The sequence below is a fragment of the Methanocella paludicola SANAE genome, from assembly GCF_000011005.1.
In the GTDB taxonomy this organism is placed as follows: domain Archaea; phylum Halobacteriota; class Methanocellia; order Methanocellales; family Methanocellaceae; genus Methanocella; species Methanocella paludicola.
On sequence record NC_013665.1, the window covers coordinates 1,015,198 to 1,070,692 of the forward strand.

Sequence of the window (55,495 nt, forward strand, 5' to 3'; positions counted from 1 at the left end):
ATAATTAAGGGTGAGCGGGTTGGTAGGGGATGGATTGGATTGTGCAGTTATAAAAACGGCATTTCACCCGCTCAAGTAGCTAATATGTAATCTTGTATAATAAATACTTTGCTGATTAAGACCATGATTATTGTTTTCATTATGTAAAAAGTTTGATTTTTAGAAATAAAACCCAATTTTGAGCGAATCCTCGACATGCGGCTGCTTATATGCCGTCGGCGCTTGCCTGTTTACGCTTAATGCTTCAGCTCGTGGTAAAGCTCCCTCACTTTTTCCGAGGCTCCATTCATTATAGGCTTGCCATGTCCCGGGAGCATGATACTGAAGTCCAGCTCCGACAGGCGCTTAATGGCTTTGATGGCGCCCGGCATGTCGGCGGTGAACTTAGGGTGGGGAGCGGCCAGCCTGCCGTCCAGAACGCGAATGGTGTCGCTAGAAAAGACCAGGCTTTGCTGCGGGCTGTATAGCCCCATGTTGCCTTCGCTGTGTCCGCTGAGCACGACCGCCTTCAGCCCTCCGAGCACGTCGATGGTGTCGCCTTCCTTGAGCTTGACGTCCACGTTGACGGGCCTGTACTTATAATAGACACGCAGTACGCTAAAAATGAGGCCGAACATCCCCCCTGCGACTCGAAGCGGCTTCCTGCCCTCGATAATGTCCGTCTCGCCCTCCGCGGCGATGACCTGTGCGCCGGAATCGTTCTTCAGGCCGTAGAGGCAGTTTATATGGTCCAGGTGGGCGTGCGTGATGATGATCCTCTTAATATCCTTCGGCGAGTAGCCCAGCTTCTGCAGGCAGCCGTAAATATTCTTCTCGTTCCCCCGCAGGCCGGTATCGACCAGCGTAACGCCGTTGTCGATGATGATGTAAGTGTTGCACCCGATGGAGTTATCGACCTGGTGGACCCCTGGGATAAGTTCCGTCATAACAGTTATCACGTAATATTTGGGCGATTCATCTTAAAATATATTCCCGCCGTCCTGGCTCATCCCGGAGTAAACGGAGACAGTTAGCGATGCTCGCTGGATGGCTCGGTTTCAGACACTTCTTTTTTGAGTTTTTCTGTGTCGGGTAAGCGCCTTTCGCTGATTTGTTCGGTCGGTATCACGAACCTCTCCAAAGGAATTAAACCACTAATTTTCTTTTATAATTTTTTCTCACTAAAACCTAAATCTCTAAAACACCGTAAACGCACGAACTCTCTAATACTCTGGGCAGTGCACGAACGCCCGAAGCCTCAAACCCGAAAAGAAGGCTCTAAAGCTCGAATGCACGTTCGAAACGCTAAACGAGCCTGCACAAACTCTCTAAGGCTCGGCTAAATCGCCAACGACACTAACACACAAAAGTACGGGGGAACCACCGGGCTCTTAGAGTGTTTTGCTTCGCAATTCGAGCAGTGCTCCACCGTTTAGCGTTTCGAACGTGATTTAGAGCCTTAGAGCATTATTTTCGGGTTAGCGCGTTAGAGAATTAGAGCACTGCCCAGAGTATTAGGGAGTTCGGGCATTGACGGTGAGTTCGAGGCTTAGAGGCTTCGTGAGTAAAATATAAAAAGAAAAATTAGTGGTTTAATTCCTTTGGAGAGGTTCGTGATACCGACCGAACAAATCAGCGAAAGGCGCTTACCTGGCACAGGAAAACCCCAAACAAGGAGTGTCTGAAACCGAACCATTCAGCGAAGCAGGGCTTGTAGTTCAAACTTTCTTCGGCGTGATGATGTCCTGCGGCACGTCGCCCGGGGCCTTGAGAGGATACGTCTTGATGTGCGGCTTCAGCAGGAACTGGCCGAAGTACTCCTTATCGACCTTGGGGAAGCTCGGGTGTATGACCCGGAACTTCGGGCTGAACTGGATGTCGAGCGGCAGGATGCTCTCGTCGAAAAAGCTGATGTCGAACATGTAGTTGCCCGAGGTCACGTTCGTGTTGATGATGAACTCGATGCGGCCCTCGTGGTGCTTCAGCCGGTACCCGTCGAGAGTGTTGATGTAGCGGGCCACGTGGAATTGCTCTTTTTCCTTCATCAGGCCCAGGCTGAACCGTACTTTGTCCAGGTCCACCGATGGGTGGAGGGCGTAGTCGAAGGAGTAGTGGATGTTACCGCCGATGGGATATGCCTCGAGCACGGCCCCATGCTCGTCGGTGATGCGGTGGTTCGTGACGTAGCACTTGTTCAGCTTTTCTATGGAATGGGACCGGGCCATGACCTCGCAGTCGTGCTCGAGCAGCAGCTCCTCGTACTTACGCACCGCCGAGTTGATGTCGCTGTCCAGGACAAGCCGGCCGCCGGCGTCCAGGACGATAGCGCGGGAGCACATGGCGGCGATGAGCCGCAGGTTATGGGAGACGAGCACCAGCGTAGCTCCCCCGTCCAGCATGCGGTTGATGCGCTCCTGGCACTTCTCGATGAACCGGGCGTCGCCGACGGCCAGCACCTCGTCGACGACCAGGATGTCGGGCTCGCAGTGGATGGCCACTGAGAAGCCGAGCTTGACGAACATGCCGCTCGAGTAGTGCTTCACCGGCACGTCGATGAAGTCGCCGATCTCGGCGAATTCCACGATATCGTCGAACCTGGCGTCGATCTCCTCCCTGGTCATGCCGTAAATGGCCGCGTTGATGTATACGTTCTCCCGGCCCGTCAGCGCTGTATGGAATCCCGCCCCCACCTCGATGAGCGCCCCGACCTTGCCCTTGATGGTTATCCTGCCCTTATCGGGCCAGAAGATGCCGTTGAGCATCTTGAGCAGGGTGCTCTTCCCTGAGCCGTTCATGCCCAGGATACCCAGCGTCTCCCCTTTTTTTAGCCTGAATGAGACGTCCCGGACGGCGAAGAACTCGTCCTTCCGGAGCACGTGGGGGTTCGAGCTCAGCCCCAGGAGGTTTCGCCCGATATCGTGCATGCCATAGAGCATCGACCGTTTCAGGGACTTGCAGTACTTCTTGGACACCTTATCGACAATTACGACATACTCGTCTGCAGGGCATCTCTCCGTCATGCTAGATCCGCTCCGCGACTCTCGTCTCCGTCAGGTGGAATATGATGAGGCTGATGGCGAAAACTGCAAGTGACAGGCCGACCGACAGCGCGAAGCCGATCGGCTCGCTGATCGTACCTGTCAGGATCAGTTCCCTCATGGACGATATGAGATAGTATATTGGATTAAATGCGGTCAAGGTCGCAAGAAGGCCGGACTCGGGCCTGACGTAAAGGATGGGCGTGAGAAACATGAGGAATGTCATGAGCAGGGTGATGAGGCTGCCAGTGTCCCGCATGATGCCGTTCAATAAAGACAGGATAAAGCCCAGGCCGAGCGTGAGCATGACGATCGGCAGCATGAGCAGCGGCACCAGGACGATGGCCGGGCCGGGCATTTTATGGAAATATATGAACAGGGCGCACACGAGGACGAACTGCACCGCGAACGAGATGACCGACTGGCCGACCGATGCGATGACGAGCGATTTCTTCGAGAAATTGATCTTCGTGATCATGGAGCCCGCGTTCACCAGCGAGTTGGTGCTCGCGATGAGCCCCATGGAGAATAGCTGCCAGAAAGCCATGCCGAGAATAGCATAAATAGGATATGGCACATCGATATGGCCGATCTGGAACAAGCCGGCGTTACTCAGCACGATGAACGAGCCGACGCTGACCATCGGCACGATGAAGGCCCACAGGAACCCCATGAACGATTGCCGGTATATGGCAAAAAAGTCCCTCTTGAAAAGCTGCCAGGTGAGCCATTTGTTCCGGGAGACCTCGGATCCGATCTCCCGCAGGAGCGCGATGTATCCCTTTTTTATCGAGTTGTCGGGCTCATACGTTGTGACCTGCGTCTCCTTTCCTCCCCTTTATCTATCCTGCATCGGTATGGATTTATTATTTTACGAACGTATCGTCGGATTTTTATTACCGCTCATCTATTCCATCATGAATAAATCCCGGGATCATAAAACGCGTATGGAGGCAGTGCATGCATGCGCAATGACCGCCCGGGGCTGCTGCTGATGTGGCACGGCGACTTCCCGGAAGGCTTTCTGGGCACGGAAGAGCATATGGCGCTCTACAAGAAGTGCCTTTTCGCGAGGGACGTCCTGGAGAGCCGGGACTTTTACGATACTCGCCAATTCGACGACGACATCGCCCTGGCCGGATTGCATATCGCTTATCACCTCCTGTCCCGGATGAAGCCGGGCCACCTTGAGCTTTCTTATCTCAGCATGCGCTCGCCGGGCATCAGGCAGTCGATTTACCGGACGGCGTCCCGGGGCGCCAGCCGTATCATCTGTGCGGGCGCTGCCGGCCTTATGCTCCCGGGCCATGGCGCCTCGGAGGGCATTCCCGCCGAGCTAAAAAAGGTCCTCAGGGATAATCCCGCCCTCGACCTGGTGATCGCGAGCCCCACCCTGGAAGGCGAAGACGTCGCCCGTCTCACACAACAGTCCCTCGAGTTCACGCTCCAGGGCCGGGCAGGCCGGTGGAAAATCCCCGAGCGCAGTTTCAGGTGCCTGGAGGACCTGGGGATCATACTGGTATGCTGCCATGATTTCAGCGCCGGGAAGTCGGCGGCCGTTACGGATCTGGCCGGCGTATCGTCTCGGCTATCTGAGATGTCCAGGAAGGCCTACGGGGAAAAAGAATGTGATATGGGCGGCCTCCTGCGCCCGGCCGGGCATAAGCTCAAGAAGGCAGGCTTCCACGCTGTCGAATCGGGATTCATGGATTTTGCCCTGCCCGACATCCACGAGGCCGCCGGCCGGCTGCTCGACACCGGCTGCACGCACATCGTGGCGGCGGGAATGCCGGCGCTATTGCACAGGCACCCGTATTCGTGCGGCGGACCGTCCGAGGCCATAGAGCGCCTGAAAAAGGCAATGCCCGACACGAGCATCGTATACGTAAAGCCCGACCCGGAGCCTATCGGTCCCTACCTGGCCGACGTGGTCATGTCCCGGGTGCTGGATGCCAACGAGAGCGGCATTGCGCTTAAGGATCTGCTCCGGAACACTAGCTCTTCTTTTTCGGGAAAAAGATGATCTTGATACCCCATATGCAGGCGACCGTCACCACGAGCCAGAAAACGTTCATGGGAGAAACGTAGGGCACCAGCCCGAGCATAGCGGCGATCATCAGGAGTATAAGGAGCCCGAGGACAACGCTCCACGGGCTGAGCTTGATCTTCATTACAGCACCTTGAACTTATGCCGGTAGCCGTACCGTTCGCTCTCGGGTATGTGCTGCATGGCGATGGAGCGGATCTCCATCATGATGTCGTGCTGTACTTTGCTCTCAATGTGGCCTCTCAGGCCGGCCGGGCCGCCGGCGGACATCTCGCGCATGACCCTTGGCATGTATCTCGAAGCAAATTCTTCGGGGTCCGCGAAAGCCTTCTCGATCATGATCCGGGCGTTCAGCGCGATGTAGTTCGACATCCGCACGTCGGATTCCTCTGCGGCTTTTTTCAGGTCGAAGCCCACCAGGGCCAGTTCCGGCCTATGTACCCCCGTCTCCCTGAGCGTCCTTTCGAATTCCGTATAAACGCGAAGCGAGATGACTTTTATGAATCGATCGTAAGACTTTTTATCGACAATGAGCGTAAGATTTTCATCCGGATGTGCCGGTTCCAGGTGCTCTTCGGGCTTCTCGCCGAACAGGGGCGCCTGCTTTGGAGCCGGCTTCTTATGTGCTTTCTTGACAGTCATGGCTGCACCCCATCCCTGAGATATGATTGACCTTCATGTTTAAGTGTTTTTTTGTCTTCGAATGCATCTTCTGGCCGGCCGGTCAGATTTATTTGGATAACTATATGTGCCATTACTAATTAATAGATAAAAGCATAAGTGGTGATTGTTCGAGGGAGCAGGTATGTCGAGGGTACTACGGTCCGTTCTATCAACGTCGTTAACCGTCTTATTTTTGTTAATGCTTATCATTCAATTCACTCTGCCCGTCACGTCCGAGGGCGAGGTCGAATTTCACGCCGATGTGACTTCAGGCAACGCTCCCCTGACGGTGCATTTCACCGTAGATTCTCCCACCCACGCGAGTAACCCGGTGTGGAATTTAGGGGATGGTAGTGGAGTCAAAGAGCTGAACCCAACCCATACATATAATACGCCGGGCACTTACGACGTGAGCCTGACGATCGATAACGGCTCAGGCGGCAGGACGACAACTGTGAAAACAGGCTATATAACGGTATATGAGCCGCCACCCGCAGGCCCGGTCGCGGAGTTTTTAGTCAATACGACGTCGGGTGAGGCCCCGTTGTACGTTCAGTTCACTGGCATGGCATCCGGAGGCACCCTGTCATACGACTGGGACTTCGGGGACGGCACGCAGCATAGCGCCGAGCAGAGCCCGCTCCACATCTACTCGCAGCCCGCGAACTACACAGTAAAACTTAAAGTAACGAACCCCGGCGGCACCGACATTAAGGAAGTGCTTATATCCGTGGCAGAGCCCACGGTCACGATCAATAATTCGACCCAGATGGTCACGGGAACGATCACGCCCGCTCCCACGGTAGTTCCGCCCACGGCAACTCCACAGAGCATCATTCCCTCCGTGAGCATCCCCAGTATTTCGCTGTCGAGCGATATTCTCCAGCTCATACTGGCAGCGCTCGCTGCCCTGGTGATCGCCGGCGCGATCATCTATTATTTCACTCACCTGAGCAAGAGCGACAGCAGCGGCGAAAAGCCGGCCCGGGATCTTATGCGTAAGCCTCGATCGCCGGTCCAGCCCCGGCGTGCACAGGCTGCGAAGCCGCCTGCAAAGGCCCCGGAGACTCCAAAGCCGCAGCCTAAACCTGCTAATCCTCCGGCTCCTGTGGCAAAGCCGCCCGCAAAAGCACCTGAGAAGCCTGCGCCTGTGGTACAGCCGCCCGCAAAAGCACCTGAGAAGCCTGCGCCTGTGGTACAGCCGCCCGCAAAAGCACCTGAGAAGCCTGCGCCTGTGGTACAGCCGCCCGCAAAAGCACCTGAGAAGCCTGCGCCTGCGGTACAGCCGCCCGCAAAAGCCCCGGAAGTTCCGAAACCACAGCCCAAGCCCGAGACTAAGCCTGCTCCTGTGGCACAGCCGCCTGTAAAGGCCCCGGAAGCTCCAAAGCCGCCCGTTAAGGCCCCTGAGGCACCGAAACCGCAGCCAAAACCCGAAAGTATTCCGGCTCCTGCGGCGAAGCCGCCTGCAAAGGCCCCGGAGAAACCTGCGAAAGCTCCGACACCTGCGCCAAAGCCCATAAAGAAGGACAGCGATCTGGACCAGGACTACATATACGGCCTCGTCCTCGGCAAGGACTCAGAAACCCAGAAAGACGGCACAAAAAAGAATTAAGATCCTTCCGCCGTTTTGGGATAATCATTTTTTTATCCTTTCACGTTATGCCGTCATTGAGTGTCCTTAACCACAGGGGCGCAGAGCGCACGGAGTTTCACGGAGTTTTTTTATAATTTGAGACTCAGAGTACACGAAGCCCGGTTTATTGGTTTTCCTGGGACACAGAGATTGTCGAGGCACCGTTGACCAATAAACAATTAACTTGTTTATCCTCAGCAGTGCCTCTCAAGACTCTGTGCCTCAGGGAAGTATAAACCCGTACTCCGTGCCCTCTGAGCCTCCCTTATAAAAAAATCTCTGTGTAACCCAGTGCTCTCCGTGCCCCTGTGGTTAAGAACACTCCGGGACGGCATAACGTAAAAACGAGCACGAGCATCAGTTAAAGCAATGTATAATACTAAAAAGCACAAGAACCAGAATTAAATAAGCTTGAGAATGCCGATACGGGGCTCGTAACACCGGCCCGCGTCCATCAGGGCATTCAATGTTTTTTCGACGGCCGACTCTTCGTAGCCCAGCCTGTGCGCGGCGTCCAGAAGCGCCTCATAGCTCACGCCGTCGCCCCGGTCAAGCCGCTTGATCATGTCCTCGATAATGGCCAGCGCCATGCCGTCGCCAGCCGCCTCCCGCTTTTCAGGCGGGGCCGCGTCCACGATCGTGGCCAGCGCGTCCATGACCATCTGTCGGTACGCGTCCATCAGGCCCGTGGAGACCTGGTAATGGTCCATGGCACGGGCGATGCCCGCAGAGTCCGCTGTGAAAGCGCGCATGTGCCTCTCCAGCTCGGAGCCCCTGAGGCCGCTTTCCATGGCCCGCTCCATGATCCGTACCGCCTGTAGCGTAAATAGCGCGGTCACATAGACCCACCGGTTCCTCACGTACTCGTCCACGATGTTGATCTCCTCCGGGCGGACGGACATATAATACGCCCCTTTTTCAGGGTTGAAGACCCGGGCTTTTCCCACAACGGCCACGTAGGCAGGGGTCTTCGCCGACGCCAGGAACAGGGCCGCGGACGGCTGATATTCGCCGGCGTACACCGTGAATACGCCCGTGGGGTCGGCGATCCTGGCCCGGTACATCGTCTGGCCTTCGACGCCGATGTTCTCCACTTCCGTGAGCACGCCCACGATAAAGACCCGGTTGCAGATGACGCCTGCCGGCGTCACGATGAAGTTGGGCGAGCGGTCCATGGACTCGCCCTGCTGTAAATTAGAATCGTTAAATTCCCGGGCGAACATCCGCCTCGCGACTTCCCTCTCACTCATCGCATGCTCCTTTGAGCTCCGCTCACCATAAGCTCCCGTGCCAGCCGTCCGATGTCCTCGTCCGGCCTCTTCGCCTTCGTCGCGATCAATATCCTGCCGTACTCGCCGCGGGTCACGTTACCTCTAATGGTGAACGGCCAGCCGATCAGCGCAGCCTTGACCTGCTCCTCGGCATTATCTATGGTGCCGCTCTCCAGGGCCATTTCCAGCTCGACGCCGAGCACGGCCCTCGTGAGCGTTCGGTCGAAGACGCATATGAGCGAGCCCGTGCCGTCATCTAATATCGCCTTGATGCGGAGGTCTTTTATGCCCTCTGACCGGCCGTGGGCACGGCACTGCCCTTTCTGCATCACGCGGCTGCATATGGGGCAGCGCTCGATGAGGCCCGACCCGGGGCGTATTGACACGACTTCCCCCTCGACCTCGATATCGTAGGCCCCGTCGCCCTCCGTCAGTTCCGCCAGGCTGCAGCGCCTCGTCGTATATCCGGGCACGTTCCCGTCGAACTCCTCTACGGTAGACCGCTCGCCGATGTTGACGCTCGGCATCCCGTGGAAGCTGTTCACGTACACGTTCTTCGCCAGGACGGCCCTACCCGAGAACAGCCCGGGAAAGTCCACCCATGCGGTGAAATGCAGCTTCGCCGTGGAGTCCTCGAGCATGCCGTTGACCACGGTCGTGGTGCCCCTTGACGTGGTGATCTCCCTATACCGGGGCTCGATCACGTTAGCCAATAATGTCACGCCCGTATCGCCGCTCCTCAGGTCTTTCAACAGCCTGATCGACGGGTCATTAGAGCTTTCAGGCTCCGCGGCCTCGCCCGCCTCGCCGGCATGCTTCTTCATTATGCTCCTGCGGGCTTCCTCAACGGGCACTTTAAAATCTATGATAAGAAGGTTCAGCTCTTTTTCCAGAGTATCTCTGTCTACTCCCAGCGCCCGGTTTAATTCCTCGACAATGGGCGCGATCTGGTCGTCCATTTATATCACCTGATTTAGTATTTATCGAGCTTTATCTATTTACAACTACATAATGGTTGTTAAAGCCCTTTAAATTTTATCTTTTCGGTCTTATGGCCGTTTATTAGGCTGTTTACGGCCATCGGCCACTTTTCCCATAATTATACAGCCTTTCACTTGAGTATGCGCAAGAACCTCAAGACGTATACCGCGTTGATGATAAAAACGGCGATCATCATGTACAGAAAGATCGTGTTGAACATGTCGAGGTTGGGCGTCAGGATCATCGAGATAATGGCGTATCCTAGGTAAGCCTCGGTGAACACGCTGATGATCATCATGCCATAGTAAAAGACGCTCTGGTTCTTGACCATGCGGGCGTTAGTGTTCTGGTAGCCCTGGATCATGGACTTTTGCTCGCTCGTCAGGTTCAGCGTGTTGATATACTCATCGAGCTCCTGCCGGTCCAGGTCGTCCTCGATCTTCGTCGTGTGTAACCCGTTACGGCGCTGGTTGATCTCCTCGATCTTCCGGTTTATCTTCTCTATCTTTAGTGCCGTATCATTGTCCACGCGTGTTTCCATAACGGTCGTTTATTAAGCTCGCGTTTGGGGGATAAATATCTTCTGATTATTTGAATGTCTTTTTAGTCTTGGGGCCATGCAAAAAGATATAACCGCAGGACGACGATATGTTGTGAACGTGAGCCGCAGTGGAACCGGCATACTCACACAGGATCCAGTCCGAGAGCGACGTACGCTCCATACAGTCCCTTGAGGACAACGGCTTTAGCTGCTGCGAGCTATTTTTCCCGGAGCGGGAGCCTCTCGACGCCCAGACGCTCAAGCTCATCGACGAGGTATCGGGCACGACGAACCTGCTACTTACAGCCCACCTCCCTTTCAAGAACATTAACATAGCCAGCGTCTACCAGTACGTTAAGGACAGCAGCGTGGACATGCTGGCGGGCATGATCGAAAGCCTGTCGGACTACGTCCGCATGGTCACCATACACACGGGCTATGCCTCGCCATCGGTCAGCGGCGGCCTGGAGAAGGCCATCGAGAGCAACGTGTTAAGCCTGGCGAAGATCTGCGACAGGGCCGGACAGTACGACATCATGGTCGGCGTCGAGAACGCGATGAACGAGAAGTACATGGTGGGTCGCAACTTCGCAGAGATGGAGCGCATCATCAAGGGCGTCAACCGGGGCAACGTTGGCCTGACCTTCGACGTGGGGCACGCCCGGCTTACCGGCAACATCGAGGACTACCTGGATAGAACAGAGTACATCGTCGAAGTCCACGCCCACGATAATTTCGGGTATACCGACGAGCACCTGGCCCTCGGGCACGGGAAGATCAACTGGGGCTACGTCTACGATAAGGTCAAGGACCTCAACTGTCCCTTCGTGCTGGAGCAAAAGACCGTCGAAGAAGGCCTTGAGAGCATCAAGTACTGGCAGAGCCTCTCCTCCGAGTCCAGCGCCTACTACCGGCTAAATAAGCTCCTCGGGGAGATACGCTCGGAAAAGAACCCGCGGCAGCTCCTGCCCATAAATAATGAGATGATACGGCTCTGCGAGAACGTGCTCGGCATGGGGGGCACGGGCAGCAACATCAATCACATCGTTTCCTCATGCCGGGAGGCCATGGCTTTCAAGATCGCCGAGTTCGTGCTCGAGGAGATGAAGTACTCCATGGGCCCGCCGAAGCACAAGTTCGCCCTCATGGCCGTGGGAAGCTTTGGCCGGGAGGAGATGTCCGTCGAGTCGGACCAGGACACGATCCTGGTGCTGGACGATACGGTGGACGAAACGGGGCGCCTATTTTTTAAGATGTTCTCCGAGAGCCTGGTGTCACGCTTATCTGCGGCGGGTTTCCCCAGGTGCCGGGGCAACATGATGGCGAGTAACCCGAAGTGGAGGGGCACGACCGTCGAGCTTCTCGCGCGGCTTGACACGACTTATGAGCGCTCGGTCATCATGGACGCACGCTTCATCGCCGGAGACAGACCCCTCGCGAACCGGTTCCTGAAGACCCTGCACTTCGCCCTGCACGCCGACCCGACCTACGCGACGGAGCTGGCCATCTCCGCCATCAAGGCCGAGGTGGGGCTGGAAGGAGACTCGTTCAAGGTCGAGTACTTCGCCGATTCCGAGGACGCCTTTAACATCAAGAAATACGGCTTCCGCATATACAGCCAGTCCATAAAGGCATTATCGGTCAAGTACAGCATCACCCGCACCAACATCGCCGACCGCCTCTGGAAGATGCACGACCTGGGAGTCATCGGCCGGGAGTCCATCGACCGCTACATGTTCGCCTACGACCAGCTATCCCGGGTCATGATGCTCGGCTACGTGCATAACATCAAGCGGGGCATCGTGAGTAACGAGTATATCTTTCCATATTCCTTGTCTAAGCGTGACCGGGAAGGCCTCAAGGAAGCGCTGCGTATCGTTAAGGAGCTGCAGGGCCTGTGCAGCGGCCAGTTCGCCATCGCGAGGACCATGCTGTGACCGGATAGGCTAGGGCTATATATTCATATAACAATAGTTTAAATGTTCAAGGTGATACCATGCAAATACTCATTATCCTGCTGGGCCTCTTCACCATCATCATCGGCATATTCAAGCACCTGACGAAGTTCTCGATCGGCTATCAGCTGGTCAGCATACCCGGCTATTTTATCGCCATACTCGGATTTTTTATCATCGTCCTGGGCGTCCTGTGGCCATGATCGAAAAATAAGCCCTATAGGCCGGTCTCCGTGAGCGTCTCGAGCTCATCGATATCTTTTTTTGCCTTCTTCCTTTTACCGCGGGCTCCCTTCGCCACAAGGCCGTCATACTCGTCTTTAAGCATCCGTACGGCCCTCCGCAGACGCTCAGCATCAAAACGGCCCATATATTTTCGGATGATATAGGCGCGATAGATGATGTCATCGTATGGGTCGACAACCTGTCTGCCGGATGTGAGGGTCCAGAGGGGCACAACGGTTAATAAAATAAGCAAAGACAGTCCCGCGAGTATAGTGCCGGCGTCGATGCCAGCAAGCGGCGACCGGGCGGCAGAAACGTTAACGGTCTTGCCCAGGACCATCTCGTCGCCGACCATGACAATGACTCCCCAAAGCCCCCGACGGTCGAAGGTCACGTTACCCTCACTGATGGGATGGAGTGAGCCTTCGGGCGAGACGGCCAGAAGTGAAATGCCCCGGCTGCTGAGGCCCTGGAAAATGGAGATCGAAACGGGCACAGGTTCGCCCACTAAGGCTTTATCCTGGACGTTCAGCTTAATAGCACGATCAAGCAGCGTCACTACCTTATTCATGTCCTCAAGCACGGAATATTGCACGAAGTTGGTCTGGTTATTCTGGACGAAGACGACGGGCGTCCCTTCAGATGATGCTGCGGCCACTCCTGTCACGTTCAGCCTAAAACGAAAAGAATCGGCACTCGATATGTAATTGGCAAAATCGTCAAGGTAGGGCTCGACATTCGTGGCCAGCAGGGTCGGGGTAAAGATGAACTCCTGCTCCCCCGGCCTTGCCGTCTCGTTCGTGACGTTCAGCGAAAAGTAGACGAGCTTCGACTCCCCGGGCCTGAGCGTGAATACGGATTCACTCAGGTTCAGCCATTCGATGCTCGTGGGCTCCGTGACGCCCACCCTTATAATGTAAACTCCATCCCGGTAGCCGTCGTTATAGACCATGAACGAGCCGTTATATATGAATGGGAATGTTGCGGCGTCCGCCGAGCGGACCGTGGGCACGTAAGCCCGCACGCCCGTGCCGAAGCACGAGGCAGATATCATCTGGGAGGCCAGGGCCAGGGCTAATAAAACACAAAAGATAAGCTTCATACCCCTCAACATTCGACAGGCCTCGAATAATATAACAATAAATATATATTAAAGGTTTAGGAAAATAAAAGCTAGTTTTTAGGGTCCGGCACTATTCGCCGGACACCCTGACATTCTCGAATTTGACGCCGGGGATATATCCGCTCATGGGCGACATTCCCGCCCCAACGAGCCTATAGTTGTCCGCCAGCTCGATGCCCGCGAGCATCTGCGGCATGTTGCCGCCGATCATGCCGCCCTTCAGCGGATAGGCAAGCTCTCCGTCCTTGATGGCGTATCCGGAATAGATGGCCACCGAGAAATCGCCGCTGGCCCGGTTCGCCGTATGGGCGCCGAGCACGTCGAGCACGAGGACGCCGTTCTTCGTGTTCCTGATCATCTCTTCCTCGCTCATCGTGGGCCCGTTAAAAATTATGTTCCGGGCGCAGGTGGTCGGCGGGACTTTATACGTCGTCCCCGACTCCATCCGGTCCGCATGTAATGCGTTCCCGGTGGGCTTCGCCCCGCTCTCGATAGCAGAGAACTCGTCGTACAGGAACATCTTCAGGATGCCGTCCTCGACGAGCGCGTTCTTCCGGCTTGGATAGCCTTCCTCGTCCATCGCATAGGTGTTCAGCCCTTTGCTGAACGTGCCGTCGTCCAGGATCGATAAGCCCGAGGCCGCTACTTGCTTCCCGACCTTATCAACGAAGACCGACTCGCCCTTCTTTACCGAGGCCCCGTACATCGCGGGTATGAGCGTATTGCTCATGATATCGAAGACGGCGCTCGGCTTCATGATGACAGTCATCGAGGCCGTCTCGATGCCCTTCTGCCCGAGCTGGCTCGCGGCACGCTCCGTGGCCGTATGGCCGATCTTATCGAAGCTGATGTCCAGGAAGCGGGACACCTCGTACTCGTCGCCATTGGCGACCATGCCGTCCTCCTTGATGATGGACATGATGCTGCCGCTTACCGCCGTGCCCTCGTCATAGGCGGCGACGCCGTTCGAGTTGGCCACGGCCATGGACGTGGTGCCGAAGCTGATGCCTCCCCTGGACGGCAGGGCGCGCTTATCGTAGGACGCGCCCTCCATCATGTCCCGGGCCAGCCCGATGCCATCCTCGGGCACCATCGATGCGATCCTGTTATCGAACAGCGAGCGGGCCCCCGCATAATCCTTATCCCCGTGGAAGGCGTAGTTGCCGGGCTTCGAGAACCTCGAGGCCGCAATGGCCTGCTTGATGCCGAAGTCGATGGTCGCTGCCGAGCAATAGGCGTAGCCGTGGCGGCGGTCCTTGATGATCCGGATGCCCACGCCATAGTCGCCGTCCATTGAGCCAAAAGTAACGTTCCCGCCCTCTACGGTGACGGATGTATGCCGGGACTTCTGCACGAATGCTTCGCATTCCACTCCTGCAGCCATACCGGCATCAACCGCCTTTTTAGCGATGATCAAAAGCTCGTCCTGCATGTTACCTGCCTCCTACCACGCACTTCGCGATACGTATGTGCGGCCCTCCGTCGCCCACCGGAGCGGACTGGCCTTTCCCGCAGATGCCGGGATGCCCCAGCATGAGGTCTTTCCCCACCATGTCGATCTGCTTCAGGATGTCCAGCGTCTTGCCGGAAAGCGAAACGTCCCTGAGCGGCTTCGTTATTTCGCCGTTCTCGATGAGGTAGGCCTCCTGCGCGTTGAACTGGAAAAGCCCCTGGGACGTGTTCACCTGGCCGCCCCGGCTATCCTTCGCGTAGACGCCCAGCTTTATTCCCTCGAGCATCTCCCTGAACGAGGCATCGCCCATATCGATGTACGTGTTGCTCATCCTGACGATGGGCCGGTAGTGATACGATTCTGCCCGGGCGCCGCCGTTCGGCTCCATTCCCAGGCGGGCGGCCGTCTCGCGGCTCAGGATGAGATCGTTGAGCACTCCGTCCTTTACCAGCACTTTCGTGCGCGTGCGGACGCCCTCCGCATCATAGATGAAGCTGCCGAACAGCCCCGGTATCGTGGCGTCGTCCTTGATCGTGACTATTTCGTTCCCGATCGGTTTCCCGACCAGGCCCTCGAAGCACGAGTTACCCGTGGCCACAAGGTCCCCCTCGGACGCGTGGCCCACGGCCTCATGGGCAAAGACGCCGCACAGGCCATTATCGGCTATAACCGGCAAAGGCCCTGACGGGGGCGACTTTCCGGCGAGCAGCGCGACAAGCGACGCCGCGCCGTCCCTCGCAACTGTAACGTTCTTTTCTCCGTCGAAAACCTCGAACCCGGTGGTGCTTCCGATGCGGCGCCTGACAGACTGGATGTCCCCGTCCTTCCTGCCGACGATCTCCACCGACCAGAGGATGCGGGGAGTCTTCGTGACCACGTGGGCGCCCTCGGAGGACATGAGCTCCTCGAGCGTGAAAAAATCCTTATACGTGGCTGTCATGTTGTTGATGAAGTCGTAATCCTTTAAGGCGTCGTACGTCGATACCAGCAGGGCGAGCTTTTCCTCGATGCTCATGTCCAGGAAGCTCTTTCTCATCGGGACTTCGACCTCGTCCCTCGCCGGCTCGACCGGAGCCAGCGACGATCTTATTTTGATCGACTCGCTTATTCCCCTGGCCATCCGCGCCGCCCTGTCCGCCGTGTCGACGAGCGATCTTTCCGTGAGCTCTGAAGTGCTCGCAAAGCCCCATGCACCCCGGTAGAGGACACGGACGCAGGCGCCCTCCTCGCTCCCGGCAATGGCCCTGGTCACGTCCTTGTTCTTCATCTCCAGGTTCGTGCTCGTGACGTTCGTATAGCGGACGTCATAATAGTCCGCCCTGCCCTCCAGGGCCTTTTCAAGTGCGCGGATCAACAGATCTCACCATAGATATACAGGAGTGAAATCTATAAAAAATATGTTACAATTATCGCCTGCTCATCGTTATTTTAGTATTTGCTGCAGGCCTTTAAAAAGCGAGTCGCTGACCTTGTTAGCGGCGTCGACGTTCATGACCAGGCCGCCCATCTTCTCGATGACGCCGCCGAACTCGGCGACCGTGTACCCGCCGCTCTTCTTGAATTTGCGGGAGTCGTCGGTATGGAGCTGGATATACAGGAGCTTTACCTTGTTGGACTGGATGTTCCGGATCAGCTCGAGCGCTTTCATGTTCACGAGCACGTCCTCGGCATAGACGCTCCTGCCCACCTCGGGCACGCCGTCCGTGAGGATAACGGCCACGTTAGTGCCGCGCTTGCGGTGCCATCCCAGGTCGATCATGGACTGGAGCGCCAGGTCCAGGCGGGTACCGCCCGAGCCGTTACGGGAAATGAGCTGGCGGTACATGCCGGCGTTCGCGTTATACGGCCCCTCCGCACGGCTCCCGAACGTCCAGAGGCTGATATCGGCCGCCTTGCCCAGGCCTTCCATGAGCGCCAGGCACGCGATCTTAGCGTACGACTGGGGCGCCTGCGCCTCGTTGATCGTCGCCCCGATGTTCTTGCTCCTCCACCAGGCGGTCATGGAGTTCGAGTCGTCGTACAATAGGGCCAGGTTCAGCTTTTTCACGTCCTTGAGGCGGTAGCGGGCGACGACGCCATCGAGGGTCTTTCCTTTCTCGCCGAAGCTCGCGATGGTCCTGTCAAAAGAGATTATGCCCCCGCCCGAATAGCCCGAATAGACCATGCGGGTGCTCATCGAGGGCACGATACTGTATAAGCGTAAAAAGTTGCGGCCGATCAGCCGGGAGCCGTCCATCAGCCTGTCATATGATTCAACGCTGGACGGGTCCGCCATGCACCGCGCACAGGCTTCCCTTATTCGAGTGTCGTCCTCGTCGAAGATCATAGGCGGCTCGCGATCCTCAAGGCCAGCTCGTTCACTGTCTGGATGGACGCGTAGTCGGTCTCGTCCGCGATGACGATGCCCTGGTGCATCGCCGCGTCGGTGAACGCGGTCTTGCCGTCAAGGCCTTCGGATATGGAAAGGTCGCAGTACCGGCTCATCTTGATGACGCCGTCCGTCGACAGGCCCAGGGGCAGCAGCTTCTCCTCCTGCCAGAGCCTCCGGGTCTCCTCTGCGAAATCCAGTACGGCGTTCACGATCTGCTGGTCCATCTCGGGGGCGTAGGCCCGGACCACCTTCTCCTCGGTAAAGCGGTTGATGTATCCGATGAAGATCGGTATGAAACGCCTTTTTAAGGCGGAGCTCATCTTGAACGTGCCCTCGTCGCCTAAGTTGGCGGTCACGACCAGCACCCAGTCGTCGGGCTTCTTCAGGACTTCCTCGCTGTGCTCCACCGGCAGGATGCCCGCCGACAGGAGCATGAACAGGCCCGAGTATGCCGTCGTCGGGGCCCTGTTAAATTCGTCAATAAGCAGGTTCTTGCGCTCTTTGACGGCACGGGTGATGACGCCGTCCTTATAGACGAACTTTTTCGATAGCTCGGGGTTGCCCGACATCGAGAGCGGGTGGAATCCGCCGATGGTATGGTACTCGGTCATGCCTTCCGTGGCCTCGATGCGGTAATAGTTATCGCCGCTGGATATATAATTCAAAATATGCTCGGCGATGGTCGTCTTACCGTTACCCGGGGGCCCATAGAACATGATGGGATAGCCTAGGTTGATGTACATCAACGCCCGGACGATGGCCTCATCCTGGCCCTTGACCTCGCAGGTCTCGATGATCTTGATCATGTCTTCACGGTTTAGCAGCGTCATAGCGATCAATACTTCTTCATGAACTCGAACTCGATGCTCTTGATCATCCTTTCCGCGTCCGCCTTTCCTCCGTCTTCGTACTTGGCGGCGAGCGTCTGGTATTCGCTCTTGAAGCGCCCGATGACGGATGCGGCCTTGATGCGGTCCACCTCTCCGATATACTTGCTGAAGACCTGCATCTCACTGATGAGGCCGGCATAGTGATCTATTTTTGGTTTTGCCGGCGCGGCCTTCACTGCGGCGGGTATCATTTCATAATAGATGGTCGTCCCCCTGACCACCCTCCGCATGTTGAGGATGTGGAGCGCCAGGTCGTGTATGGCGAACATCAGGTTGACGATGATGATGTTGAGAAGGAAATACAGCCATATCGTCCACAATATGAACATAAAAATATCCGAAGAGTAATCGGACAGGGCTGTCATTGTTTCGGCGTTGATGACGCGGGCGCTTTCACCATATATTGCTATGATGGATGTAAGCAGGTATATGGGATACGAAAGGATAGTGGCCTTGAGCGACGTAAAGAACTTTTCCTTTCTTGTGGTCTCGATGAGTGTATGGGATTTCCAGCAGTACACCCATATGACGGGAATGACCGCCCAGATCACGAATCCCAGGAGCGCCAGGTCGTAGCGGTTATTCACGAACAGGTACTCGTATACGTTCGGCACGATGACCGCGAAGCCGGTGCCCGCGAATAAGTAGGCGTAGCTCTCCTTTTCCACGTACGCGATCAGCACGGTCGCGGCGATGGCGAGGGCAAGGATAAGGGTCGGATAGAACTGTATGTAGGGATTGACGATGTCTCTGGCGATGAGCGTATCGCCCACGGTCGGTATCTCCCAGATATTGAACGCAAAGCCGACCGCCGAGAACACCACGATCCCCAGGGCAATATAGAATAACGTTTTCGTCGTACTGCTCTCAAATTCCCGCACCTTCATTATGGCCATAATGACGGCGAGGGGAATAATTAATATAATTATCATCAACAGGATATTTATTATAGTCAAATCAGGCATATCCTCACCAAATACCTACCAGACAGTAAATAAGTACTTACGGTTTTATATAGCTTACAGTTGTCACGCTAATAATTTTTACATATGCCCCGATTTATCGTATATTTGGTTTTTCGTATAGATACGACTTAATTTTCACATATTGGCCATAACATAATATAAGTGTTGCGGCAGAATGGCTTACTCTGATAGCCTTAATATGGTCCCGCGGATGACCCCGATGGGCGCGTCAGTCTTGAACCCGACGCCCAGGTAGTGCGTGCGTGAGGCGGCGTACCCCTGGCTTCTGAGGTCGTCTAAAAGTGTCGTGATCTCCGTGGGCGTGGCCTTGAGGTCCCTGCATATGGCGTGCTGGTCGTAGAACGTGGCCGTGTCGAGTTCCTGCCGGACCAGGTTGAGCATTCTAATAGCCCTTTCCTTTTTGTTGAACTGGCCGGCCTCCAGCACCTGGATGACCTTATCCACGAAGGCATTATCCTTTGTGTCGCCCAGCCATATAGGGCCCCCGACCTTTACTTTTGCCCCGCAGACCGGACACGTTTCGGGCGCCTGCACGGCGAGCCCCGGCAGCTCGAACCTGTTCTTGCACTTAAAGCAATGGACGATGAAGCCGATGTCCTTCATCATGGCGTCAGCGTCAGCCCTTCCATAGGTCACGCCGAGGTACAGGCGGACAAAGTGCTCCGTCGTATGGCAGAGCAGAGGCTTGAGGGCCCGGTCGTACTTCGCCTCCTCCCTGGCCACTTTGCCAAGCAGGACCCGCAGGCCCATCTCTGCATAATACTCGGTCTTGAGCGGGTAAGCACCGTATGTCCTTATGCCCGACTTGAGATGTGCGCCGCAGAGCGGCGCGGTGTCCGTCGCCGTTATGCCCATTGCCCGCTTCGAGGCCCAGCAGACCGAGTTGATGTACGGCGCGGGCGTGCCGAACGGGTCGATGTCCACGAAGTCGAACTGGCGCTGCGAGAGCAGGGTGTTTGCACCGCAATTAGATACCTCCAGGCTTACGCCATTGGCTTCTGCATTCTTTTTAATGAGCTCGCAGGCCGGCCCGTCCCAATCATTAGAGGTGACCTCGATGTTGCGGGATACTTCCTTCTTCACCCGTATCCCGCGGATGCCGGAAGCGGACATGACGTCGATATAAGTAGAAATTTCAGGCAGGGCCTCTAAGCAGGCTACGGTTATGTCCCGGTTCATCTCCATGCGCGGGTTGTAGAATGCCTCGCCCGTCTCGATAGCGACGCGGCCCTCCCTGATGATCATCAGAGGGCTGAATGGATGGTTTTACCTTAATAATGTTTTCATTTGCCAGGCCGCACGCCCGCTTTACATGCCGGACACGTTTTCATATCCAGTGCTATCTGTGCCCCGCACTGCTTACATCGCCACCGGGCATCGGCCTCTTCCATCCACTTATCGACGCCGACTTCGCGGATATGCTCAGCGTTCGCCCGCGCCTCGCCCCCCGAACGCATGTCGTCCTCATAAAGCCCGAGCAGGGTATCGCAGGGGAACTCATTACACAGGCTGCAATGCTCGAGGCCCCGGCCCCTGGAGCACCTCCGGAAAATACAGCTCTTACTTAAAGCGAAACGGTCTGCAGTGCCGCACCCATCGCATTTTATCATATCGATGGTGCAGCGAGTACGGAAAGAAATGTCAAAGATCTTTTTCTCGTCCTTATCGCGGGGCGCACGGTATATGGGACAGCTGCCGCAGTACATGCCGCAGCGGCCGACGAGAGCTCTATCGGGCATGAAAGGGCATATAGGGCCGGACACATAAAATGTTTTCGCGGCCTAAAAAGGAAATCGTGGGTCTAGTGCAGCAGAATAGTGCCGCCGAGCTGCGGATCCAATCCCTGCCCCATGTACAGGCAAATGATCACGATCACTACCCAGAGTAAGAGAAGGCCGCATATGACCAGTAAAGGCATGATCAGGCTTCCCAGTTTAGCGGCGTCTCTGACGACCGATATATATCCTGAACCCATACTTTCTCAACTGCAGCAGTGCTGCGATTGTACAGTAAGAGGTTTCATGGCTTAAATCTGGCGATATATTGTCCGTATTTATTAATATTTTAACCTTATTGGGTTAAACTTTTTGTACATAAGGATAAATGGGGGCCGAGGCGCCCGCAAGTATAAAAGTTTAATATGGATTACGTGACCACAGCATATGTATGGAGCTTATACCCGCCGACGGAAAATGCATTGTCGCCAGTGACTGCACCATCATCTGGTGCGACGCGATCTTTAGCGAATGGTTCGCGCACAGGGGACTGGGCGCCGGCGCGAAGCTCGGCCAGCTCTTCCCGGGCGCGAGGAGCATGTGCAGGCCCGGGGCGGCCTATGAGGATACGGATAAGCTGGGTAAAAGGCGCTATTTCGCCATGGAATGCAAGCCCATCCCGGGGCTGAACGGCGAGAAGGCCGGGGATGAGATACGTATCCGCAAGATCACTCTTAATAAAGTGCTAACGGATATCCCCCGGCTGGCCACGCAGGTGAAGAGCCCTAAGGAGCTTTTTGAGAAGGTGCTCTGGCTCTTACGGGATACGACTCATTATCTTGCTTTCGCCGGCTACATAGCCCGTGGCGACCGCGTGGAGCTAGTGGCGAGCAAAGGGTGGACGGAAAAGCTGAAGTCGTACATCTCGGTCCAGCCCATCGCCCCTGACTCGCCCAGCCTGGCCGGCCGTACGGCATATCACCACACGCAGATCGTCATGGCCATGAAGGACTATGCCCTCATGCCTAACGTAAAATCGGCGATCATGAAGCTTGGGGGCGAGTACATCGTCGTTACGCCGCTGCTCGACCAGGATAAGCTGGTAGGCGTGCTCACTGTCATCAATGATAAGGCGCTGACCCCGGCCGACTCCGAGGCGCTGCAGTCGATATGCGGCCAGGTCGCCGTGGCTTTGAACATGAAGCTGCAGGAGGAGGATGTGGCGACCCGGGCGGACGATGCCGTCCTCTATGCGAATATCGTATCCCGGGTCCTCCATGATAACATCAATGATACGGACATTACCGGCCTGCTCCGCTCCCTTAACGATAATGTGGAGCCCGGGTATATGCCGCTGAAGGATGCGGCCGCATATGCGATATCGGGCGCGATGGTGCAGGCGGAGGCGGCCCATAAAAAGCTGAGCGTACGCACTTCCGGGCTCGAGGGCATCGACGTGGGCCCGCTCATTAAATACGCCATCTATGAGGTGCTCAAGAATAGCGTGCAGCACTCCGTATCGAACGTAATCGATGCCGACATTCGCCTGGCAAAAGAGCGCTCGGGTATCTCCCGTCTGGAAATATCGGACAACGGGCCCGGGATCGCCGATGAGTATAAGTCCGAGGTATTCCGGCCGGTTAAGGCCCACTTGAAGGGCGGCATGGGGCTTTATCTCGTTAAAAAGATCGCCAACAGGTACGGCGGCCGGGTATGGATCGAGGACCGGGTACACGGCGACCATAAGAAAGGCACGAGCGTGGTCATAACGATACCCCCGTCGATATAGCTTCTATATGATTAACCGGTATCCTAATATAATCTCAAATACAATAATCATTCACTTTTCATTACGGGAGGAGTATAATGAAGTACAACAACGTAGAGATCGATGATACTTATGCAGAGGCGTTCCCGGTCACCGTGTCCAGGGTATTGATCACGGCAGCGACCGAGTACTGGGCGAAGGTAGCGGCCACCGAGGCCACCGGATTCGGCACCTCGGTCATCGGGTGCCCCGCGGAAGCGGGCATTGACTGCTTCGTGCCGGCGGACAAGACCCCGGACGGCAGGCCCGGCTACGCGATCATGATCGTCCAGATGGGCAAGGACAAGCTCAAGGAGCAGCTCATCGAGCGGCTCGGCGAGTGCGTGCTGACCGCCCCGACCGCGGCGGCGTTCAACTGGCTGCCATTCGAGCGCCTTGAGGACAAGACCCAGGAAAAGAGGCTCGACGTCAAGCTCCACTTCTTCGGCGACAAGTTCGAGTACCAGACTGAAGTCGGCGGCCGGAAAGTATGGGCCATACCCATCATGAACGGCGACTTCATCGTCGAAGAGGAGTACGGCTACAAGAAGGGCGTCGGCGGCGGCAACTTCTTCATCATGGGCGAGACCCAGGGCTCCGCGTTAATGGCCGCGCAGGCCGCGGTGGACGCGATCTCCCATGTCGAGGGCTGCATCACCCCGTTCCCCGGCGGCATCGTCGCCTCCGGCAGCAAGGTCGGCTCCAAGTACAAGTTCATGAAAGCCTCGACTAACGAAAAGATGGCCCCCAGCCTGAAGGGCAAAGTCGAGTCCCAGCTCCCGCCCGAGGCAAAGGCCGCCTACGAGATCGTCATCGACGGTATCGACGAGGCCGCTGTCGCTAAGGCCATGACTGTGGGCATTAAGGCCGCCTGCAAGATCCCCGGCGTCGTCAAGATCTCGGCAGGCAACTATGGCGGCAAGCTCGGCCCCTTCAAGTTCGAGCTCGTCAAGCTGTTACAGTAAATCGATGGCGGACGTTTTATCGTCCGCACCCACTTTTTTATATCCATGATTATTCTAGCATCAGCACTGATGGTCATCGATTGTTTAATCATCTTTAATTTACGAGCGTCGTGCAAATCAGTTCGGTCGGTATCTCGAACCTCTCCAAAGGAATTAAACCACGAATTCTTTTTTTAATTTTTACTCACTAAATCCCTGAGCCTCGAACTCACCGTCAACGCCCGAACTCCCTAATACTCGGGGCATTGCACGAACGCCCGAAGCCTCAAACCCGAAAAGAAGGCTCGAAAACTCGAATACACGTTAGAAACGCTAAACGAGCTGGCACTAACACTCTAACACCCGGCTAAAACGCCAACGCCCCGAAACATCCAAAAGTACTGGGGAACGACCGGGCTCTTAGAGTGTTCGTGCTCCACCGTTTAGCGTTTCAAACGTGATTTAGAGACTTAGAGTATTCGTTTCGGGTTAGCGCGTTAGAGGCTTAGAGCACTGCCCTGTGTATTAGAGAGTTCGGGCATTGACGGTGAGTTCGAGGCTTAGAGGCTTCGTGAGTAAAATCTTAAAGAAAAATTCGTGGTTTAATTCCTTTGGAGAGGTTCGTGATACCGACCAGACAAACCAGCGCCTAAAGGGAAGACGGCATAGACTAGTAGGCGATACCAGAAGATTATACTAAGTAAAATCATTGATAGGGAAGCGATTATAAAATAGTGATCATTCTTCAAGCGAAATCGCGTCAGTAGGGCACGACTCGGCCGCTTCCTGGCAATTGCACTGGGTGCTGCACCCGCCCGGGTTCGTGACCTCCGCCTTGCCCTCGTCGTCCCAGACAAAGACATCGGGGCACAGATCCACGCAGTTACCGCACGAGATACACAGCTCCTTATCCACTTTCGGGACCAAACAACTCACCGAATGACTTTGTTTTTTTACGTCTATTTAAAACCTGTTCGCCGATACAATTAAAAGTCTGTCCATCGTACACTGATAAAGGTAATATTATAAAATTCATTTTCAGGTGTTTGCCTATGGATGAGCACATCATCGAGGCGCTGGGGAAGGCGCGCATAAAGATCAAAAATGGTAAGGTCGTAGAGGTCGGGGAGCCGCTGCTGAACTATTGTCCCATCTTCGACAAGTTCCGGGGCATTAAGCATCTTGACAGGAAGTCTATCCAGGAGAACATCCAGTTCCGCATCGACGATTTCGGCATGTGCACGGCGAACCGTAAGCTCCGTATGCGCGATTACCTGTCCTTCGGCATCTCGGAGATCATCAGCACTGCCATGGAGCTCGGGATCCTCGATTCCACGGTCATGGTCTGCGAGGGCTGCGGCACGCTGGTGATCACTGACCCTGAAATGGCTCAGGGTATCGGCGGACGCGTATCCGGGCTGGTCAGCACGACGCCCATTCCTGAATTGATCGAGAAGATCGGCCCCGAATACATCCTGGACCCTAAGACCGCCAGGATGGATGCCATCGCCGGCGTAAAAAAGGCCATAGCCATGGGCTTCAAGAACATTGGCGTATCCGTGATCTCCTCGAAGGCCGCTAAAGAGCTTAAACAGCTAGAGAAGGAACATGGCGTGAACATCTACGTGTTCGTCGTCCATACGACCGGCATGTCGGAGGCAGAGGCACGGGAGGTCTTCAAGTATGCCGACGTGATCACCGGATGCGCCTCGAAATACGTGCGGGAGCAGGGTATGGAGAGCGGCGCCTTCAAGGTCGGCGACTCGGTGCCTGTGTTCGGCATCACGCCCCGGGGGCAGCACCTCATCGAGGAGCGCATCAAGTTCACGGGCAAGAAAATAGAGCCAAAGCCCGGGGCGAAACAGCCGGACCGCCTTATATGAGCCGGAGGGACGAGGGGGACGATCATGAGAGCCTCATGTACTTTGATTTTTTTAATCATTTTAGGAGTCCTCCGGAAACCGTAAAACAGCACCAGTCCCCTTTTCTTAAATACTACGAAGGCTGTGAGAACGTGCTCAGCATTGGCTGTGGCAGAGGCGAGTTCCTCGAGGAGCTCGGCCAGAGGGGCATTGGTGCCTACGGCATAGACATCGACGACGAGATGGTGGATTACGGTAATAAGCGCGGGCTTAAAGTGTATAAGGCCGATGCGCTGGAGCATCTCCGGGGTTTAGACGACAATAGCCTTGGCGGCGTCTTTACCGACGACTTCGTCGAGCACCTGGATACCGCCTACCTGATCAAGCTGATACGGCTCTGCGCCCGGAAACTTGAAAAAGGCCGCTACATGGTCAACGTCACCGTAAACCCTCTCTCGTGGGCCGCCTATTCGGGCATTTACCTCCTCGATCCCACGCATAAGCGACCGATACACCCGAAGAGCATGCAATTCTACATGAGCTCGGCCGGATTCTCTAACGTCGATATCGAGCTCATCACCTTCCGGGACGGCGGCGGCCGGCTAAAGAAAGTCGAAATAAAGCCCAACATGGATGCCGATGCAAAACGTATCGCTGATACGTTCAACCATAATGTGGACCTGCTGAACGAAGCCGTGTTCGGTCCGGAAAACTATGCGGCAATAGGAAAAAAGTAGGGCTTAGCGGCCCCAGAACGGATTACCTTTACGCTTAATGGCCACGAACTCCATCAGCGTCTCAAGCTCATCCTGGCGGATCGTATCCTTCAGCTCAAACTCAAGGACCTTGCTGTGGGACTCGGGGATATCGACGTAGTAGATCTCGCCCTCGTTGATCTGCCGCCCTGCAGTCGGGCCATCGATGGAAACGGCGACCTCCTTACCCTGGGAGGCGATGCTCTGGTTCTCGTTCCTCTCCTGGATCTGCTTGATGATGCCCACCTTTGAGCCGTCAGGCTTGATCAGCGTGACGCCGGGCTTGATACAGCCGCCCATCACGTGCACGCCGATGACGGCGGGCTTGCTCTGCCGGAACGTGCAGTTAGGCAGGTAGCGGACCTTGCCGGGGCGGACGATCTCCTCGAACCGCTTCTTCTCGGCCAGGTCTTTCTGCTCCTTCTGCCACTTCTCGTAATCCTCGATGAGCTTGTAGATGATGTTATTATTGAACGTCTTGATGTCGGACGTCTGTAAATAGTCCTTCGCGTCGACGAGCGTCTGGACATTAAAGCCTAATATGACGCGGTTCAGGCTGCCCGGCAGCGTCTCGGCGTTCACCACGTCCTTGCGGGCTATATCGCCCACTTCAGCCATGGCCACTTTGATGCCCGAATCCCGGAGCTCGTTGATGATCGCTTCCAGGCTGCCCAGGGTATCGGCCTTGACCATGATGCCAGTTTCATCCGTAACGATCCTGGCCTTTTCCAGCTCGCCCTCGACATCTTTTATGATAGCCTCGACGGAGTCTTCCTTGGCCACGCGCAGGGGCGAGCCCGCGACGGCATTTTCCAGGCCCGGCGCCAGTATCTTTACGCCGGCGGCCGCCGTTAACTTAGGGACCCGGTCGAACCGCTCCTCAACACGGATCTCCCGGTTCGGGGCAGGCTTGAGCAGCGCACGGATCTTGGTGACGATGGGCTTGTCCTTGCCGCCGATAACGACCGTATCGCCCACCTTTATGACGCCATCGTACAGGATAGTGTCAATAGTGAACCCGAGGCCGCGCTCCTCCTTGACCTCGAGAACGGTGCCCACGCCCGGACCGGTCACGGTCATGCGCAGGTTCTCCTCCAGGAAGCGCTGGGCCAGCCCTATTAAGACCATGAGCAGGTCGGGTATGCCCTCGCCGGTCTTCGCGCTGATGGGCACGATACCGACGTTCCGGGTAAAGTCCCGCACCCGGTCATAGCGGTCCGAGCTGAATCCCAGGTCGGATAATTTACCTACCAGCTCGTACGTCCGGGTCTCGATCGCGGTCTTTACGTAATCCGGCTGCTTGTTATAGCTCAAAATGAATGGGCCATTCTTCGTCGGAGTCCAGCCCTGGATGCGGTCGATCTTATTGGCCGCCACGACGAAGGGCGTCTTGAACTGCTTTAATATTTTTATTGCCTCGATGGTCTGGGGCTGAAAGCCCTCGGTGATGTCGACCACGAGCACTGCCAGGTCCGCCAGCGCGCCTCCACGGCTCCGTAAAGTCGTAAACGCGTGGTGTCCCGGAGTATCGATAAAAAGAAGTCCGGGGATAACGACTGTCCCCGACATCAGGTTCCCGCACAGGGACCTGATAGTGCTCAGCGGCACCTCAGTAGCCCCGATGTGCTGGGTGATGGCTCCGGCCTCCTTGTTGACAACGGCGGTGCCCCGTATCTTATCCAGAAGCGAGGTCTTTCCGTGGTCTACGTGTCCCATGACGCACACGATCGGCGTCCTGAGGTTCTTCGTTTCCGTGGCCGTCGCCATAAAAGGCTCCCGCAGCGGCTTATTCGTACAGCCACTGCTCGTCGATTCTCTTGTACGTGGCTATCTCAGAAGTATTGAAGTACAAGGATATTTCCCTTTTCGCCGATTCCGGCGAATCTGAGGCATGGATGACGTTCCTTCCCATGTCGACCGCAAAGTCGCCGCGGATCGTTCCGGGGTTGGAATTTTTCGGGTTCGTTGCCCCGACCATGCTCCTCACCATGGGCACCACGTCCTTGCCCTCGACGACCATGGCCACGACCGGGCCCGACCGGATGAAGCTCACCAGGTTCGGGAAGAACGGCTTGGCAGCGTGCTCCTCGTAATGCTTCTTCGCGAGGTCCTCGCTGACAAGGAGCATCTTCATCGCGGCTATCTTCAAGCCGCGATGCTCGAAGCGGGCGACGATGTCGCCCACCAGGCCGCGCTGTACCCCGTCGGGCTTTATCATGACGAAAGTCCTGTCCGTAAAGACCACCCGGGATTACTTCTTGTGCTCTTTGTGCTCTTTTTCCAGCTTTCTCTGGGCGATGCCCGCGCCGGTCCACCTGGTTAGACGCGGGATGCGGCCGAGCTTGCTGTTGTTCTCACATTTGGTGGAACAGAAGTACTGTATCGTGCCGTCCTTCTTGACGAGCATCTTGCCGGTGCCCGGCTCCATCTTGCCGCCGCAGAACGTGCACTTTTTTATGTCTACCATGTTCTTTACCTGCCTGAAAGCTTCTTGGCCTCTCTCGCCGTTTCCATCAAAATGAGGATGTCGCCGAGCCTGACCGGGCCGATGGAGTTCCTTGTGATGATCCTGCCCTTGTTGTTGCCTTCCAGGATCTTGCACTTGATCTGCACTGCCTCGCCGTGCATCCCGGTGACGCCGATGACCTCGATGACCTCAGCCGGAACGCCTGTCTCTTCTACCATATTGGATCCATCCTATAGATTATTTCTTCAGGGCCACGAACTTCTGGGCGATGTCGTCGACCAGGGCCTTTGCCTTGCCGGCGTCCACGATGGCCGATGCGGCGCAGCCGACCTCGAGTCCTGATGCGGCGCCGATGTCTTCCTGCTTCTTAATGAATATGTAGGGTATCTTCTTTTCGTCAGATAGCGCGGGAATGTGGGCAACGATCTCCTCGGGCTGCACGTCCTCGCCGATGATCACGAGCTGGGCTACGCCCCTCTCGACGGCCTTGGTGACCTCGTTGGTGCCCTTTCTGATCTTGCCAGTGTCCCTCGCGAGCTCTACGGCCTCGAGGGCCTTGTCCTGTAATTCCTGCGGTACTTCAAACTTGATATAAGCCGGTTTTGCCATTATGAGTTCCTCCTTCAGGGCTTTCGCCCTTCATCAATCATCAGGTATAATAACCTAATAATTACGTATGCGGGCAACTTCATGCCTGCAACGGCTGCAGGGCCATATAAGCCTGCGAGCGTGTCTGTATAATAGCCGTATAGTTTTTAAAGTTTTTGCTTCGGATAGTGCTAAAGCTTTGCCGGCGGCACCTTTTCGTCGGGCTCATTCTCCGGGGGCTTCCTGCTCTCTACGGCCCTGTTATAATACAGGAGTGCGAGCGCTATGATGCCGCCTATGAATCCCGTCGCCTGCATCTGTTTGTTGGCTATCAGGAAGCCGATGGCCAGCAGGGCGATGCCAAGTAACAGCAATGCCATGCCTCCGAGCTTGATTATCGCTTCACGGAACATGCCTATCCCTCGCTTCTTAAACAATTATTTAGCTTACTATATTTATATAATTACTGGCAAAACTAGAAAAAAAGTTACCCATAGAGGCCTGTGGATACCAGGCTCACGCTCACCGGCTCGATGAAGTACCCGCGGTACTCCTCATAGAGCTTGTCGTCGTTGATGTACGAGTACATGAGCACGGTCCTGTGCTCGTGGGCAGGCAGCGTGAACTCGCTGAAGAAGCCCTCGTCCTGGCCATAGAATATCTCAGCCGACGGCACGAACTTGTGCGGCATGTCCTTTTTCTCGTAGAATGCGCTCTTCAGGTTGTAGACGGAAATGGTCTTATTCTCGTCCGTCGGGTTCCAGAACTCGAGCTCGTGGATGACGCCATGGCTCATGGTCGTCAGGCTGTCCTTGTTCGGCACGGGCATTTCCCAGTCGGCCGTGCGATAGTAGCGCGGGTGGGACACCCTGGCCTGGTTAGGCATGTACTGGTAAGGCGGGCTGTCGGTCTCGATCGTGATGTACTTCGTCGTCGAGGTCGGCATTACCGTCGCTTCCGGGGTCGGTGTTGCGCTTACGACGGTCGGGCTGTACGTCGGCACTGTTATTGGTATGTTATTGCACGCGACGCATCCCAGGGCCGAGGTCGAGGCCAGCAGGGCGACCATCAGAATGATCATATTTTTCAAGGTTTCACCTCGCATGGAGGACCTTCAAGCCTATTAATCCTTTGAGGTTAAATACATTGTTCTCGCGGCAGCACCCCGCGAGAGGCATATTATGATTTTTAAAATGATCCAATTATTTTTTCCTGTGGGTCGTGCGGACCCCTATTGCTACCGCACCTATTACGATCAGTAATAGGAATAGTGGCCATGGATTTTCATGTGTCGACACTTTGTTTATGCCTATTAGCGGTATCTCTGTCACGTTCGTCACCGGCGTTGGCGTTGGCGTTATCGTGTAAACGATGGTTTGTGCCGGGACTGTCGCCTGTTCCTGCGGGACCGCGGTGGGCCACGGTATCGTGACCTCCGGGGCGGGAGTGGCCGTTGGCGCTGGCGTAGCTGTCGGCTCTGGCGTTGCCGAAGGTACGACCGTCGGCTCTGGCGTGGCGGATGGCTCCGGCGTCGGAGTTACTGTTGGTGCCGGGGTTGGCGTCGGCGTGGCCGAAGGCCCCGGGAAAATCGAAGGGTATTTCGGGAAATCCGGAATGTCGCCGGGTATCGATGGCACTGCGGGGACCGACGGTATGGCCGTGGACTCGAGCATTATGTTTTTGGCGCTGACGTATGGTGCCATGCTTCCAAGAATGGCCGCCGCAAAAATACTAAACGTAATTACTATGATCGGAACATTGTTTTTCATATGCCCCCACCTGAGGCCTCATCGTAAGGCCTTCGATGGAGTATTATCTCACTTATGCCTTATAATATTGCTGGCAGTTCGGCAAGCGTAAGGGCATTATTCGCTTGAGCAACATGCTCACATGAACATGTCCAGGGTCGCGGTCTGCTTGACCTTTTTAACATTAGCGCCGTGCACGGGGGCCTCGGCTTTTGGCGCAGGCTTATCGTCGCAGAAAAATTCGAGCGAGCGCTGGGAGTTGCCCTGTATGAGGGCGCGCTCGTCGCACCCGAACGGCTCGGTGATACGGGCCAGGGCCATGGCCAGGCGCTCCGCGTAATATTTGTAGTCCGGCCTCGCCGTGAATTGAACGCCCTCGATCACGGGCTCTGCTTTCTGGGGCTGGGCCGAGCCATTGGTTATGATGAACGGCGTCTTCATGCCGGGGGTGAAATCGTAGCCCATCTCCTGGAGCTTTTTCGCCACGTTCACGTGGACGAGCGAGCCCGGGTTGTCATAGGAGTCGAACTCGTTCACGCTCTTGGAGATGACCAGCCGGGGCAGGTCGACTTTGCCCTTGATGGTGTCGTGGACCGTATCCTTGGCGTAGTTTACGGCTTCCTCCGGCTTGCCGTCCAGCACGAGCTGGAAGACCTTCGTCATTGTCTCGCTCTGGAGGTCGAACGAGTCCGTGCGCCGGGGCTCATAACCCCTGACCAGGAGCGATTCCTCGGGCCAGATAATTTTACCGAAGTACCGCTTCTTGGCATGTGCGAAGAACCGTATCATGACCTTCTCGAGCTCGAGGTGCATGTTGCCGGCGGAGAATTCTTGCTGTACAGTGAATCCGAGCAGCTTACACTTTTCGAGGTCCCGGTGCTCTTTCGAGGTAAAGAACACCGAATCCGTATCGCCCGCGATGACGGTGTAGCCCCTCGATTCCAGGGTCGTGACGACGGTCTTGATCTCGTCTCTGGCCCAGGCCGTGATACTGGGGGCGATGTATCGATTATACGGCCAGCGGCAAAACTTTGTGCCGAAGTAGCCGTAAGTGGCGTTGGCCATGATCTTGATGGCGTTCTGGAGGCGGTTATAGTAGTCGGCCTGTTCCAGGTTTCCTTCTTCTTTGGCCTTCTTCATGGCGGCTTTCGCCTGCTTCCTCGAGGTGAGCAGGCCTTCGACCATGCGGGGCACGATGCCGTGCCTCTTTTCCGTGGGCAGGAACATGGCGCCGACCGGCGACGTATGGGCCGCCTCAGCTTTATTTTTCGTGAAGGAAGTGAAGCAGATATTGTGCTTGATGACCTGGGACGGGTACATGGACGAAAAGTCGAGGCCGATGACCCATTCCCAGAGGCCGGGCTTGGTATCGTAGACGAACCCGCCCTCATAGTCGTATACCTCGCCGCTGCTCATGGGCACGGCGACTTTCTCCCGGTCCACCATGCGGATCAGGAGGCTTTCTATCATGCGGTTCTGGCCGCCCGAGACCTCCTTGACCGGGAGCTTTGCCGGTATGGCCACGTCCATGAGCTTGCTGATGGCCTGTATGCGCGGATGGGTCAGGATACGTAAGGCCAGATCGGCGTCCTTCAGGCAATAATGGATAACTTCGTCCTTGCGGGCCTGCCACTCGTCGTCCATGTGGCTGCTGTCGATGTTATCCTTGGTATCGTTGAAGAGCATCGTGGACACGTAGCCGAGGCCTTCCCTCTTGGGCCGAAGCTCTTTTTTTACGGACAGCCAGCCGTCGAGTATGAGCCTTCCTTTAACATCCCATGTGACGAAACCTGTGGTACGGTTTTCCCTGCGGCTCATGCCCAGCGTATCCCGGCCAAAGCCGAGCTCGTCGTTGGACTGGCGCTTCTTTTCCTCATCGGGCTTGCCGCCGCCCTTGCCGAAGAGCTTGTTCGCCCTCTCGAAAAGGACCGCCAGGTCGAAATTGTTGATGTTATAGCCGGTGATGACGTCGGGGTCCAGCGCCCGGACCTCCCGGACAAATTCCTTTAGTATGCGGCGCTCGTCCTCGTCCCGGGCCTTCTGCTCTTCCGCCGATATTTTAAGCTCCCTGGCGCCGAATTCCGAAAAGATCCGACGGTCCTGCCTGGAGCCGTCCTCCTCGTTGATGACCGTGAGACAGATACAGTATATATTATTGTACTTGATCGAGCTCTCGATATCAAAGCTCAAGATCTTGAGTTTGGGCGTGAAGATGTCGCATTTCTCGAATCGTGAAGCTTTAAGGAGCAGGTCAGTGGTATATTCATTTGATCTTTCCATTAGGTCGCCCGAGACCCGGACGCATGTCTCCAGGTCGTGATCATAGATGAAGCGGTTGGTAAAAACGATATCTGCCGCGAAAAAGACGCCCTTCGTGTGGAACTTTTCGGCGTCCTCCTCGTCCATGTAAGCGATAAGGCCGTAGCGGTTGATGAGCTTCTGGGAATAGACGCGGTCCTCGGTAGAGACTTTGACTCCGCCGTTAAGGACGCTGACCTCGAGCACGTCGGGCTCAGCCCTCAATTTTTCGACGAGCTCTTCCGGAGGATCGACGAGCGTGATGGTCTTGTGCTTTAACTCGTACTGGCCCCGGAACTTGGGCACCATCCAGGGCGCCCGGACGGACACCTTCGCGAATTTTTCCTGCGACCCCTTATATTCGAGCGTGACGTCCTCGACCGACAGGACGTCCGGGCTGTCCTTGAAAGCCTTAAGCAGTGCCGGCGAAGGCTCGAAAACGTGGAAGTAAGGCTTAAAGTCCGGGCACAGGATGGTGATGCTCTTATTCTCCCGGGTCTTGCCGAAGAGCTTGACGATGACCTCGCTCACCCCGTCATCCTTTTGGTTGACGGAATACGTAGAATCGAGGAGCCTTACGTCGAAAGTCATCTGCACCGGCATCACTATCCTGATAGATAACTGTAGTACAATCGGTTCATAGTTAAACATTACGAGTGCGGAAAAAAAGTAATTATGCGGTTATTATGCAGTGTAATCTTTTACCAGACGGCTTAAAATGGCGAATAAAATGTATATGCCCACGACGGCGATGATGAGGGGTACCATCGTCGCCATGAAATCGATGATCCCGGATAATAACTTGAGCAGCATTACGGCCGGCGAGCCGCCTTGCGCATGCGGAAAGGATGCCGGCACCGACAGGGCGAATAGGGACACGATGAACGAAATGATGACCTTTCCATCGAACGGAAGGGACCTTATGCATCCCGGTATCCCGGGTTTCCGCCGGGATAAGAAATAAATTTTAACCCTGGATATGCGTCGCGCCCGGCGCAAGATCGACGGGTCCGCCCTCCGGGACCGTACTTTCTCCTCGACCGCCGCCAGCCTTCTTTCGAGGTCGGGATCCATGGTATCGGCTTTCATATCCCCCCGTACTATAATAGATATCGAAAACGAAATAGGTTAGCAAGTGGGCTGAGGGGCAATAAGAATATCCGGCAGTTCCGGGTATGCGCTGCTTATGCGGTACTCGCGGGCCTGTCGGCCGGCATCAGCAGGAAACCACCGATGGCACACCCCACGATCATGATGGCGGCGACGGTGCCGCTATCCAGCCCCATGAGCCAGAAGGAGCTGCCGTTGAACACGATGTTAAGGTTGGAAGTGCCCACGAAGAGCCCGGCCAGGGAGGCCCCGGCGAGAATGCCCAGGCCCACTCCGCGGAACTTCCTGAAGTGCTCGATAAGCAAATAAGCCAGATACAGGGCGATCACCGAGAAGATGAGCTTGATGGCGATGAAGCCCCAGACGCCCGCCGCATCGAACGATGCCTTCAGTATGGCGCTCTTCTCGTACTCGAAGGTCCCGAGATAATTAAAGGCTGCCAGCGTGGAGATAATATCATATATCACGTAAAATGCGATGGAGGACCCGAAGAGAAGACTACTGGTTTTCACGATTAAAAGGTAAGTGCTTAATAATATAATATAAATTGAATATTATTGCGGAAATATTTATGACACGCAAGTGTTTTAACGGCCATGGTAAACTTTATGCGCCCGCCCCGCTTTTAGGCGTATGGCATGGAAAGACCTTTTACGTTCATCAATTCGGCCATGAGTGCCGATGGTAAGATTTCCACGAAGAAGAGGAAGCAGGTTAAAATATCGGGTAAGACTGATTTTGACAGGGTGGATGAGTTACGGGCGTCGTCGGATGCCGTGATGGTAGGCATCGGTACGGTGCTGGCGGATGACCCGAGTTTGACGGTGAAGTCCGAGGAGCGACGCAGGCGCCGGGTGTCCGAGGGTAAGGAAGAGAATCCTGCCCGCATCGTTGTGGATAGTAAGGCTCGTATCCCGCTTACGGCGGATGTGTTCAAGAAGGGCGTAGGGAAGCGTATCGTGGTCGTTTCGAAGTCGGCCCCTTCGGATAAGGTAGAGGCTCTTAAGGCGAAAGCCGATGTCATCGTGGCAGGCGGGGAAGAGGTCGACCTTCCAGTGATGTCCGGGGAACTTAAGAAGCGTGGGATTGACCGTTTGATGGTCGAGGGCGGCGCTACGCTGAACTGGGCCATGACGAGGGCAGGACTGGTGGATGAAATATCGGTCTTTGTGGGCAACCTCATCATCGGGGGCAAGACCGCCCCGACGTTCATGGACGGCGAGGGCATATCGGAACGTTCTGAGGCCATCGAGCTGGACCTTGAGAAATGTGAAAGAATGGACGAAGGAGTTGTTTTAACGTGGCGTGTGAGATCCAGCGGTTCGAAATAGGCGGAAAGGCGGCAGAGCTGGCAAAGAAGTACCGCTACCCGGAGTATATGGTAGCCCGGTTCGAGCGGTTCGTGCCCGACCTGGAGAAGTTCCTTGCGAGTATGGAGGCGCCGCCGCGGACCTATATCCGGGTGAATACTCTGCGGATTAACGCGAATGCGCTGACGAAGCGGCTTACGGATAAGGGTTTTACGCTCCGGGAAACGGATATTCCCGACTGCCTTGAAGTGACGGCGGAGCCTTACTCTATCGGGGCATCGGCCGAATATTTGTTAGGCTACTTTTACGTGCAGGATAAGTCCTCCGTAATACCGCCGCTGGCGCTGGCGCCGCAGCCCGGGGACGTGGTCATCGACATGGCGGCATCGCCGGGGGGCAAGACCACCCAGCTTGCCCAGATGATGGACAATAAGGGGCTGCTCATCGCTATTGAGGTAGAGATCGCCCGTATCGCCGGCCTGCGGTCTAACCTGGGACGATGTGGCGTCATGAACACGGCGCTGTTCCACATGGACGCCCGGGACATCAAGAAACTCGAGGTGAAGGCAGATAAGATATTGCTGGACGCCCCGTGCACTGGCGAGGGCGTTATTGCCAAGGACCGGACCCGGAAGACCAGCCGGGGCGAGTCGGATATCCAGTTCTGCTCGGGCCTGCAGGAGGAGCTCATCGACGCGGCGTATGCCTGCATGAAGCCCGGCGGAGTACTGGTTTATTCAACGTGCTCGTTCGCCCCCGAAGAGAACGAGCGGATCGTCGATCATTTGATAAAGAAATATGGCATGAAGGTGGAGCCCGTGCCTTATGGTGAGCCGGGCATCGAATCCTTCGGTGACATGAAGTTCGACCCCCAGGTAAAGAACGCAAGGCGGCTGTACCCGCATTTGCATGGCACGTCCGGTTTTTTTGTGGCGAGGTTGAAAAATGTATAGGGGACTAAAGAAGCTCGAGATCACGGCCATGCGCCGCAGCCTAGACTACTGGGGCGCATTCGACCTGTCCGGGGAGTTCGATTTCATCGTGCGGCAGGGCGAAAAGAATGACCTGTTCGCCGTCACGCCCGAGGTCAAGTATTACGTCATCGGCCGGGACCCGGAGCCGGTGTTTGCCGGCCTGTATATGGGCTCGCTGGGCAAGAAGGCGCTCGTGCTGAGCATGGAGGGCGCCTACATGGTCGCATCGGTGTCCGATAAGAAAAAGATCAAGGTTACGGGGCAGGCGGAGTCGCTCGTGGTCTACGGTCGTGATGTATTTGGCTCTTCCATCACCTGGGCTGACGAGTCCATTCAGCAGAACGAGCGCATCATCATCGCCAACAAGTACGGCGAGGCCATCGGCATCGGGCGGGCACGGTTTGACCACAAAGGCCTGTTCCAGGACAAGGTGACTGTGAATACTGAGGCTGATATGGGGCTCTATATACGGGGACAGGAAGAGGTCTCTGGCGGCTAATTCTATTAATAATGTGAGCGATGCATGTACGGCTCCTTTGGTTTCACAACACGAAGACACAAATTCTTTTTTAGAGTTTTAACACTAAATCGTGAAGACACGGTAAACACAATTAAACCATGAAATCGCAAAGACTCCATTAAATGAATTAAAACACTAAGGGCACGGTTTCGAAGACACTAACGAACGACTTAAGCCACGAAGTGCCACAAAAATAAGACAAATAGAGTACGCCTGTACTAGCGAGCGATGTCAAGTTAAAAATGCGGTTAACTATTATAAGTTTTAGGAGTAACAAAGGGATACCTGGGCTGGCGTTTCCTTTCTGTCTTAGTTTTGTGGCACTTCGTGATTTACGTCATTCGTTCGTGTCTTAATAACCGCGTTTTAGCGGCTTAATTCGCTTAATAGAGCCTTCATGATTTCATGATTTAATTGTGTTTACACTGCTTTCATGATTTAGTGTTAAAATTCTAAAAAAGAATTCATGTCTTCGTGTTGTAAAACCGAACTATCCTACGAAAGGCGATAAAAGCATAAATAAACAAGTCACATACACAGGGATTATTGGTTCTTTTTACCAATCCTTAGCAGGCGCAGAACCTCTTCTTCACTGCCCAGGCCGTCATAATCCTTGCGAAAGCCATACCGGATGCCGTTTTTCTCGTTCCCGAGCACATACTCGACGAACCGCTCCGGCCCATCCTCTTTAATACACCGCACGCAGGCCCGGATCTTCAGGTCATGCGTGGTAACGTCGAACATCTCCTTATCACAAGGAAAATCGCCGCACTCCCAGCACCCCTTAATCCCCCTCCCCCTGCAGCATTTTCGCTGGTAGCAGCCGCCCCAGTGGTCAGAGTGATTACTGCACTTACTCGCCGTATTCCTGCACCCGTCGCAATCGCCGGCAAGGTGGCATAGCCGGCAGATCAGCCCGCAGCAGGCGATGCTATCAATGATATCGCTCTTCTCCATAAGCGAAACTACAAGAAGCCGAAAAAAGAAAAAAATTGCGGTCCCGGGGCAGGCGATACGCTAGCCTATCCGTCAATGCCGGGCTCGAAAACGATATAATTCTCCACGAAAGGGCATAACTTATTTATATCCATGTCGCCTCTTATCCCGCAGGAACAAATGACGTACGAGCTTTTTAATAAAAGCGGCTTACGTGTTTGTTTATCGTAGAGGATTAACGTATGTTTGAAAGCAAGGGTTCAAATGCCCCCGTAGTTGAGGGGCAGACGTATGACGTAAAGATCGAAGACACAGCAAAGAAGGGGGACGGAATCGCCCGAATCGAGGGCTTCGTTATATTCGTGCCGGGCACCAAGGTCGGCGACTCGGTCAAGATCCAGGTGGAGACCGTCAAGAGAAACTTCGCGGTCGCCAAGGTCGTATCTTAAGTTTATTCCCGGCCGGGGCCATGCCCTGGTCTTTAGTTCGTTTTTATCTTTTGATTTATACCGCTGAAGTGACAAAATCTATTTTAAACCCGACGTTTATTTACTAATTGGTGATGGTAATGGCTGAGAAGTGTTTTTGCGGCCTCAACCCGGCCGATATCGCTCGCGGCGAGCCCTATAAGGATCCAGGTTTCCGTAAGGTAAAGTGCGCGAAGTGCGGCCTTGAACTCCTTACCGACATTAAGGATAAGACTTGCTGCTTCGAGTGCGAGAAGTCCGGTTAAAAGGGCTTACGACGCTTCGTATTTTTATTTCACCCTTTTGAAGTTACACAATCGTTAAATACGGCTGAATTTTAGTTCCTATTATGGCATTACCTTTGATCGTCGGGCCGCTATACATGCTTCTTGCCACGGCGATCGTGCTCGTATTGCTCTGGAAGAAGAGGATGAATGAGCAAATAGCCATGGTCGTCCTCGCCGCCTCGCTGCTTGTGGCCGGTTTCTTGCAGTGGGGATTTCTGGATACGACGATTTACCTGCATCAGGTGCTGTGGGGGATCATCAACGGGGGCATCAACCCGCAGCAGGCCGTTAAGGTCGTGCTTATCCTCGGGACGTCTCTCATCGCAGGACGGCTCTTTTGCGGCTACATCTGCCCGCTTGGCGTCGCTCAGGAGCTCGCCTCGAAAGTGGTGAAAAACCAGGCGCATATCGACGTTAAGATCTCTGAAAAGATCAGGGCCGCCTTCTTCATTGCATTCATCGTCCTCGGCATAGGGCTGGCCACCGTCGTCTCCTTCAATCCGTTCAGCCTCGTCTCGCCCTGGCTGGACACGTTCAAGCTATTGGCGCTCGTGGTCGTGGCGGCTGCGGGCATATTCGTTTACCGTCCCTACTGTACGCTGCTCTGCCCGTTCGGCTTCCTCATGAACCTGACGTCCCGGGTCAGCCTGCTGAAGCTCAAGATCAACGAGAACTGTATCGACTGCGGGGCATGCTCGAGGAAGTGCCCCGCGGGCCAGGCACAAAAAGGCAGCGCCATGGCCGAGTGTTATTTGTGCGGGCGGTGCCTGAAGGCGTGCAAGAAGGATGCGATCAGATACGGGATGCCAAAATTAATAAAATAAATACAACTGATTGGTATGTCGCTCTTCGGTTGTGCCGGTTACTTGTGGAGTGGGCGCCTCCGGTCGGTATCACGAAAACACGAATTTATTTTATATCCCACGTAAGGCTCGAAATGCACAAAGGTACATGCTTTGTGGTTTAAAACACGAAACAACCTCTCTAAAAGACGAACCTCTCGAAAGGATTGAAACACGAGAAAAAGCATAACCATTGGAGTTCATGCCGTCTCTTGTGTTTCTATCCTTTAGTGTTTTGGAGCCCTTAGGGAGGTTGTTTCGTGTTTTGAACGCCCGGCATGAGCTTGGTGATTTTGTGTCTTACGTGGGATATAAAAAGTCTTTTGTGGTTTCGTGATACCGACCGGAGGGATGTACGTAAGTCGCTACGAGGGATATAGGTTTAATACGTGAATATGGATTGCCTAGCTCACATTTTACCCTGGCAAAGTGATGCAATATATATTACCGCTTATTCTAAACTCCTAACTATGAAAGTTACCGAAGCCAAGGGCGTCCCAATTCTTGGGGCTGGTCATGAAGCTGCCCGGCCGACGGAGAGCACGAAAATTCTTTAATTATTATTTTGCCGGCTCAGCCACATCCCACATCATGTTGAAATTACTCTGCATGAGTGAGGCGACTTCCTGGTTCGGCGTCCATATGGCGATGGCATTCTCCACGTCGGGCACGTCGTCGGTCACCTTCGAGAACATGATCAATATCTCCCGCCCATCGATGACCACGAACTTGATGAACGGCGTCTTGTAGAGCCTGATCTCGGGCACCACGCCGGAAAGCGCTTCAACAAGGTCAATGTCTCTGTCTTTAAGCTCGATGCTGGGCCGGGTAATGATACGGATGGTGACTCCCCTCTTGCGTGCCCGTTCCATCTGCTTCTTGATGCGGTCGATCTCGCCCTCGGAATACAATGCGCCCAGCAGCACGATATCGTGCTTTGCCCTGGCCATCATGTCCGAGATGCGCTCAGAAATGTTGTCCATGCCCCGGATGAGCCAGACCTTTGGGGACTCTTTATCGATATGCCTCTCATAGATAGACGAAAGCTCGGCGGAGGCGTATTCCACGTCCGAAAAAAGTAGCGCCTTGCGCTCCTCGATGGACTCCTTCGGCCGCCGTGGCTTATACTTTAAGGGCCGCCCTCTTTCCACGCTCGCCCAGCCTTCCTCTTCCAGCCTCTTCAGCACCTCATAGATCTTCGACCTGGGTATGTCCGCCTCTTTCGCGATATCGCCTGGCGACGACGGGCCCATGGCGACGAGCGCGGCATAAGCCTTAGAGCCATAATATGTCAAACCCATACGCTGAAGAGTAGAGAGCACTTTCTCATCGAGAAGCATAATATGATTTCACCATATTACCTGATAAAAGTTACACTATCGTTAAATAGGTTCGTGGATATACGTAATTTAATCGGAACAAGGTGACACTATGGAAGGGAAAGAGCAAAAGAAAGTCGTATTGCTGCTGGACGGCCTGAGCTGCCCGGACTGCGCCGCCAAGATCGGCGCCGTGCTCAAGAACAGTAAGGGGGTTTCAGGCGTTGAGGTCCTTTACATGGCGAGCAAGGTCAAGGTGGACTACGACCCGGCCGTCACGAACGTCGAGAACTTTGTCAGCCTGATCGAGAAACTTGGCTATGGAGTGAAAAGCACTAAGCCTCTGAACTGATAGCTTATGGCTTTCAACCTTAAGAAGTTTTACCGGAAGAATTCAAAGCTCATCATCACGGTAGCCTCGGGTATCTTGCTTATCCTGGCTTTTATTGCTGGCGAGCTGAAGTACACGGACGTCAGTAATGCCCTGTGGATACTGGCCGCCATAGTGGGCGGCTACGAGATCGCTAAAAGCGCCATCACGCAGCTACGGTATAAAGTGCTGGGTATCCAGGCGCTCGTCACTATCGCTGCAATCGGGGCCATCCTCATCGGCGAATACTGGGAAGCTGCCGTCGTGGTGTTCTTGTTCACGTTCGGCGGTTACCTCGAAGCACTGACGATCGACCGGACCAGGAACGCCTTACGGGCCATTATGAGCCTAACGCCTGTAACGGCGTCCGTAAGAAGGGACGGCGACATCGTCGTTGTCCCGCCCGAAGAAGTGAAGCCTGGCGAAGTGGTCGTTATCAAGCCTGGCGAGAAAATACCTGTGGACGGCAGGGTAATTAAGGGCGAAGCCCAGGTCAATCAGGCCTCCATCACAGGCGAGTCTGTGCCTGTTGGAAAGAGCCCCGGCGACCACGTGTTCAGCGGCACAGTCAACGAGGTCGGGCTCATCGACGTTGAAACAGAGCGGAGCGGCGAGGATACCACCCTTGCCCGGATCATCGCTCTCGTCGAGGAGGCCCAGGAGCAGCGGGCGCCCACGCAGCAGCTCATCGAGCGCTTCGCCAAGTATTATACCCCTGCTATCATCGTTCTTTCGATCATCGTCTTTCTCTGGACAAGGGACCCGCTGGTCTCGCTGACCCTTCTGGTCATCTCGTGTCCGGGCGCCCTCGTGATCTCAACACCCATTGCGGTCGTATCGGGAATTGGCAACGCGGCCGGCCACGGTGTCCTCATCAAGGGCGGGGCCCACCTCGAAAAAGCCGGGCGTATGAGCATCGTGGCCCTGGATAAGACAGGCACGCTTACGAAGGGCGAGCTCGAAGTAGTAAACGTAAAGGCATTCTTGGGCACCCCCGAGGAAGCCATCTTCAAGGCCGCAATCGCCGAGAAGATGTCCGAGCACCACCTGGGCAGGGCCATCCTGAAAAAAGTGCCTGCAGGAGTCGCCATCCCTGACCCGTCGGATTTCAAGGTACTGCCCGGCAAAGGAGTCATCGCGACGGACGGCGGCAGGAAGCTCGTCGTAGGTAACCGAAGGCTCCTAGCCGATAACCAGTTCAGCCTCTCGCCGGAAGAGGAGGCATATGTTAGAGCCGAAGAGGAAAAAGGCAGCACCGCCATATTTCTCATCGAGGACAGCCGCCTGATCGCGGTCATATCGCTGGCCGACATGGTCCGGGAAGAGGCTAAAGAGCTAGTTGCAGGCCTAAAAAAGGCCGGCATAAAGAAAGTCGTCATGCTCACGGGAGATAACGAGCGCACGGCAAAGGCCATCGCCACACGCCTCGGCATCGACGAGTACCGGGCCGAGCTACTACCCGAAAACAAGGTCGAAGCCATCAAAGAGCTAAAGAAGGAGGGCGTGGTGGCCATGGTGGGCGACGGCATCAACGATGCCCCGGCCATGGCGGCCGCGGACATAGGCATAGCCATGGGAGCGGCAGGAACGGACGTCGCCATAGAAACGGCGGACATCGCGCTCATGTCCGACAGCCTGGACCGCATAGCCTACTCGGTAGGCCTCAGCCGCAAGACCCTGGGCGTCATCATGCAAAACACGGCGTTCTCCGTGCTGGTCGTCCTGCTCCTCGTCTTCGGCGTGCTGCTCAAGACGGTCGTACTGGCATCGGGCATGTTCATACACGAGGCCAGCATATTCATCGTAATACTCAACGGCATGCGGCTACTCAGGTACAAGGGCTAAAAAAATTAACAATGTTAACTCGAACATTCCCGCCTGCTAGACAGGTTTTATTAACCATGAAGTAATATTATTTTGTTCAGAGAAATGAGGACTGCCATCGTATTTGACAGCGCCGGGACGCTGCTTAAGGTGTATCGCGTAGCCCGTGACGTGAGCTATGGGTGTATCATCGAGAACGTAGTCTCGACCAACATGATCAGCAAGGGCCGCGGCTGCGCGCTCATCGCCCTCCGGGCCGACTCGGTCGATTTCCTGGACGGTGCCGACCCGGGCATGAAGATCTCCGACTACATGGCCCATGCCGACATGGGCTTCGATATCATCTGCCGTGGGCTGAAGTGCACGCACGACCGGATAAGCGATGCGATCGCGAAGGACAGCGGGGCCACCATGGGCGACCTGAAACAAGCGATAGAGGCGGTTAAGCTTAAGTGTAAAGATATATATTATTTGAATATAGGGCTTGTCGTGGACGTGCCTAACGGCACGATACCCTACGTGCTCGCCACTGGCGGCCGCTTATTCCCTGGCGTTAAGGGCATGGTCCGAAGGCTCATGGCATCGGGCGCTGACATTTATATCGCTTCCGGGGATAATCGCCGGTCCCTGTCGACGCTCGCCATGGACCTGGGCATTCCGGAGGGCAATGTCTTTGATGCCGTGTCGCCCGAAGGCAAGAAGGAAGTCGTCGAAAGCCTTAAAAAGCGGTACGGCCGGGTCATCATGGCCGGCGACGGCGTGAACGATTACCTGGCACTCCAGGCCGCAGATACGGGCATCCTTTCCCTGCAGCAGGAGGGAATGAGGCCCGACCTGCTATTCGAGGCAAGCGACGTCATCGTCGACGATATTCTCGAAGTCGAGAGCGTCGTTGCGGAAAGTTTACATACGAGCAACCAAAGAGAAGAACCGGAAAAATGAGGACAGCGAATTTACATTCATCATTCAATGCGGAGGGACAGTAATTGACGGTATTTATCGAAGTCAAGGACCTAAACGTGAAATACGGGGACAAGCACGTCCTTAAGAACGTGAACTTGACTATTGAAGAGGGAGAGACAGTCGGCATCATCGGAAGGAGCGGTGCCGGAAAGACGATCCTGTTACATGTGATCAGGGGCCTCGACGAGGACATCCCCGCCTCGGGCAAGGTCGTTTTCCATACCGCCCGGTGCGAATCCTGTAACTTTGTGACCCCTCCCTCCGGGACCGGCAAGCCCTGCCCCAAATGCGGCGGCGCTATGAACGCGTGGGCCGTGGACATTCTCGATGCCGACGACGACGCAAAAAGGCTCATTTCCCGCAGGGTAGCCATCATGATCCAGCGTACTTTTGCACTGTACGGTGACGATTCCGTCATCGAGAACGTCATGAAGGCGCTGAACGACATCAACTATCCTCAGGCTAATCTCATCAACAGGGCAGCCGACCTCCTGGACCAGGTCAAGCTGTCCCACCGCATGATGCACATCGCCCGGGACCTGTCGGGGGGCGAAAAGCAGCGCGCCGTGCTGGCAAGGCAGCTCGCGAAGGAGCCCATGATGCTCCTGGCCGACGAGCCTACGGGCACGCTCGACCCGAAGACCGCCAAGATCGTGCACCAGGGCATCAAGCAGGCAGCACAGGATTACAACATGACCGTGCTTATCACGTCGCACTTCCACGACGTCATCGAGGACCTGGCGACCAGGGCCGTGCTCCTGGAGGACGGCGAGATCAAGATGGTCGGCAAGCCTGAAGCGGTCATCGCCGAGTTCATGAAGTCCCAGAAGGCCGTCGAGAAGAAGGAGTACAAGGTGGGCGAGCCCATCATCCGGATCGAGAACCTCCAGAAGATCTATTTCTCGGTCGACCGTGGCGTCATAAAAGCGGTTAATAACTTATCGTTCGATGTAAAGGAAGGCGAGGTCTTCGGCATTGTGGGCGTAAGCGGCGCAGGAAAGACGTCGCTCGCCAACATCATCACGGGCAACCTCGAGGAGGCTAATGGCGTTGTCGAGGTACGCATCGGGGACGACTGGATCAACATGCTCGAGCCCGGGTACTACGCAAGAGGCAGGGCGAAGCAGTATATAGGCCTGCTCCACCAGGAGTACGACCTGTACCCGCACCGCACCGTCGTGGACAACCTGACCGACGCCATCGGCCTGGACTTTCCCGCTGAGCTGGCCGAGCGTAAGGCCGTCCACACGCTCCAGATCGCCGGGTTCAACGAGCAGACAAGCCATGAAGTGCTGCCCAAATATCCGCACGAGCTCTCCGAAGGCGAAAGGCACCGGGTCGCGCTGGCCCAGGTACTCATCAGGGAGCCCCGGGTGGTCGTCCTGGACGAGCCCACGGGCACCATGGACCCATTCACCAAGAGGGACGTCGCCAACTCCATCCTCTCCTCGAGGGAGGAGATCAACGAGACCTTCATGATCGTCTCGCACGACATGGAGTTCGTGCGCATGGTGTGCGACCGGGTCATGCTCATGAGGGCGGGCAAGATCGTAGCTATCGGCGACGTGGATACCGTACTCGAAAAGGTTACGGAGCAGGAACGCGAGATCATGGCCAAGGGGCCATGATAATTATTTTTTAACGGCTTGCGCCGGCCAGTTTTCCTTTATATTAGGGCGCGGCATAGAAAGTATATCACATATAAGTGAAAAAAAGAGTTGAGAGGCAGAGTGAGCGTATTGGACAGGGCTAATGAACCGATCACGGTCCAGGTCAACGAGAAGAATGTATCGCTGCCCTATGGCTCGACGATAGCGGATGCGCTGTCAGCCGCCGGATACCTCCATATGGAGAATACGGTCATCGGCATCGTGGCCGGCAGGGAAGAGACACGCAAGGAAGTGGCCACCGAGTTCCGCGTGTTCACCTCGAAGGGCGAGATCAAGATCGAGCTCACCGGCGATTCCATGAAGAAGGCGTGGCTGGATAGCTACGGCCGCCTTGCAGGCCAAAAAGCCCGCTGGACGACGGGCCAGGCCATCGCGTTCGGCCCCATATCCTCGAGCATCGAGGCCGCAAAAGGCGAAGCGGAGTACTCCCGCTGGGACGTTAGCTTCGGCACCGGGGGCTATGACGCGAAGAACACTTATTTCATCATCTCTAAAACTGACCATTCCTCGGACTACGGCGCGAGGGACGGCGGCGTGCTCGGGCGTGTGGTCTCGGGACGCAACATCCTGGCCAGCCTGGGCAACGACGACGTCATCAACAGCATCGAGCCGGTCATCAGGCTCGAATCGTTCGCCAATAAGATACTGACCGCCGAAACGGCGGTAAAGCTGGAGGATGGCATGGAGATCTACACGCAGGTGGAGATCGAGATGCTGCCGAAGGCCAAGGACGGCTCCGAGCACTTCTACGCGGCCGTAAAGAAGGGCTTTTTCAAGGTCGACTTCGCCGCCAGCTCGTTCATCTCTACGAACACCATGCTGGGCGAGCTCTGCCCGTACGAGAACTTTGCGGCCAGGAGCGAAGGCACCGTGAGCGTCCGGACGTCCGGAAAGGGCCGGGGACGCGTCTACATATCCAAGCAGGATATGACCTCTAACATTTATCATTCCATCGTGGGCCGCATCGTCCACGGCCTCGAGCTGGTAAGGATGGCCGAGCCCGGCCAGAAAGTCGCCATAAAGACGGTACCCATGCGGATGAGCATGCTGGGCTATGACTTCGTGAAGGCGGGCCGGATACTTGACGGCGCCGGCATCAAGTACGAGAAGGCTGGCTACCTGGGCGAGGACGCGGTCATCGTCGACCAGTCTCCCAGGACGACCATGGAGATCGTATCGACCGGCGCAGTGAAGCTTACTGCCATCCCGAGGAGCAACCTCATCGAGATCCAGCTATACGATGACGCGGCGCCCAACACGAGCGAGTACTTCCGGAAGGCGTCGGGCCTCAAGGAGAACCACGTGGGAGCGCTCCCCGTATACTTCAAGTATGAGGAGACAATGCTGTTCAAGGGCAAGCCCGTCGCCGTCGGCGACCTCATCCCGGAGAACAAGCCTGAGGGGGGCACGACGGTAAAGGCCGGAGAGATCGGCCTGACGAACACGGCCTCGAAGCATGAGGGCCTTATCGGCGTCCGGTTCAGCGATAACGACAAGTTCGGGCCCACCGGCGAAAAATACGACGCCACCAACATCGCCGGCCGTATCGTCAACCTGGAAAAGCTGAAGAAGATAAAAGAAAAAGATGTTGTCTATTTCATCGAGGTGTGATATGCCCGAAGATAAAATTACTAAGATGGTGGTCATTTCGGATACCGAGCTGCCCTCGGATATGGCGATCAACGCTTACAAGGTCTCGAGCGATGTCACCATCAAGGAGACCTGCTACGGGCTGATGGTGACCGGAACGCGGGGCGAGGTCGATAAGGTCGTTAACGAGGTCAGGAAGCTGAACCCCACGAAGATCTTCGTCAAGGAGCGAGGGTTCCCTCCGGGCGATGAGCGGCGTTGCCGCGCGAACCGAGGCGGAGGCCCTAGGCCGGGGTTCCACCAGCTCAAGAACGAGATCGACATGCTTCCCGACATCGGAAAGGGCCTGATCCTTGTCGACAGGGGAAGCAAACCCCTGGACCTGCCCGAGGCAAAGAACATTCCCGTTGACAAATTCAAGCAAATTATCGCTGAGGAAGCCGAAAAATTAGGAGGAAAGTCACAGTCATGAAAATATTCATCTACCCCGCGAACAGCCTGATCCTGTCGGACCTGGTGGAGAGGTTCGGCCACGAGCCGCTGGCCCTGATGAAGGAGATCCGCAAGAAGGTCACCGACCCTGGCCTGGACTCGCCGCCTATGAACATGACGCCCGACGACGCCAAGAAGGGGCTGAAGTACGCGGCCATCGAGATACCGTCCGGAGTGCGGGGCCGGATGTCGCTCATGGACCCGCTGATAGAGGAGGCGCAGGCGGCCATCATCGTCGAGGATGCCGACTACATGTTCGGGTGCATGGGCTGCGCCCGTACCAACGAGCTCATCAAGTATACGATAAGGAGCAAGGGCGTTCCGGTGCTCGAGCTTAAATACCCGAAGAACGAGAACGAGGCCAAGAATTTCGTGCTATTAGTGAAGGAGTTCCTGGATAAGCTTGTCATTAAGGTGGAGGCGCCGCAATGAGGAAGATCCGTATCGCCCACCTTACCTGCGGCTCGGAATATAGTGGCGTGGAGCATGAGATCGAGGAGGCCGCCGAGCAGGTTAACGCACAGATCGTCTACCCCGAGGTGGACATCACTAACATCAAGGAGTCTGCCGATAAGTTCGGCCTCCAGGTGGCCAGCCCGGACCTGCGCCTGATGATCGCGAGGGCGCAGAGCATCGTGAAGGGCGATACCAAAGCCGACGCCGTGTTCATCACGTCGTGCTTCCGGTGCGCCGAAGGCGCCATCACACGTAATGCCGTCCGTAACTACATTCAGTCGAAGGCCCACTTACCAGTAATTAGCTATTCGTTCACAGAGCGTACCACTCACGAGACGCTACTGACCAGGATGGAAGCGCTGTCGACCACAGCGCTGCGGCGCAGCTTACTGGCCCGGGAAGAGCAGGTCGGCCTCACGGCCGGCATCGACTCCGGGTCGAGCACCACGAAGGCCGTCATCATGCGTGATAACAATATCATCGGCACGGGCTGGGTCAAGACCACGGACGTGCTCAAGAGCGCCGATGACGCTTACACGAAGGCTCTGGAAATGGCGGGCGTTAAGCGGGAAGAGATCGGCGGCCTGGGCACTACCGGCTATGGCAGGTTCCTCATCGGCAAGCACAATAGCGCGGACCTCATCCAGGAAGAATTAACGGTCAACTCGAAGGGCGCCGTATACCTGGCGAAGAAGCAGAAGGGCCCGGCCACCGTCATCGACATCGGTGGCATGGACAACAAGGCCATCGCCGTCATGGACGGCATTCCCGGCAGCTTCACCATGGGCGGCATCTGTGCCGGAGCATCGGGCAGGTTCCTCGAGCAGTCGGCTAACCGTCTCGGCGTGGATATATCGGACCTCGGCGAGCTGGCCATTAAGGGCAATCACTACAATGTCAACATGAACAGCTACTGTATCGTTTTCGGCACGCAGAGCCTGGTCAACTCGCTCTCGATGGGCAAATTAAGGGAAGACGTCGCCGCTGCGGCCTGTTACAGCGTCGCCGAGCAGGTCTTCGAGCAGCAGCTCCAGGAGATCGAGGTAAAGAAGCCCGTCATCATGGTGGGCGGCTCTTCGCTGAACATCGGGCTGGTAAAAGCGATGAGCGACCTGCTGAAGGTGGACGTCGTCGTTCCCCCGTACTCGCAGTACATCGGCGCCGTAGGCGCCGCGCTGCTGGTGTCGGGGCTGCGGGAGGAAATTAAGAAATGAACGACCTGGTTATGGAGCCTCTCGAGGTCTTCACGGTCGATTCCGAGGACCTGGAGGGCGCCGAGAAGTACAAGGAGGTCATCTCCGACATTCTTATGGACTTGAACCTCGTGCGGGCTATCGGCCGGCTTAAGGTTTACGTCGACCCGAAGGCGCCAGTGTTTATCATCGTGGGCCTGTTCCGTCCCGGGCTGGCCAGGCTTACCCTGGGCGACGTGGCTGACATATCCAGCGTCAACGAGGGCCTGCTCGTCTCCGTTAGGGAAGAGCAGTACTCCTCCAAAGCCATCGGCAGGCTATGGTCGAAATACGGCAGGGAGAACATCATCCAGACCGACCGGGCGGCGGTCATCGTCCCCGTGAAGGGCGACTTCGCGAAGCAGATGGACGACGTATCCGCGATCACCGTGTACGACCCGCAGGAAGAGCTAAAGAAGAACGTCATTGACGCGCTGCTCCGCATCACGCCCGAGGGCTTCCGCGTCAGGAAACATTTCATCGACCAGCACATGCTCGCCTTCATCGCGTCCGAGGACCCCATCAAGCCCGAGTGGCTTGAGATCTGCAGGAAATTAAGGAGTAGCATAGGAGCCTGAAAATGGAGCCATTTATCTGGACCGGCGGCTTGTACAAGCACGAGGAGTTCGAAGAGCTAGTCGAAGACATGGGCGGCTATATCCTTCAGAAGAACATCCTTCAGTCGGACGTCATCATGGTCATCCTGGTCCCTAACGCCGATATTCCCGTTATCGAGGCCAAGAACCGCGAGCTGCTCGGCAAGCTCGTTAAGGCGCCTCTCGCGGGAGCGGAAGTGGCCGTCATTACGCCGACACTGGCCTACCAGCACCTGCCACACCTTGCATGCGATGTCGCAGAGTACCTCCGGCGCGCTGGCTCCAAGACCAACATGATCGGGCTGGCACGGGGAGTCGGCAAGCGCGTGGCGCAGCTCACCGCCAAGGAGATCGACCTCATCAACGAGCACGACGCCGCATTATTCTTATACGGCAACTTCAAGCACTGCATCATCGAGAAGACCAAATTGTTCAGGGACATCGAGGTGCCCATCGTGGTCACCGGCGGCCCTGAGCTAAAGACGAGCGAAGTGCCGGGCTGCGAGGCCTACATCAGCGGCCTTGGCCGCATGATGCACCGCCTCAGGCAGAAGGAGGAGACGGAGAGCATGGACCGTATCGTGAACGCCATCGGCAAGGTGCTGGACGAGCGCCGCTCCGAGCTCGATAAGGACCAGCTTAGCGTCAGCCCGCCCCGCCTTAAGGCGGAGATCGAGAAGCAGGTCCCGGATATTCAGGACGTCATATCCCCGACGCCCGTCACGCTGAACCTGAACGGTGCCCGCATCAAGCTGTCCTACAACGATTACCGGGACGTTATCGCCAATATCCGGTTCGATGAGGGCGTGTACCTGCGTGAGGTATGTGAAATTAAGCCTTCCCGGATGAAGGACTTCATACTTCTGCGTATTAAGCCAAAGTCCGAGACAGGCTTCGTCATTTAAAATTTTTACGCCTTTTTCCCTCTAGTGTATATTCCCACGATAGCGAGGCTGCCGATAATTATGAATGGCAACAGCGTCGAAAAGCACCCGAACCCTCTGGTCGCTGTCGCAGATGAGGCAGGCGTCACGGTCGGAGCGATCGTCCCCACGAGCTGCAGGTCGTAGGTCGCATTACCGAGCAACAAGTCCGGGTTCGTTCCCTGGAACACATGGACCTTAGCGAGCACAGCGTCCTTAGGTATGGGTATCTCATTCCACCTTATGTCAGACTTCGAGTGCGGCTGCACCTCGACGCCCGAGTACTCGTCCATGTTCGGGTTAAACTTATAGACGCGTCCCTGAGTGTCTATAAGCTCATACTGGATATTCCCGACCTGCATCTGGTCGCCGGTATTCTCGTACTGGTAGACGAGGTGTGCCCATTTCGTATCCTGGGGAGCCTTCGACGGGTAGATGTTGCCCATGTACTTATCGGTGACGTTGACCTGGATCAGGTGTATGACAATATTTGAATGATAACGCTGGAAGTCCTTATCAAGCAGGTATGTCTCGTCGGCGAGGGCCGGGGTCGCTACCGTTAGCATCGCCACAAGCAGCGCTAGTAAGAGTATGCACCATAAGCGTCCGGACATGATTGAATAATTATGGTCTGAAAATTTATACTTTTTTCTATTATAACGTTTATATGGATTATTTCATTGAGATGTAAGCGAAAGCTGCGGAGATGATGATGGTAATGATGCCGATGGCGATAAGTATCCAGCCGCCCGACGTGTCATCGTCCATCCGGGCCACCTCACGGTCCTTATCCTGGAGCGCAAAGCGCCTCGACCACAGCTCATGCGGGAGCATCATGGTGCGCCCGATCGACGGGGAGCGGGCCTTAACGAAGAACTCGAGGAACGCGCCGAACGTCAGGACGATCATGCCCATGAAGAAAAGGATGTCACCCGTGGTGCGGAAGAATGACGAAGCCTGAAATATGCCAGTGCCGCCGGCCAGGCCAGTATAGACGCCGACGATAAACGCTAAGATCAGGCCCACGCCCAGTATCGCCGCAATATAAAATGCGATCAAAAAAAGCCAGGGACCATATTTTTGCTTCATATATGAAAAAGTAACCTATGATATGGTAAAAGCTTTCCGATTATATGATGTTGAGCACGAACGCCGCCGCGAGAAGGGCGAGGATCGCTCCGTTCAGGGCGTGGAGGAGAACCGCGTGTTGGGCCCTGAGCTTTTCCATCCGTTCCGTACCGAAGCCCAGTGCCAGCAGCAGCCCCAGCGCCAGTACGGGCAGGATAACCCCGATGTCAAAGACCAGCAGGTAGACCACGCCCTCCAGTATCTCTTTAGACAGAATGATCTTGCTCAGGATGGCGAGGTAAATGCCGCCGGCACAGGGCATTTTGATCATGCCGAACAGGCCTCCCAGAAGGAAGCTTCCTGCAAGGCGATATTTCGTATACAGGGGCTTGACCGACGCTATCAGGCCCCTGGTGGCAGAACCCACCGCTTTTCCTGTATACCTCTGATAAGCATTATAGAACGCATAGGTAGCAAGCGCAAGAAGAATGCCAATAACGGCATATTCCAGGTAACCGGCGATCGACGGGATGATGCTGACGGCCTCGAACAGGCCGGCACCGATGACCAAGTATACGGCCAGGATGCCCAGGCAAAATACGGCCACGTTCAGTATTATGTCGAGCTTATTTCCGGTCGCCGAGGCCACTTCGGCCGCTATGAAGATCAGGATGGCTATGATACAGGGATTGAAGCCCGCCACCAGCCCCGCGATTAAAAGCGTGAGGAGGTCAAAGCTGTATGATCCCGGGACCATGTCTTCGGGCAGGAGCACGACGTGGGCCCCGCCGGAGTCCATATACGATATCTTCGGGCTCTGTGTCCGGTCAAGGCCGCTTACCGTGGCGTTATACGCGAGGCTGACGCTGCCGCCGGCCGGTATCGTCCCTTCCCACTTCGCGTTCCCGGAGGTGACGTTAATGCCGTTGTCCTCCCCGTCGGAAAAGCTCAAGAATACCGACTCGTTACCCTCATTTCTTATCATATTCGCCACGTTGATCAGGGTCGCGTTGGACGGGTCTCTCACCATCGTACGGTCGATGATAACAGGCACCGTATAGTCAGAAGCGTCACGGATCTTCTGCAATATCAGGTTATAGGCGACGCCCGAGTCCCCGCCGAACTCGTCCGGCCCTACGACCGTATTTCCATTGATGATCATCGACGGCACGCCCTTCAGGTGATATCGCTCAAAGTATTCCAGCCCCTCCCGGGAATTATCGATGTATTCCACGTAATTGACCTTGATCGAAGAGCTGTTGTTGAGGTACGAGAGCGCCTGCGCTGTCACCGGCCTGGCCCGCTCGCAGGCGACGCACCCGTGGCTGTATATCAATACGACATCTACCGTATCCGGGCCGGTAACACCCTGTGCGACACTCTGTGAACTCACCGGAAAAACGCTACAGAACGTCAGAGCGCTTAACAATAAAATAACTGGCAAAGCATTACTCAACGTTCCCCGCCGAAACATAGTTTTTACCCCGACAAAACAATAGACTAGAGCATTCTGATAATCTATAAATACTGTGGGTACGCATACTACTTCAATCCTTAGCCCGGACGTGATCCATGATGAAGTTCGAGAACACGATCAAGAGCTTGTTCGGCAAGGAGCCGGACGAGGCCGTCAAGGAGCTCCTGAAAAACATCGAGGAAGACTATGGCGAAGTGCCTTTCATCCTCCAGTCAATGAGCGACAAGCCTAACGTCCTGCTGCCCAAGATCATCTACGACGATGCCGTCCTCCGGAGCCCCGACCATCTGGACGAGAAGACCGTCGAGCTCATCACGATCGGCGTCGCCACCGCTCTGAAGTGCGACCACTGCCTGAACATGCACCTGCGTGTTGCGGACCGTAAGGGCATATCCGATGAGGAGGTTTTCGAGGCTATTTTGATCGGCAGCGCTCTCTCGAGCACGGCCGTCATGGCCCAGGCCATGCGTGTCTACGAGAAGCATAAAAAAGAGTTTAAGTCCAAAGACGATGCTGAGGTCGAGTGCGAGGGCTGTATCGCCTACGAGAACCACAACGGCAAGCACAACTCCGACTAATTATTTGATATGGATAAGCCACCCTTTTCCAGCGCCTCGTACACCTTATCGGCTATTATGGCGGCGAAGTCCGCCGATACGAGGGCCATGTTCGGGTATGCATAAGTCATCTTGATCCCGGGGTGTGACTCCTGGAGCTTAAATACTGCATCCGGTATGTCCACGAGCGTGTGGGAGCTGCGGTCGCAGAATCCCGTTCCGCCGATAAAGAGTATCTTCTTCGCCCCATCCTGCAGTGCCTTATCCACGGCCTCTTCCAGCGTGGGCGAGGCGAACTCCAGGTTACCGGCCCGGAAGTTATCGTAGCCGCCCTTTTCCCTGATGAGCTTTTCCAGCTTCATGGTATCGAATGACAGCGGGTCGTTCTCTTCAGTCCTGGGCCACCTCCGGACCATCTCCGACCACTCTTCGATGTGCTTCTCCGCTTTGCCCATCCCGAATTCGCCTGAGCTAAGATATTCAATGGGTATGTCGCCGTGGGCGATCATGACTACGCCGAAGTCGTCCCTCATAGTGGCGGCCGCATGCGGCACGGAAGGATGAGCCTGCCTGCCGAGGGCCGAATCGATGCGTTTAACGAACAGCTCTGCCATTTTATCGAACGGTATGCCCGGGCGGGCATAAACGAGCTCAAGGCCGGGATGGCTATGGGCCACTTCTTTAAGTATGGCCGGTACATCCAGCAGGCTATGAGAGCTGCGCATCATGATGCCGGGCGAGTTGACGAGAACGACCTTCCTGACGCCCTGACCTTCCAGCCTTATGACGGCCTCCTCGATCGTGGGGCTGGAGAACTCCATATAGCCGACCTCGAAATGCTTAAAGCCGCCGGCATCACGGACGGCGTCGGCCAGCGTATGCATGTCGCACGAATAAGGGTCGTCGGGCTTCCGCGGAAGGCCCCGCGTCCTATCGCTCAGCTTCTCCAGCATGCCCTCAATGAAGTCGAACATCAGCTTTTGTTTCTCTTTAAAATCGAAGGGAAAATCTCCGTGCTGGACTAGTATTATGCCCGTATCATCCACAGTAACACCAACATATGACTTAGCAACTAATTGGTGTTATAATTTATTTAATAAGTAATAAAAGTTGGTAGAAAATGAAAATTTAAAAAAAGATCATTTATGCACATGCTTATGCTTGTGCTTATG

At 55.6% G+C, this 55,495-nt stretch carries 62 protein-coding genes (1 of these 62 cut by a window edge); 27 read left to right on the forward strand and 35 right to left on the reverse strand.

The annotated features are described in order from the left end of the window. Positions 1–236: 236 nt before the first annotated feature. The 3 genes from MCP_RS05170 to MCP_RS05180 all read right to left on the reverse strand — a co-directional run bounded on the left by MCP_RS05170 (position 237) and on the right by MCP_RS05180 (position 3,690). Complete coding sequence (locus MCP_RS05170; RefSeq protein ID WP_012899762.1) at positions 237–926, reverse strand: MBL fold metallo-hydrolase; 690 nt, start codon at positions 924–926, stop codon at positions 237–239. 771 nt (positions 927–1,697) lie between these two features. Beyond that, complete coding sequence (locus MCP_RS05175; RefSeq protein WP_012899763.1) at positions 1,698–2,999, reverse strand: ABC transporter ATP-binding protein; 1,302 nt, start codon at positions 2,997–2,999, stop codon at positions 1,698–1,700. Position 3,000: 1 nt separating this feature from the next. Next, on the reverse strand, positions 3,001–3,690 hold the full coding sequence (locus tag MCP_RS05180; protein WP_012899764.1) for an ABC transporter permease: 690 nt from the start codon (positions 3,688–3,690) through the stop codon (positions 3,001–3,003). On the opposite strand from MCP_RS05180, the gene MCP_RS16030 reads away from it, so the two are divergent. Together MCP_RS16030 and MCP_RS05185 are read left to right on the forward strand one after the other, a co-directional pair. Beyond that, a complete protein-coding gene (locus tag MCP_RS16030; RefSeq protein ID WP_231845169.1) occupies positions 3,638–4,012 on the forward strand; it encodes a hypothetical protein in 375 nt (124 codons plus the stop codon). The genes MCP_RS05180 and MCP_RS16030 overlap by 53 nt on opposite strands. Further along, positions 3,982–5,040 carry a sirohydrochlorin chelatase gene (locus MCP_RS05185; protein WP_012899765.1) on the forward strand — a complete coding sequence of 353 codons (1,059 nt, stop codon included), beginning with the start codon at positions 3,982–3,984 and terminating at the stop codon, positions 5,038–5,040. The genes MCP_RS16030 and MCP_RS05185 overlap by 31 nt, the downstream gene beginning before the upstream one ends. Here MCP_RS05185 and MCP_RS15855 read toward each other — a convergent pair. Beyond that, positions 5,012–5,188 carry a hypothetical protein gene (locus tag MCP_RS15855; RefSeq protein WP_012899766.1) on the reverse strand — a complete coding sequence of 59 codons (177 nt, stop codon included), beginning with the start codon at positions 5,186–5,188 and terminating at the stop codon, positions 5,012–5,014. The two genes, MCP_RS05185 and MCP_RS15855, sit on opposite strands and share 29 nt — an antisense overlap. Further along, positions 5,188–5,706: a hypothetical protein gene (locus MCP_RS05190; protein ID WP_012899767.1), complete on the reverse strand. Its 519-nt coding sequence runs from the start codon at positions 5,704–5,706 to the stop codon at positions 5,188–5,190. The genes MCP_RS15855 and MCP_RS05190 overlap by 1 nt, the downstream gene beginning before the upstream one ends. A gap of 220 nt (positions 5,707–5,926) precedes the next feature. Here MCP_RS05190 and MCP_RS05195 point away from each other — a divergent pair, with 220 nt between their 5' ends. Then, on the forward strand, positions 5,927–7,339 hold the full coding sequence (locus MCP_RS05195) for a PKD domain-containing protein (protein ID WP_158301446.1): 1,413 nt from the start codon (positions 5,927–5,929) through the stop codon (positions 7,337–7,339). Between the two features lie 422 nt (positions 7,340–7,761). On the opposite strand, the gene MCP_RS05200 is transcribed toward MCP_RS05195, so the two are convergent. From MCP_RS05200 to MCP_RS05210, 3 genes are all read right to left on the reverse strand, one after another. After that, positions 7,762–8,610: an RPA family protein gene (locus MCP_RS05200; protein WP_012899769.1), complete on the reverse strand. Its 849-nt coding sequence runs from the start codon at positions 8,608–8,610 to the stop codon at positions 7,762–7,764. After that, positions 8,607–9,590 carry a single-stranded DNA-binding protein gene (locus tag MCP_RS05205; RefSeq protein WP_012899770.1) on the reverse strand — a complete coding sequence of 328 codons (984 nt, stop codon included), beginning with the start codon at positions 9,588–9,590 and terminating at the stop codon, positions 8,607–8,609. Before MCP_RS05205 ends, MCP_RS05200 begins: the two co-directional genes overlap by 4 nt. Positions 9,591–9,742: 152 nt before the next feature. After that, complete coding sequence (locus tag MCP_RS05210; RefSeq protein ID WP_012899771.1) at positions 9,743–10,153, reverse strand: hypothetical protein; 411 nt, start codon at positions 10,151–10,153, stop codon at positions 9,743–9,745. Positions 10,154–10,281: 128 nt separating this feature from the next. Here MCP_RS05210 and MCP_RS05215 point away from each other — a divergent pair, with 128 nt between their 5' ends. Beyond that, positions 10,282–12,090: a DUF294 nucleotidyltransferase-like domain-containing protein gene (locus tag MCP_RS05215; protein WP_012899772.1), complete on the forward strand. Its 1,809-nt coding sequence runs from the start codon at positions 10,282–10,284 to the stop codon at positions 12,088–12,090. Positions 12,091–12,149: 59 nt separating this feature from the next. Then, positions 12,150–12,311, forward strand: a complete 162-nt coding sequence (locus tag MCP_RS15635) for a hypothetical protein (protein WP_012899773.1) — start codon at positions 12,150–12,152, stop codon at positions 12,309–12,311. 14 nt (positions 12,312–12,325) lie between these two features. Here the strand turns inward: MCP_RS15635 and MCP_RS05220 are convergent, their stop codons facing one another. The 9 genes from MCP_RS05220 to MCP_RS15640 form a co-directional block, all read right to left on the reverse strand. Continuing rightward, on the reverse strand, positions 12,326–13,447 hold the full coding sequence (locus MCP_RS05220) for a hypothetical protein (RefSeq protein WP_012899774.1): 1,122 nt from the start codon (positions 13,445–13,447) through the stop codon (positions 12,326–12,328). A gap of 79 nt (positions 13,448–13,526) precedes the next feature. Beyond that, complete coding sequence (locus tag MCP_RS05225) at positions 13,527–14,888, reverse strand: TldD/PmbA family protein (protein WP_012899775.1); 1,362 nt, start codon at positions 14,886–14,888, stop codon at positions 13,527–13,529. Position 14,889: 1 nt separating this feature from the next. Next, positions 14,890–16,263 (reverse strand): TldD/PmbA family protein, encoded by a 1,374-nt coding sequence (locus MCP_RS05230; RefSeq protein WP_012899776.1) that lies wholly within the window; start codon positions 16,261–16,263, stop codon positions 14,890–14,892. A 69-nt stretch (positions 16,264–16,332) separates the two neighbouring features. Then, positions 16,333–17,235: a vWA domain-containing protein gene (locus MCP_RS05235; protein WP_012899777.1), complete on the reverse strand. Its 903-nt coding sequence runs from the start codon at positions 17,233–17,235 to the stop codon at positions 16,333–16,335. Then, entirely contained in the window at positions 17,232–18,110 is an 879-nt protein-coding gene (locus MCP_RS05240) for an AAA family ATPase (RefSeq protein ID WP_012899778.1), read from the reverse strand. The genes MCP_RS05235 and MCP_RS05240 overlap by 4 nt, the downstream gene beginning before the upstream one ends. Positions 18,111–18,115: 5 nt before the next feature. Then, positions 18,116–19,066 (reverse strand): hypothetical protein, encoded by a 951-nt coding sequence (locus MCP_RS05245; RefSeq protein ID WP_231845170.1) that lies wholly within the window; start codon positions 19,064–19,066, stop codon positions 18,116–18,118. A 249-nt stretch (positions 19,067–19,315) separates the two neighbouring features. Then, positions 19,316–20,401, reverse strand: a complete 1,086-nt coding sequence (locus tag MCP_RS05250) for a tRNA (guanine(10)-N(2))-dimethyltransferase (RefSeq protein WP_012899780.1) — start codon at positions 20,399–20,401, stop codon at positions 19,316–19,318. Between the two features lie 38 nt (positions 20,402–20,439). Then, entirely contained in the window at positions 20,440–20,895 is a 456-nt protein-coding gene (locus MCP_RS05255; RefSeq protein WP_012899781.1) for a DUF3795 domain-containing protein, read from the reverse strand. A gap of 62 nt (positions 20,896–20,957) precedes the next feature. Further along, positions 20,958–21,131 carry a hypothetical protein gene (locus MCP_RS15640; RefSeq protein ID WP_012899782.1) on the reverse strand — a complete coding sequence of 58 codons (174 nt, stop codon included), beginning with the start codon at positions 21,129–21,131 and terminating at the stop codon, positions 20,958–20,960. A gap of 191 nt (positions 21,132–21,322) precedes the next feature. Between MCP_RS15640 and MCP_RS05260 the strand changes: the two genes are divergently transcribed. Both MCP_RS05260 and fhcD read left to right on the forward strand, forming a co-directional pair. After that, positions 21,323–22,660 carry a GAF domain-containing sensor histidine kinase gene (locus MCP_RS05260; RefSeq protein WP_012899783.1) on the forward strand — a complete coding sequence of 446 codons (1,338 nt, stop codon included), beginning with the start codon at positions 21,323–21,325 and terminating at the stop codon, positions 22,658–22,660. Positions 22,661–22,737: 77 nt separating this feature from the next. Further along, positions 22,738–23,643: a formylmethanofuran--tetrahydromethanopterin N-formyltransferase gene (fhcD, locus tag MCP_RS05265; RefSeq protein ID WP_012899784.1), complete on the forward strand. Its 906-nt coding sequence runs from the start codon at positions 22,738–22,740 to the stop codon at positions 23,641–23,643. A 717-nt stretch (positions 23,644–24,360) separates the two neighbouring features. On the opposite strand, the gene MCP_RS05270 is transcribed toward fhcD, so the two are convergent. Beyond that, positions 24,361–24,549, reverse strand: coding sequence for a ferredoxin (locus MCP_RS05270; RefSeq protein WP_012899785.1), 189 nt, complete (start codon positions 24,547–24,549; stop codon positions 24,361–24,363). A 125-nt stretch (positions 24,550–24,674) separates the two neighbouring features. On the opposite strand from MCP_RS05270, the gene MCP_RS05275 reads away from it, so the two are divergent. Beyond that, positions 24,675–25,505, forward strand: a complete 831-nt coding sequence (locus MCP_RS05275; protein ID WP_012899786.1) for a methanogenesis marker 8 protein — start codon at positions 24,675–24,677, stop codon at positions 25,503–25,505. A 131-nt stretch (positions 25,506–25,636) separates the two neighbouring features. Beyond that, the gene (locus MCP_RS05280; protein WP_158301447.1) at positions 25,637–26,221 is read left to right on the forward strand and encodes a class I SAM-dependent methyltransferase; all 585 of its coding nucleotides are present in this window, start codon (positions 25,637–25,639) and stop codon (positions 26,219–26,221) included. 3 nt (positions 26,222–26,224) lie between these two features. On the opposite strand, the gene infB is transcribed toward MCP_RS05280, so the two are convergent. The 11 genes from infB to MCP_RS05335 all read right to left on the reverse strand — a co-directional run bounded on the left by infB (position 26,225) and on the right by MCP_RS05335 (position 34,962). Next, positions 26,225–28,006, reverse strand: a complete 1,782-nt coding sequence (gene infB / locus MCP_RS05285) for a translation initiation factor IF-2 (protein ID WP_012899788.1) — start codon at positions 28,004–28,006, stop codon at positions 26,225–26,227. 19 nt (positions 28,007–28,025) lie between these two features. Beyond that, on the reverse strand, positions 28,026–28,484 hold the full coding sequence (gene ndk, locus MCP_RS05290) for a nucleoside-diphosphate kinase (RefSeq protein WP_012899789.1): 459 nt from the start codon (positions 28,482–28,484) through the stop codon (positions 28,026–28,028). 6 nt (positions 28,485–28,490) lie between these two features. Further along, positions 28,491–28,706 (reverse strand): 50S ribosomal protein L24e, encoded by a 216-nt coding sequence (locus tag MCP_RS05295; protein WP_012899790.1) that lies wholly within the window; start codon positions 28,704–28,706, stop codon positions 28,491–28,493. A 5-nt stretch (positions 28,707–28,711) separates the two neighbouring features. After that, a complete protein-coding gene (locus MCP_RS05300; protein WP_012899791.1) occupies positions 28,712–28,924 on the reverse strand; it encodes a 30S ribosomal protein S28e in 213 nt (70 codons plus the stop codon). A 19-nt stretch (positions 28,925–28,943) separates the two neighbouring features. Next, positions 28,944–29,315, reverse strand: coding sequence for a 50S ribosomal protein L7Ae (rpl7ae, locus tag MCP_RS05305; RefSeq protein WP_012899792.1), 372 nt, complete (start codon positions 29,313–29,315; stop codon positions 28,944–28,946). A gap of 170 nt (positions 29,316–29,485) precedes the next feature. After that, the gene (locus MCP_RS05310) at positions 29,486–29,707 is read right to left on the reverse strand and encodes a hypothetical protein (protein WP_012899793.1); all 222 of its coding nucleotides are present in this window, start codon (positions 29,705–29,707) and stop codon (positions 29,486–29,488) included. A 74-nt stretch (positions 29,708–29,781) separates the two neighbouring features. After that, the gene (locus MCP_RS05315; RefSeq protein ID WP_128860149.1) at positions 29,782–30,375 is read right to left on the reverse strand and encodes a hypothetical protein; all 594 of its coding nucleotides are present in this window, start codon (positions 30,373–30,375) and stop codon (positions 29,782–29,784) included. Between the two features lie 121 nt (positions 30,376–30,496). After that, positions 30,497–31,063 (reverse strand): hypothetical protein, encoded by a 567-nt coding sequence (locus MCP_RS15345; RefSeq protein ID WP_012899795.1) that lies wholly within the window; start codon positions 31,061–31,063, stop codon positions 30,497–30,499. Positions 31,064–31,180: 117 nt separating this feature from the next. Then, on the reverse strand, positions 31,181–33,931 hold the full coding sequence (locus tag MCP_RS05325; RefSeq protein WP_012899796.1) for a family B DNA polymerase: 2,751 nt from the start codon (positions 33,929–33,931) through the stop codon (positions 31,181–31,183). Between the two features lie 93 nt (positions 33,932–34,024). Further along, positions 34,025–34,429, reverse strand: coding sequence for a hypothetical protein (locus MCP_RS05330; RefSeq protein WP_012899797.1), 405 nt, complete (start codon positions 34,427–34,429; stop codon positions 34,025–34,027). Positions 34,430–34,524: 95 nt separating this feature from the next. Then, positions 34,525–34,962, reverse strand: a complete 438-nt coding sequence (locus MCP_RS05335) for a hypothetical protein (protein ID WP_012899798.1) — start codon at positions 34,960–34,962, stop codon at positions 34,525–34,527. A gap of 126 nt (positions 34,963–35,088) precedes the next feature. Here MCP_RS05335 and MCP_RS05340 point away from each other — a divergent pair, with 126 nt between their 5' ends. From MCP_RS05340 to MCP_RS05350, 3 genes are read left to right on the forward strand one after another with little or no spacing between them, the layout of a single operon-like run. Further along, positions 35,089–35,781 (forward strand): 2,5-diamino-6-(ribosylamino)-4(3H)-pyrimidinone 5'-phosphate reductase, encoded by a 693-nt coding sequence (locus tag MCP_RS05340; protein WP_012899799.1) that lies wholly within the window; start codon positions 35,089–35,091, stop codon positions 35,779–35,781. Beyond that, positions 35,751–36,713 (forward strand): NOL1/NOP2/sun family putative RNA methylase, encoded by a 963-nt coding sequence (locus tag MCP_RS05345; RefSeq protein WP_012899800.1) that lies wholly within the window; start codon positions 35,751–35,753, stop codon positions 36,711–36,713. The genes MCP_RS05340 and MCP_RS05345 overlap by 31 nt, the downstream gene beginning before the upstream one ends. Next, a complete protein-coding gene (locus MCP_RS05350; RefSeq protein ID WP_012899801.1) occupies positions 36,706–37,233 on the forward strand; it encodes a PUA domain-containing protein in 528 nt (175 codons plus the stop codon). Before MCP_RS05345 ends, MCP_RS05350 begins: the two co-directional genes overlap by 8 nt. Before the next feature lie 564 nt (positions 37,234–37,797). Here MCP_RS05350 and MCP_RS05355 read toward each other — a convergent pair. Then, positions 37,798–38,211 (reverse strand): DUF3795 domain-containing protein, encoded by a 414-nt coding sequence (locus tag MCP_RS05355; RefSeq protein WP_012899802.1) that lies wholly within the window; start codon positions 38,209–38,211, stop codon positions 37,798–37,800. A 221-nt stretch (positions 38,212–38,432) separates the two neighbouring features. On the opposite strand from MCP_RS05355, the gene MCP_RS05360 reads away from it, so the two are divergent. The 3 genes from MCP_RS05360 to MCP_RS05365 all read left to right on the forward strand — a co-directional run bounded on the left by MCP_RS05360 (position 38,433) and on the right by MCP_RS05365 (position 39,768). Further along, positions 38,433–38,639, forward strand: a complete 207-nt coding sequence (locus tag MCP_RS05360; RefSeq protein ID WP_012899803.1) for a TRAM domain-containing protein — start codon at positions 38,433–38,435, stop codon at positions 38,637–38,639. Positions 38,640–38,758: 119 nt separating this feature from the next. Continuing rightward, entirely contained in the window at positions 38,759–38,923 is a 165-nt protein-coding gene (locus tag MCP_RS15645; protein ID WP_162467033.1) for a hypothetical protein, read from the forward strand. 83 nt (positions 38,924–39,006) lie between these two features. Then, the gene (locus MCP_RS05365) at positions 39,007–39,768 is read left to right on the forward strand and encodes a 4Fe-4S binding protein (protein WP_012899805.1); all 762 of its coding nucleotides are present in this window, start codon (positions 39,007–39,009) and stop codon (positions 39,766–39,768) included. Positions 39,769–40,346: 578 nt separating this feature from the next. Here the strand turns inward: MCP_RS05365 and MCP_RS05370 are convergent. Further along, a complete protein-coding gene (locus MCP_RS05370; RefSeq protein ID WP_012899806.1) occupies positions 40,347–41,126 on the reverse strand; it encodes a TrmB family transcriptional regulator in 780 nt (259 codons plus the stop codon). 91 nt (positions 41,127–41,217) lie between these two features. On the opposite strand from MCP_RS05370, the gene MCP_RS05375 reads away from it, so the two are divergent. From MCP_RS05375 to MCP_RS05420, 10 genes are all read left to right on the forward strand, one after another. Continuing rightward, positions 41,218–41,457 (forward strand): heavy-metal-associated domain-containing protein, encoded by a 240-nt coding sequence (locus MCP_RS05375; RefSeq protein ID WP_012899807.1) that lies wholly within the window; start codon positions 41,218–41,220, stop codon positions 41,455–41,457. Positions 41,458–41,463: 6 nt separating this feature from the next. After that, a complete protein-coding gene (locus tag MCP_RS05380; protein ID WP_012899808.1) occupies positions 41,464–43,320 on the forward strand; it encodes a heavy metal translocating P-type ATPase in 1,857 nt (618 codons plus the stop codon). Between the two features lie 84 nt (positions 43,321–43,404). Beyond that, positions 43,405–44,241, forward strand: a complete 837-nt coding sequence (locus MCP_RS05385) for an HAD family hydrolase (RefSeq protein ID WP_012899809.1) — start codon at positions 43,405–43,407, stop codon at positions 44,239–44,241. Positions 44,242–44,285: 44 nt separating this feature from the next. Next, the gene (gene atwA, locus MCP_RS05390) at positions 44,286–45,890 is read left to right on the forward strand and encodes a methyl coenzyme M reductase system, component A2 (protein WP_012899810.1); all 1,605 of its coding nucleotides are present in this window, start codon (positions 44,286–44,288) and stop codon (positions 45,888–45,890) included. A gap of 102 nt (positions 45,891–45,992) precedes the next feature. Further along, a complete protein-coding gene (locus tag MCP_RS05395) occupies positions 45,993–47,543 on the forward strand; it encodes a methyl-coenzyme M reductase-associated protein Mmp3 (protein WP_012899811.1) in 1,551 nt (516 codons plus the stop codon). A gap of 1 nt (position 47,544) precedes the next feature. Then, on the forward strand, positions 47,545–47,994 hold the full coding sequence (locus tag MCP_RS05400) for a methanogenesis marker 6 protein (RefSeq protein WP_012899812.1): 450 nt from the start codon (positions 47,545–47,547) through the stop codon (positions 47,992–47,994). Further along, positions 47,991–48,446, forward strand: a complete 456-nt coding sequence (locus tag MCP_RS05405) for a methanogenesis marker 5 protein (protein ID WP_012899813.1) — start codon at positions 47,991–47,993, stop codon at positions 48,444–48,446. The genes MCP_RS05400 and MCP_RS05405 overlap by 4 nt, the downstream gene beginning before the upstream one ends. Further along, the gene (locus tag MCP_RS05410; RefSeq protein WP_012899814.1) at positions 48,443–49,684 is read left to right on the forward strand and encodes a methanogenesis marker 15 protein; all 1,242 of its coding nucleotides are present in this window, start codon (positions 48,443–48,445) and stop codon (positions 49,682–49,684) included. Before MCP_RS05405 ends, MCP_RS05410 begins: the two co-directional genes overlap by 4 nt. Next, positions 49,681–50,280 (forward strand): methanogenesis marker 17 protein, encoded by a 600-nt coding sequence (locus tag MCP_RS05415; RefSeq protein ID WP_128859944.1) that lies wholly within the window; start codon positions 49,681–49,683, stop codon positions 50,278–50,280. The genes MCP_RS05410 and MCP_RS05415 overlap by 4 nt, the downstream gene beginning before the upstream one ends. A 2-nt stretch (positions 50,281–50,282) precedes the next feature. Continuing rightward, on the forward strand, positions 50,283–51,203 hold the full coding sequence (locus tag MCP_RS05420; RefSeq protein WP_012899816.1) for a methanogenesis marker 7 protein: 921 nt from the start codon (positions 50,283–50,285) through the stop codon (positions 51,201–51,203). 5 nt (positions 51,204–51,208) lie between these two features. On the opposite strand, the gene MCP_RS05425 is transcribed toward MCP_RS05420, so the two are convergent. Genes MCP_RS05425 through MCP_RS05435 form a run of 3 tightly spaced genes read right to left on the reverse strand, consistent with a single transcriptional unit; the run spans position 51,209 to position 53,682 of the window. After that, complete coding sequence (locus MCP_RS05425; RefSeq protein ID WP_012899817.1) at positions 51,209–51,835, reverse strand: hypothetical protein; 627 nt, start codon at positions 51,833–51,835, stop codon at positions 51,209–51,211. A 58-nt stretch (positions 51,836–51,893) separates the two neighbouring features. Further along, the gene (locus MCP_RS05430; RefSeq protein WP_012899818.1) at positions 51,894–52,310 is read right to left on the reverse strand and encodes a hypothetical protein; all 417 of its coding nucleotides are present in this window, start codon (positions 52,308–52,310) and stop codon (positions 51,894–51,896) included. A gap of 40 nt (positions 52,311–52,350) precedes the next feature. Beyond that, the gene (locus tag MCP_RS05435; protein WP_158301448.1) at positions 52,351–53,682 is read right to left on the reverse strand and encodes a cytochrome c biogenesis protein CcdA; all 1,332 of its coding nucleotides are present in this window, start codon (positions 53,680–53,682) and stop codon (positions 52,351–52,353) included. Between the two features lie 179 nt (positions 53,683–53,861). On the opposite strand from MCP_RS05435, the gene MCP_RS05440 reads away from it, so the two are divergent. Continuing rightward, complete coding sequence (locus tag MCP_RS05440; RefSeq protein WP_231845171.1) at positions 53,862–54,344, forward strand: carboxymuconolactone decarboxylase family protein; 483 nt, start codon at positions 53,862–53,864, stop codon at positions 54,342–54,344. Here the strand turns inward: MCP_RS05440 and MCP_RS05445 are convergent. Further along, complete coding sequence (locus tag MCP_RS05445) at positions 54,341–55,369, reverse strand: sirohydrochlorin chelatase (protein ID WP_012899821.1); 1,029 nt, start codon at positions 55,367–55,369, stop codon at positions 54,341–54,343. The two genes, MCP_RS05440 and MCP_RS05445, sit on opposite strands and share 4 nt — an antisense overlap. A gap of 111 nt (positions 55,370–55,480) precedes the next feature. On the opposite strand from MCP_RS05445, the gene MCP_RS16150 reads away from it, so the two are divergent. Continuing rightward, a protein-coding gene (locus MCP_RS16150; protein WP_269446005.1) for a hypothetical protein crosses the window boundary here: on the forward strand, positions 55,481–55,495 show its 5' end (the start). Its footprint extends 120 nt past the window's final position; 15 of the gene's 135 nt are visible here — the first part of the coding sequence; it begins with the start codon at positions 55,481–55,483; the stop codon falls past the right edge of the window.

What these genes read in the sequence shown, in the direction of transcription:
- MCP_RS05170 (WP_012899762.1), bottom strand. Translation starts at nt 926, where the DNA reads ATGACGGAACTTATCCCAGGGGTCCACCAGGTCGATAACTCCATCGGG.
- MCP_RS05175 (WP_012899763.1), bottom strand. Translation starts at nt 2,999, where the DNA reads ATGACGGAGAGATGCCCTGCAGACGAGTATGTCGTAATTGTCGATAAG.
- MCP_RS16030 (WP_231845169.1), top strand. Translation starts at nt 3,638, where the DNA reads ATGAACGAGCCGACGCTGACCATCGGCACGATGAAGGCCCACAGGAAC.
- MCP_RS05180 (WP_012899764.1), bottom strand. Translation starts at nt 3,690, where the DNA reads ATGGGGTTCCTGTGGGCCTTCATCGTGCCGATGGTCAGCGTCGGCTCG.
- MCP_RS05185 (WP_012899765.1), top strand. Translation starts at nt 3,982, where the DNA reads ATGCGCAATGACCGCCCGGGGCTGCTGCTGATGTGGCACGGCGACTTC.
- MCP_RS15855 (WP_012899766.1), bottom strand. Translation starts at nt 5,188, where the DNA reads ATGAAGATCAAGCTCAGCCCGTGGAGCGTTGTCCTCGGGCTCCTTATA.
- MCP_RS05190 (WP_012899767.1), bottom strand. Translation starts at nt 5,706, where the DNA reads ATGACTGTCAAGAAAGCACATAAGAAGCCGGCTCCAAAGCAGGCGCCC.
- MCP_RS05195 (WP_158301446.1), top strand. Translation starts at nt 5,927, where the DNA reads ATGCTTATCATTCAATTCACTCTGCCCGTCACGTCCGAGGGCGAGGTC.
- MCP_RS05200 (WP_012899769.1), bottom strand. Translation starts at nt 8,610, where the DNA reads ATGAGTGAGAGGGAAGTCGCGAGGCGGATGTTCGCCCGGGAATTTAAC.
- MCP_RS05205 (WP_012899770.1), bottom strand. Translation starts at nt 9,590, where the DNA reads ATGGACGACCAGATCGCGCCCATTGTCGAGGAATTAAACCGGGCGCTG.
- MCP_RS05210 (WP_012899771.1), bottom strand. Translation starts at nt 10,153, where the DNA reads ATGGAAACACGCGTGGACAATGATACGGCACTAAAGATAGAGAAGATA.
- MCP_RS15635 (WP_012899773.1), top strand. Translation starts at nt 12,150, where the DNA reads ATGCAAATACTCATTATCCTGCTGGGCCTCTTCACCATCATCATCGGC.
- MCP_RS05220 (WP_012899774.1), bottom strand. Translation starts at nt 13,447, where the DNA reads ATGTTGAGGGGTATGAAGCTTATCTTTTGTGTTTTATTAGCCCTGGCC.
- MCP_RS05225 (WP_012899775.1), bottom strand. Translation starts at nt 14,888, where the DNA reads ATGCAGGACGAGCTTTTGATCATCGCTAAAAAGGCGGTTGATGCCGGT.
- MCP_RS05235 (WP_012899777.1), bottom strand. Translation starts at nt 17,235, where the DNA reads ATGATCTTCGACGAGGACGACACTCGAATAAGGGAAGCCTGTGCGCGG.
- MCP_RS05240 (WP_012899778.1), bottom strand. Translation starts at nt 18,110, where the DNA reads ATGACGCTGCTAAACCGTGAAGACATGATCAAGATCATCGAGACCTGC.
- MCP_RS05245 (WP_231845170.1), bottom strand. Translation starts at nt 19,066, where the DNA reads ATGGCCATAATGAAGGTGCGGGAATTTGAGAGCAGTACGACGAAAACG.
- MCP_RS05250 (WP_012899780.1), bottom strand. Translation starts at nt 20,401, where the DNA reads ATGATCATCAGGGAGGGCCGCGTCGCTATCGAGACGGGCGAGGCATTC.
- MCP_RS05255 (WP_012899781.1), bottom strand. Translation starts at nt 20,895, where the DNA reads ATGCCCGATAGAGCTCTCGTCGGCCGCTGCGGCATGTACTGCGGCAGC.
- MCP_RS15640 (WP_012899782.1), bottom strand. Translation starts at nt 21,131, where the DNA reads ATGGGTTCAGGATATATATCGGTCGTCAGAGACGCCGCTAAACTGGGA.
- MCP_RS05260 (WP_012899783.1), top strand. Translation starts at nt 21,323, where the DNA reads ATGGAGCTTATACCCGCCGACGGAAAATGCATTGTCGCCAGTGACTGC.
- fhcD (WP_012899784.1), top strand. Translation starts at nt 22,738, where the DNA reads ATGAAGTACAACAACGTAGAGATCGATGATACTTATGCAGAGGCGTTC.
- MCP_RS05275 (WP_012899786.1), top strand. Translation starts at nt 24,675, where the DNA reads ATGGATGAGCACATCATCGAGGCGCTGGGGAAGGCGCGCATAAAGATC.
- infB (WP_012899788.1), bottom strand. Translation starts at nt 28,006, where the DNA reads ATGGCGACGGCCACGGAAACGAAGAACCTCAGGACGCCGATCGTGTGC.
- MCP_RS05295 (WP_012899790.1), bottom strand. Translation starts at nt 28,706, where the DNA reads ATGGTAGACATAAAAAAGTGCACGTTCTGCGGCGGCAAGATGGAGCCG.
- MCP_RS05300 (WP_012899791.1), bottom strand. Translation starts at nt 28,924, where the DNA reads ATGGTAGAAGAGACAGGCGTTCCGGCTGAGGTCATCGAGGTCATCGGC.
- rpl7ae (WP_012899792.1), bottom strand. Translation starts at nt 29,315, where the DNA reads ATGGCAAAACCGGCTTATATCAAGTTTGAAGTACCGCAGGAATTACAG.
- MCP_RS05310 (WP_012899793.1), bottom strand. Translation starts at nt 29,707, where the DNA reads ATGTTCCGTGAAGCGATAATCAAGCTCGGAGGCATGGCATTGCTGTTA.
- MCP_RS05315 (WP_128860149.1), bottom strand. Translation starts at nt 30,375, where the DNA reads ATGATCATTCTGATGGTCGCCCTGCTGGCCTCGACCTCGGCCCTGGGA.
- MCP_RS15345 (WP_012899795.1), bottom strand. Translation starts at nt 31,063, where the DNA reads ATGAAAAACAATGTTCCGATCATAGTAATTACGTTTAGTATTTTTGCG.
- MCP_RS05325 (WP_012899796.1), bottom strand. Translation starts at nt 33,931, where the DNA reads ATGACTTTCGACGTAAGGCTCCTCGATTCTACGTATTCCGTCAACCAA.
- MCP_RS05330 (WP_012899797.1), bottom strand. Translation starts at nt 34,429, where the DNA reads ATGAAAGCCGATACCATGGATCCCGACCTCGAAAGAAGGCTGGCGGCG.
- MCP_RS05340 (WP_012899799.1), top strand. Translation starts at nt 35,089, where the DNA reads ATGGAAAGACCTTTTACGTTCATCAATTCGGCCATGAGTGCCGATGGT.
- MCP_RS05350 (WP_012899801.1), top strand. Translation starts at nt 36,706, where the DNA reads ATGTATAGGGGACTAAAGAAGCTCGAGATCACGGCCATGCGCCGCAGC.
- MCP_RS05355 (WP_012899802.1), bottom strand. Translation starts at nt 38,211, where the DNA reads ATGGAGAAGAGCGATATCATTGATAGCATCGCCTGCTGCGGGCTGATC.
- MCP_RS05360 (WP_012899803.1), top strand. Translation starts at nt 38,433, where the DNA reads ATGTTTGAAAGCAAGGGTTCAAATGCCCCCGTAGTTGAGGGGCAGACG.
- MCP_RS15645 (WP_162467033.1), top strand. Translation starts at nt 38,759, where the DNA reads ATGGCTGAGAAGTGTTTTTGCGGCCTCAACCCGGCCGATATCGCTCGC.
- MCP_RS05365 (WP_012899805.1), top strand. Translation starts at nt 39,007, where the DNA reads ATGGCATTACCTTTGATCGTCGGGCCGCTATACATGCTTCTTGCCACG.
- MCP_RS05370 (WP_012899806.1), bottom strand. Translation starts at nt 41,126, where the DNA reads ATGCTTCTCGATGAGAAAGTGCTCTCTACTCTTCAGCGTATGGGTTTG.
- MCP_RS05375 (WP_012899807.1), top strand. Translation starts at nt 41,218, where the DNA reads ATGGAAGGGAAAGAGCAAAAGAAAGTCGTATTGCTGCTGGACGGCCTG.
- MCP_RS05380 (WP_012899808.1), top strand. Translation starts at nt 41,464, where the DNA reads ATGGCTTTCAACCTTAAGAAGTTTTACCGGAAGAATTCAAAGCTCATC.
- MCP_RS05385 (WP_012899809.1), top strand. Translation starts at nt 43,405, where the DNA reads ATGAGGACTGCCATCGTATTTGACAGCGCCGGGACGCTGCTTAAGGTG.
- MCP_RS05400 (WP_012899812.1), top strand. Translation starts at nt 47,545, where the DNA reads ATGCCCGAAGATAAAATTACTAAGATGGTGGTCATTTCGGATACCGAG.
- MCP_RS05405 (WP_012899813.1), top strand. Translation starts at nt 47,991, where the DNA reads ATGAAAATATTCATCTACCCCGCGAACAGCCTGATCCTGTCGGACCTG.
- MCP_RS05410 (WP_012899814.1), top strand. Translation starts at nt 48,443, where the DNA reads ATGAGGAAGATCCGTATCGCCCACCTTACCTGCGGCTCGGAATATAGT.
- MCP_RS05415 (WP_128859944.1), top strand. Translation starts at nt 49,681, where the DNA reads ATGAACGACCTGGTTATGGAGCCTCTCGAGGTCTTCACGGTCGATTCC.
- MCP_RS05420 (WP_012899816.1), top strand. Translation starts at nt 50,283, where the DNA reads ATGGAGCCATTTATCTGGACCGGCGGCTTGTACAAGCACGAGGAGTTC.
- MCP_RS05425 (WP_012899817.1), bottom strand. Translation starts at nt 51,835, where the DNA reads ATGTCCGGACGCTTATGGTGCATACTCTTACTAGCGCTGCTTGTGGCG.
- MCP_RS05430 (WP_012899818.1), bottom strand. Translation starts at nt 52,310, where the DNA reads ATGAAGCAAAAATATGGTCCCTGGCTTTTTTTGATCGCATTTTATATT.
- MCP_RS05440 (WP_231845171.1), top strand. Translation starts at nt 53,862, where the DNA reads ATGATGAAGTTCGAGAACACGATCAAGAGCTTGTTCGGCAAGGAGCCG.